This window comes from Amycolatopsis sp. CFH S0740, from assembly GCF_004522315.1.
GTDB lineage: Bacteria > Actinomycetota > Actinomycetes > Mycobacteriales > Pseudonocardiaceae > Amycolatopsis > Amycolatopsis nivea.
Genome location: NZ_SDLS01000042.1, coordinates 1 through 54,046, shown reverse-complemented (window position 1 = coordinate 54,046; position 54,046 = coordinate 1). Strand labels below are relative to the sequence as shown.

The 54,046-nt window shown below is 69.6% G+C and carries 56 protein-coding genes, 1 tRNA gene and 1 pseudogene (1 of these 58 cut by a window edge); 26 read left to right on the top strand and 32 right to left on the bottom strand.

Annotated features, from left to right (window positions below):
- The 4 genes from EIZ45_RS47765 to EIZ45_RS41800 all read right to left on the bottom strand — a co-directional run.
- Window positions 1-1,614, bottom strand: partial view of an alpha/beta hydrolase fold domain-containing protein gene (locus EIZ45_RS47765; RefSeq protein WP_134669203.1) — the 5' portion only. The gene continues 891 nt to the left of window position 1, outside the view; 1,614 of the gene's 2,505 nt are visible here — the first part of the coding sequence; its start codon is at window positions 1,612-1,614; the stop codon falls past the left edge of the window.
- A gap of 28 nt (window positions 1,615-1,642) precedes the next feature.
- Window positions 1,643-2,566: a VOC family protein gene (locus tag EIZ45_RS41810; protein ID WP_134669205.1), complete on the bottom strand. Its 924-nt coding sequence runs from the start codon at window positions 2,564-2,566 to the stop codon at window positions 1,643-1,645.
- A gap of 15 nt (window positions 2,567-2,581) precedes the next feature.
- On the bottom strand, window positions 2,582-3,766 hold the full coding sequence (locus tag EIZ45_RS41805) for an acyl-CoA dehydrogenase family protein (protein WP_134669207.1): 1,185 nt from the start codon (window positions 3,764-3,766) through the stop codon (window positions 2,582-2,584).
- An 81-nt stretch (window positions 3,767-3,847) separates the two neighbouring features.
- Window positions 3,848-4,867 (bottom strand): 2Fe-2S iron-sulfur cluster-binding protein, encoded by a 1,020-nt coding sequence (locus tag EIZ45_RS41800; protein WP_134669209.1) that lies wholly within the window; start codon window positions 4,865-4,867, stop codon window positions 3,848-3,850.
- Window positions 4,868-5,091: 224 nt separating this feature from the next.
- Between EIZ45_RS41800 and EIZ45_RS41795 the strand changes: the two genes are divergently transcribed.
- The 4 genes from EIZ45_RS41795 to EIZ45_RS41780 all read left to right on the top strand — a co-directional run bounded on the left by EIZ45_RS41795 (window position 5,092) and on the right by EIZ45_RS41780 (window position 7,958).
- Window positions 5,092-5,478: a nuclear transport factor 2 family protein gene (locus EIZ45_RS41795; RefSeq protein WP_134669212.1), complete on the top strand. Its 387-nt coding sequence runs from the start codon at window positions 5,092-5,094 to the stop codon at window positions 5,476-5,478.
- A gap of 89 nt (window positions 5,479-5,567) precedes the next feature.
- Window positions 5,568-6,713, top strand: a complete 1,146-nt coding sequence (locus tag EIZ45_RS41790; protein WP_134669214.1) for a Rieske 2Fe-2S domain-containing protein — start codon at window positions 5,568-5,570, stop codon at window positions 6,711-6,713.
- On the top strand, window positions 6,710-6,973 hold the full coding sequence (locus EIZ45_RS41785; RefSeq protein ID WP_037810748.1) for a hypothetical protein: 264 nt from the start codon (window positions 6,710-6,712) through the stop codon (window positions 6,971-6,973). The genes EIZ45_RS41790 and EIZ45_RS41785 overlap by 4 nt, the downstream gene beginning before the upstream one ends.
- Window positions 6,974-7,127: 154 nt before the next feature.
- Window positions 7,128-7,958 carry an IclR family transcriptional regulator gene (locus tag EIZ45_RS41780; RefSeq protein WP_134669216.1) on the top strand — a complete coding sequence of 277 codons (831 nt, stop codon included), beginning with the start codon at window positions 7,128-7,130 and terminating at the stop codon, window positions 7,956-7,958.
- 37 nt (window positions 7,959-7,995) lie between these two features.
- Here the strand turns inward: EIZ45_RS41780 and EIZ45_RS41775 are convergent, their stop codons facing one another.
- Window positions 7,996-8,736 (bottom strand): SDR family NAD(P)-dependent oxidoreductase, encoded by a 741-nt coding sequence (locus EIZ45_RS41775; RefSeq protein ID WP_134669218.1) that lies wholly within the window; start codon window positions 8,734-8,736, stop codon window positions 7,996-7,998.
- A 175-nt stretch (window positions 8,737-8,911) separates the two neighbouring features.
- On the opposite strand from EIZ45_RS41775, the gene EIZ45_RS41770 reads away from it, so the two are divergent.
- Window positions 8,912-9,655 carry an SDR family NAD(P)-dependent oxidoreductase gene (locus EIZ45_RS41770; protein ID WP_134669220.1) on the top strand — a complete coding sequence of 248 codons (744 nt, stop codon included), beginning with the start codon at window positions 8,912-8,914 and terminating at the stop codon, window positions 9,653-9,655.
- 47 nt (window positions 9,656-9,702) lie between these two features.
- Here the strand turns inward: EIZ45_RS41770 and EIZ45_RS41765 are convergent, their stop codons facing one another.
- The 3 genes from EIZ45_RS41765 to EIZ45_RS41755 all read right to left on the bottom strand — a co-directional run bounded on the left by EIZ45_RS41765 (window position 9,703) and on the right by EIZ45_RS41755 (window position 12,591).
- Window positions 9,703-10,569, bottom strand: a complete 867-nt coding sequence (locus tag EIZ45_RS41765; RefSeq protein WP_134669222.1) for a manganese catalase family protein — start codon at window positions 10,567-10,569, stop codon at window positions 9,703-9,705.
- A gap of 100 nt (window positions 10,570-10,669) precedes the next feature.
- The gene (locus EIZ45_RS41760) at window positions 10,670-12,157 is read right to left on the bottom strand and encodes an FAD-dependent oxidoreductase (protein ID WP_134669224.1); all 1,488 of its coding nucleotides are present in this window, start codon (window positions 12,155-12,157) and stop codon (window positions 10,670-10,672) included.
- Window positions 12,157-12,591 carry a DUF4383 domain-containing protein gene (locus EIZ45_RS41755; protein ID WP_134669227.1) on the bottom strand — a complete coding sequence of 145 codons (435 nt, stop codon included), beginning with the start codon at window positions 12,589-12,591 and terminating at the stop codon, window positions 12,157-12,159. Before EIZ45_RS41755 ends, EIZ45_RS41760 begins: the two co-directional genes overlap by 1 nt.
- Window positions 12,592-12,732: 141 nt before the next feature.
- On the opposite strand from EIZ45_RS41755, the gene EIZ45_RS41750 reads away from it, so the two are divergent.
- The 3 genes and pseudogenes from EIZ45_RS41750 to EIZ45_RS47760 all read left to right on the top strand — a co-directional run.
- The gene (locus tag EIZ45_RS41750; RefSeq protein ID WP_134669229.1) at window positions 12,733-13,746 is read left to right on the top strand and encodes a DNA topoisomerase IB; all 1,014 of its coding nucleotides are present in this window, start codon (window positions 12,733-12,735) and stop codon (window positions 13,744-13,746) included.
- Window positions 13,747-13,793: 47 nt separating this feature from the next.
- A complete protein-coding gene (locus tag EIZ45_RS41745) occupies window positions 13,794-14,609 on the top strand; it encodes an NAD(P)-dependent oxidoreductase (RefSeq protein WP_134669231.1) in 816 nt (271 codons plus the stop codon).
- A gap of 70 nt (window positions 14,610-14,679) precedes the next feature.
- Window positions 14,680-14,829 (top strand): annotated as a pseudogene (locus EIZ45_RS47760) (short chain dehydrogenase); the annotation flags it as partial.
- Here EIZ45_RS47760 and EIZ45_RS41740 read toward each other — a convergent pair.
- Both EIZ45_RS41740 and EIZ45_RS41735 read right to left on the bottom strand, forming a co-directional pair.
- Window positions 14,778-15,296, bottom strand: a complete 519-nt coding sequence (locus tag EIZ45_RS41740; RefSeq protein ID WP_051728782.1) for a MarR family winged helix-turn-helix transcriptional regulator — start codon at window positions 15,294-15,296, stop codon at window positions 14,778-14,780. The pseudogene EIZ45_RS47760 and the gene EIZ45_RS41740 overlap by 52 nt on opposite strands.
- A 53-nt stretch (window positions 15,297-15,349) precedes the next feature.
- Window positions 15,350-15,940: a TetR/AcrR family transcriptional regulator gene (locus EIZ45_RS41735; RefSeq protein ID WP_134669234.1), complete on the bottom strand. Its 591-nt coding sequence runs from the start codon at window positions 15,938-15,940 to the stop codon at window positions 15,350-15,352.
- A gap of 95 nt (window positions 15,941-16,035) precedes the next feature.
- On the opposite strand from EIZ45_RS41735, the gene EIZ45_RS41730 reads away from it, so the two are divergent.
- Both EIZ45_RS41730 and EIZ45_RS41725 read left to right on the top strand, forming a co-directional pair.
- The gene (locus EIZ45_RS41730) at window positions 16,036-16,968 is read left to right on the top strand and encodes a zinc-binding dehydrogenase (protein WP_134669237.1); all 933 of its coding nucleotides are present in this window, start codon (window positions 16,036-16,038) and stop codon (window positions 16,966-16,968) included.
- Between the two features lie 64 nt (window positions 16,969-17,032).
- Window positions 17,033-17,824: an IclR family transcriptional regulator gene (locus EIZ45_RS41725; RefSeq protein WP_051728781.1), complete on the top strand. Its 792-nt coding sequence runs from the start codon at window positions 17,033-17,035 to the stop codon at window positions 17,822-17,824.
- Window positions 17,825-18,031: 207 nt separating this feature from the next.
- Here the strand turns inward: EIZ45_RS41725 and EIZ45_RS41715 are convergent, their stop codons facing one another.
- Complete coding sequence (locus EIZ45_RS41715) at window positions 18,032-20,896, bottom strand: FAD-binding and (Fe-S)-binding domain-containing protein (protein ID WP_134669240.1); 2,865 nt, start codon at window positions 20,894-20,896, stop codon at window positions 18,032-18,034.
- Window positions 20,897-21,025: 129 nt separating this feature from the next.
- On the opposite strand from EIZ45_RS41715, the gene EIZ45_RS41710 reads away from it, so the two are divergent.
- Window positions 21,026-22,291, top strand: a complete 1,266-nt coding sequence (locus EIZ45_RS41710) for a hydroxyacid-oxoacid transhydrogenase (RefSeq protein WP_107050982.1) — start codon at window positions 21,026-21,028, stop codon at window positions 22,289-22,291.
- A 16-nt stretch (window positions 22,292-22,307) separates the two neighbouring features.
- Window positions 22,308-23,642 carry an MFS transporter gene (locus tag EIZ45_RS41705; RefSeq protein WP_134669242.1) on the top strand — a complete coding sequence of 445 codons (1,335 nt, stop codon included), beginning with the start codon at window positions 22,308-22,310 and terminating at the stop codon, window positions 23,640-23,642.
- A 48-nt stretch (window positions 23,643-23,690) separates the two neighbouring features.
- Here the strand turns inward: EIZ45_RS41705 and EIZ45_RS41700 are convergent, their stop codons facing one another.
- From EIZ45_RS41700 to EIZ45_RS41675, 6 genes are all read right to left on the bottom strand, one after another.
- The gene (locus EIZ45_RS41700) at window positions 23,691-24,491 is read right to left on the bottom strand and encodes a SigB/SigF/SigG family RNA polymerase sigma factor (RefSeq protein ID WP_167756703.1); all 801 of its coding nucleotides are present in this window, start codon (window positions 24,489-24,491) and stop codon (window positions 23,691-23,693) included.
- A gap of 476 nt (window positions 24,492-24,967) precedes the next feature.
- Window positions 24,968-25,462: a hypothetical protein gene (locus tag EIZ45_RS41695; RefSeq protein ID WP_134669244.1), complete on the bottom strand. Its 495-nt coding sequence runs from the start codon at window positions 25,460-25,462 to the stop codon at window positions 24,968-24,970.
- 188 nt (window positions 25,463-25,650) lie between these two features.
- Complete coding sequence (locus tag EIZ45_RS41690) at window positions 25,651-27,078, bottom strand: CYTH and CHAD domain-containing protein (protein WP_134669247.1); 1,428 nt, start codon at window positions 27,076-27,078, stop codon at window positions 25,651-25,653.
- Window positions 27,079-27,089: 11 nt separating this feature from the next.
- Complete coding sequence (locus EIZ45_RS41685) at window positions 27,090-28,214, bottom strand: NADP-dependent malic enzyme (RefSeq protein WP_134669249.1); 1,125 nt, start codon at window positions 28,212-28,214, stop codon at window positions 27,090-27,092.
- A gap of 39 nt (window positions 28,215-28,253) precedes the next feature.
- A complete protein-coding gene (locus EIZ45_RS41680; RefSeq protein WP_240690922.1) occupies window positions 28,254-29,069 on the bottom strand; it encodes a family 1 encapsulin nanocompartment shell protein in 816 nt (271 codons plus the stop codon).
- Window positions 29,066-29,626, bottom strand: coding sequence for a hemerythrin domain-containing protein (locus EIZ45_RS41675; RefSeq protein ID WP_043839857.1), 561 nt, complete (start codon window positions 29,624-29,626; stop codon window positions 29,066-29,068). Before EIZ45_RS41675 ends, EIZ45_RS41680 begins: the two co-directional genes overlap by 4 nt.
- A 77-nt stretch (window positions 29,627-29,703) precedes the next feature.
- Here EIZ45_RS41675 and EIZ45_RS41670 point away from each other — a divergent pair, with 77 nt between their 5' ends.
- Both EIZ45_RS41670 and EIZ45_RS41665 read left to right on the top strand, forming a co-directional pair.
- Entirely contained in the window at window positions 29,704-30,321 is a 618-nt protein-coding gene (locus EIZ45_RS41670; RefSeq protein ID WP_134669254.1) for a UdgX family uracil-DNA binding protein, read from the top strand.
- 35 nt (window positions 30,322-30,356) lie between these two features.
- The gene (locus EIZ45_RS41665; protein ID WP_134669256.1) at window positions 30,357-31,547 is read left to right on the top strand and encodes a zinc-dependent alcohol dehydrogenase; all 1,191 of its coding nucleotides are present in this window, start codon (window positions 30,357-30,359) and stop codon (window positions 31,545-31,547) included.
- A 52-nt stretch (window positions 31,548-31,599) separates the two neighbouring features.
- On the opposite strand, the gene nrfD is transcribed toward EIZ45_RS41665, so the two are convergent.
- The 9 genes from nrfD to EIZ45_RS41620 all read right to left on the bottom strand — a co-directional run bounded on the left by nrfD (window position 31,600) and on the right by EIZ45_RS41620 (window position 40,183).
- Window positions 31,600-32,520, bottom strand: coding sequence for an NrfD/PsrC family molybdoenzyme membrane anchor subunit (nrfD, locus tag EIZ45_RS41660; RefSeq protein ID WP_081685177.1), 921 nt, complete (start codon window positions 32,518-32,520; stop codon window positions 31,600-31,602).
- Window positions 32,517-33,344, bottom strand: a complete 828-nt coding sequence (locus EIZ45_RS41655) for a 4Fe-4S dicluster domain-containing protein (protein WP_043839849.1) — start codon at window positions 33,342-33,344, stop codon at window positions 32,517-32,519. Before EIZ45_RS41655 ends, nrfD begins: the two co-directional genes overlap by 4 nt.
- Window positions 33,337-36,549 (bottom strand): formate dehydrogenase, encoded by a 3,213-nt coding sequence (gene fdh / locus EIZ45_RS41650; protein WP_167757045.1) that lies wholly within the window; start codon window positions 36,547-36,549, stop codon window positions 33,337-33,339. Before fdh ends, EIZ45_RS41655 begins: the two co-directional genes overlap by 8 nt.
- Before the next feature lie 4 nt (window positions 36,550-36,553).
- Entirely contained in the window at window positions 36,554-38,308 is a 1,755-nt protein-coding gene (gene selB / locus EIZ45_RS41640) for a selenocysteine-specific translation elongation factor (RefSeq protein ID WP_134669263.1), read from the bottom strand.
- Complete coding sequence (gene selA, locus EIZ45_RS41635; RefSeq protein WP_043839840.1) at window positions 38,299-39,582, bottom strand: L-seryl-tRNA(Sec) selenium transferase; 1,284 nt, start codon at window positions 39,580-39,582, stop codon at window positions 38,299-38,301. Before selA ends, selB begins: the two co-directional genes overlap by 10 nt.
- The gene (locus EIZ45_RS41630) at window positions 39,575-39,772 is read right to left on the bottom strand and encodes a hypothetical protein (RefSeq protein WP_134669265.1); all 198 of its coding nucleotides are present in this window, start codon (window positions 39,770-39,772) and stop codon (window positions 39,575-39,577) included. Before EIZ45_RS41630 ends, selA begins: the two co-directional genes overlap by 8 nt.
- Window positions 39,765-39,962 (bottom strand): hypothetical protein, encoded by a 198-nt coding sequence (locus EIZ45_RS41625; RefSeq protein ID WP_081685175.1) that lies wholly within the window; start codon window positions 39,960-39,962, stop codon window positions 39,765-39,767. Before EIZ45_RS41625 ends, EIZ45_RS41630 begins: the two co-directional genes overlap by 8 nt.
- Window positions 39,955-40,089 (bottom strand): hypothetical protein, encoded by a 135-nt coding sequence (locus EIZ45_RS47755; RefSeq protein ID WP_370318241.1) that lies wholly within the window; start codon window positions 40,087-40,089, stop codon window positions 39,955-39,957. The genes EIZ45_RS41625 and EIZ45_RS47755 overlap by 8 nt, the downstream gene beginning before the upstream one ends.
- Window positions 40,089-40,183: transfer RNA gene (locus tag EIZ45_RS41620), tRNA-Sec, on the bottom strand. Before EIZ45_RS41620 ends, EIZ45_RS47755 begins: the two co-directional genes overlap by 1 nt.
- A 45-nt stretch (window positions 40,184-40,228) precedes the next feature.
- Between EIZ45_RS41620 and selD the strand changes: the two genes are divergently transcribed.
- The 9 genes from selD to EIZ45_RS41575 all read left to right on the top strand — a co-directional run bounded on the left by selD (window position 40,229) and on the right by EIZ45_RS41575 (window position 46,150).
- Window positions 40,229-41,224, top strand: coding sequence for a selenide, water dikinase SelD (gene selD, locus EIZ45_RS41615; protein ID WP_043839969.1), 996 nt, complete (start codon window positions 40,229-40,231; stop codon window positions 41,222-41,224).
- 340 nt (window positions 41,225-41,564) lie between these two features.
- Window positions 41,565-42,020 (top strand): Na+/H+ antiporter subunit E, encoded by a 456-nt coding sequence (locus EIZ45_RS41610; RefSeq protein WP_134669267.1) that lies wholly within the window; start codon window positions 41,565-41,567, stop codon window positions 42,018-42,020.
- Window positions 42,017-42,268, top strand: a complete 252-nt coding sequence (locus EIZ45_RS41605) for a monovalent cation/H+ antiporter complex subunit F (RefSeq protein ID WP_037810694.1) — start codon at window positions 42,017-42,019, stop codon at window positions 42,266-42,268. Before EIZ45_RS41610 ends, EIZ45_RS41605 begins: the two co-directional genes overlap by 4 nt.
- The gene (locus EIZ45_RS41600) at window positions 42,265-42,564 is read left to right on the top strand and encodes a monovalent cation/H(+) antiporter subunit G (protein WP_134669269.1); all 300 of its coding nucleotides are present in this window, start codon (window positions 42,265-42,267) and stop codon (window positions 42,562-42,564) included. The genes EIZ45_RS41605 and EIZ45_RS41600 overlap by 4 nt, the downstream gene beginning before the upstream one ends.
- Complete coding sequence (locus EIZ45_RS41595; RefSeq protein ID WP_116204707.1) at window positions 42,561-42,797, top strand: DUF4040 domain-containing protein; 237 nt, start codon at window positions 42,561-42,563, stop codon at window positions 42,795-42,797. Before EIZ45_RS41600 ends, EIZ45_RS41595 begins: the two co-directional genes overlap by 4 nt.
- Window positions 42,794-43,507, top strand: coding sequence for an MnhB domain-containing protein (locus EIZ45_RS41590; RefSeq protein WP_134669271.1), 714 nt, complete (start codon window positions 42,794-42,796; stop codon window positions 43,505-43,507). Before EIZ45_RS41595 ends, EIZ45_RS41590 begins: the two co-directional genes overlap by 4 nt.
- On the top strand, window positions 43,504-43,857 hold the full coding sequence (locus EIZ45_RS41585) for an NADH-quinone oxidoreductase subunit K (RefSeq protein WP_078870357.1): 354 nt from the start codon (window positions 43,504-43,506) through the stop codon (window positions 43,855-43,857). Before EIZ45_RS41590 ends, EIZ45_RS41585 begins: the two co-directional genes overlap by 4 nt.
- A gap of 2 nt (window positions 43,858-43,859) precedes the next feature.
- A complete protein-coding gene (locus tag EIZ45_RS41580; RefSeq protein WP_134669273.1) occupies window positions 43,860-45,641 on the top strand; it encodes a complex I subunit 5 family protein in 1,782 nt (593 codons plus the stop codon).
- A gap of 71 nt (window positions 45,642-45,712) precedes the next feature.
- Window positions 45,713-46,150: a PPOX class F420-dependent oxidoreductase gene (locus EIZ45_RS41575; RefSeq protein ID WP_043839832.1), complete on the top strand. Its 438-nt coding sequence runs from the start codon at window positions 45,713-45,715 to the stop codon at window positions 46,148-46,150.
- 7 nt (window positions 46,151-46,157) lie between these two features.
- On the opposite strand, the gene EIZ45_RS41570 is transcribed toward EIZ45_RS41575, so the two are convergent.
- Window positions 46,158-46,349 carry a DUF2795 domain-containing protein gene (locus tag EIZ45_RS41570; protein ID WP_199817499.1) on the bottom strand — a complete coding sequence of 64 codons (192 nt, stop codon included), beginning with the start codon at window positions 46,347-46,349 and terminating at the stop codon, window positions 46,158-46,160.
- Window positions 46,350-46,421: 72 nt separating this feature from the next.
- On the opposite strand from EIZ45_RS41570, the gene EIZ45_RS41565 reads away from it, so the two are divergent.
- Window positions 46,422-46,781, top strand: coding sequence for a VOC family protein (locus EIZ45_RS41565; protein WP_240690923.1), 360 nt, complete (start codon window positions 46,422-46,424; stop codon window positions 46,779-46,781).
- A 37-nt stretch (window positions 46,782-46,818) separates the two neighbouring features.
- On the opposite strand, the gene EIZ45_RS41560 is transcribed toward EIZ45_RS41565, so the two are convergent.
- Genes EIZ45_RS41560 through EIZ45_RS41540 form a run of 5 tightly spaced genes read right to left on the bottom strand, consistent with a single transcriptional unit; the run spans window position 46,819 to window position 51,897 of the window.
- Entirely contained in the window at window positions 46,819-48,615 is a 1,797-nt protein-coding gene (locus EIZ45_RS41560; RefSeq protein WP_134669277.1) for a long-chain fatty acid--CoA ligase, read from the bottom strand.
- Between the two features lie 43 nt (window positions 48,616-48,658).
- Window positions 48,659-49,159, bottom strand: a complete 501-nt coding sequence (locus EIZ45_RS41555; RefSeq protein ID WP_134669279.1) for a flavin reductase family protein — start codon at window positions 49,157-49,159, stop codon at window positions 48,659-48,661.
- Complete coding sequence (locus EIZ45_RS41550) at window positions 49,152-49,919, bottom strand: enoyl-CoA hydratase/isomerase family protein (protein ID WP_134669281.1); 768 nt, start codon at window positions 49,917-49,919, stop codon at window positions 49,152-49,154. Before EIZ45_RS41550 ends, EIZ45_RS41555 begins: the two co-directional genes overlap by 8 nt.
- Window positions 49,916-50,728, bottom strand: a complete 813-nt coding sequence (locus tag EIZ45_RS41545; RefSeq protein ID WP_134669284.1) for an enoyl-CoA hydratase/isomerase family protein — start codon at window positions 50,726-50,728, stop codon at window positions 49,916-49,918. Before EIZ45_RS41545 ends, EIZ45_RS41550 begins: the two co-directional genes overlap by 4 nt.
- Complete coding sequence (locus EIZ45_RS41540) at window positions 50,725-51,897, bottom strand: LLM class flavin-dependent oxidoreductase (protein ID WP_043839824.1); 1,173 nt, start codon at window positions 51,895-51,897, stop codon at window positions 50,725-50,727. Before EIZ45_RS41540 ends, EIZ45_RS41545 begins: the two co-directional genes overlap by 4 nt.
- 117 nt (window positions 51,898-52,014) lie before the next feature.
- Between EIZ45_RS41540 and EIZ45_RS41535 the strand changes: the two genes are divergently transcribed.
- Both EIZ45_RS41535 and EIZ45_RS41530 read left to right on the top strand, forming a co-directional pair.
- Window positions 52,015-52,773, top strand: a complete 759-nt coding sequence (locus EIZ45_RS41535) for a creatininase family protein (protein ID WP_134669286.1) — start codon at window positions 52,015-52,017, stop codon at window positions 52,771-52,773.
- Between the two features lie 9 nt (window positions 52,774-52,782).
- Window positions 52,783-53,379 carry a TetR/AcrR family transcriptional regulator gene (locus EIZ45_RS41530; protein ID WP_043839820.1) on the top strand — a complete coding sequence of 199 codons (597 nt, stop codon included), beginning with the start codon at window positions 52,783-52,785 and terminating at the stop codon, window positions 53,377-53,379.
- Window positions 53,380-54,046 lie beyond the last annotated feature (667 nt).

Genomic DNA, 54,046 nt, shown 5'->3' with positions numbered 1-54,046 from the left:
CTTCACCTCGGCGCCCGCGGGATCGTCCAGCACGAACCCGCGATACCCGGCAGCCGCGACGTCGTCGCAGATCGCGCGGTATTTGCCGAGCCCGCCGATGTAGGGCATGAACACCCGGGGCTTGCCGGGGATGTTCGCGCCGAGGTACCAGGAGTTGGCGGTCGGGAACAACGTCGCCGCCGCGTTGGCGTTGCACTCGGCCACCCAGTGCGCGACAGCCTCCTCGGTCGCCTCGATGGTCGACACCTGGTTTTCGTCGAGATAGTCCACACAGGACGCGATCCAGTCCACGTGCTGTTCCGCGGTCAGCACCATGTTCGCCAGGACGCTCGGGCTGCCGGGCCCGGAAACGACGAACATGTTGGGGAATCCGGCGACCGTCAGCCCGAGATAGGTGCGCGGGCCCGCCGACCACGCGTCGCGGAGCGTGCGCCCGTTCCGGCCGCGGATGTCGATCCGGGACAGCGAACCCGTCATGGCGTCGAAGCCGGTGGCGAAGATCAGCAGGTCGAGTTCGTGGAGAGCGTCCGACGTGCGTACTCCGTCCGGCGTGATCTCGCTGATCGGCGTACGCCGGAGGTTGACCAGTTTGACGTTGTCCCGGTTGTACGCCTCGAAATAGCCGCTGTCGGTGACGATGCGTTTCGTGCCGATCGGATGGTCGTCCGGGATGAGCTGCTCGGCGATCTCCGGATCGTGCACGAGTTCGCGGATCTTCGCCTCGACGTACTCGCGGGCGGTGTCGTTGGCGGCGAGATTCGTGGTCTGGTCGGGAAAAGCCTTGGCGAACAAGTATCCCCCGCGTTCCCACCACTGGTCGTAGATCCGGGTCCGTTCGGCGGCATCGACCTCGAGCGCGCCGCGCGGGTGCGGGCTGTTCGGCGTGCCGCCGCCGCTGATCCGCGACAGCCGCCGCCGTTCGGGATAGCCGGCTTTGATTTCCGCGACGTACTCCGGGGTGAGCGGGTGGTTCCGCGCGGGAATCGAATAGTTGGGGCTGCGCTGGAAAACCGTGACCCGCGCGGCGGTTTCGGCGACGACCGGAATCGCCTGGATCCCGGACGACCCGGTCCCGATCACGCCGACCCGCTTGCCCGCGAAGTCCACGGCGCGCTGCGGCCAGGCGCCGGTGTGGTACAGCTCGCCCGCGAAACTGTCCCGTCCGGGAATCTCCGGCAGGTTCGTCGCGGACAGGACACCGGTGGCCAGCACGAGAAACCGCGCGCTGACGGTCCGGGCGGTGTCGGTGCTGACCGTCCACCGCCCGGACCGTTCGTCGTACTCCGCCGCCGTCACCCGGGTGGAGAACTCGTACGCGGGACGCAGGTCGTGCCGGTCCGCGACGTGGTCGAGATACCGCAGGATCTCTTCCTGGGTCGCGAACCGTTCGCTCCAGGACCATTCCTGTTGCAGTTCCTCGTCGAACGAGTAGGAGTAGTCGATGCTTTCGACGTCGCACCGCGCACCGGGGTACCGGTTGTGGTACCAGGTGCCGCCCACCCCGGCCGCGCTCTCGAAGCCCCGCACCCGCATGCCGCGCGCGCGGAGTTTGTGCACCGCGTAAAGACCGGCGATCCCGGCCCCGACGACGACTGCGTCGAAACAGTTTTCCACGTTGGTTCCCCTAGGTGCGGCAGTCGGCTCAGGCTTCTCCGCGCGCGGCGGCTTCCTTCATTTCCTTCATCCAGAGCCATTCGTGGCCCCAGTAGCTGTCCGCGGTGATTTCCTCGGCGGTGTAATAGCTTTCGTCGACGAGCTGGCCGCCGTAGCCGTACTCGATGTCCCAGCCGCCGGGGACGCGGACGTAGAACGAGATCATCTTGTCGTTGGTGTGCCGCCCCAGCGTCGAGGACACCGGGAAATCGCGCGCCAGGACCTGGTCGTAGGCGCGGCCGACCGCGTCGAGCGAATCGACCTCGACCATGACGTGGATCAGGCCCGGGTCACGGCCCTCCAGGCTCGGCATGATCGCCAGGCTGTGGTGGCGCCGGTTGATCCCGAGGAACCGGATCCGCAGCGGGCCGGCTTCCGGCGGGCCGGGCATCCGGAACGCGCCGCGGGACAGGAAGCCGAGCGTTTCGGTGTAGAACTCGAAGGACTCGTCGAAGCTGGTGGTCGGCATGACCACGTGCCCGAGGCCCTGCGCGCCGGTGACGAACTTGTGGGCGTACTTGGTGAGCACCGGGCTGTGTTCGAGGACCGGCCCGTGGAAGAACTCGAGCGGCGTCCCGCCCGGGTCCTTGGCGGAAAACCCGGCCTCGACCTTGCGCCGGTCCGCGAGTTCCTGCGACATCGGCGTGCAGTCCACCCCGGCCTTTTCGAGGGTCTCGCGGAGCCGGCGCAACGCCGGGGCGTCCCGCACCTCCCAGCCGACCGCCGTCACGCGGTCGGCCTCGCCGTGCTCGACGGTGATCCGGGACGGCCGCTCGTCCATCCGGAAGTGCAGCGCGTCCTTCTCGTCGCCGAAGCCCGGCGCGAAACCGAGCACGTCGAAGCCGAGTTCGCGCCAGCGGTCGAGGTCGGTGGCGATGACCCGGACGTAGCCGAGTCCCTTGATTTCGCTCATCGTGGGTGTCCTTTCTCAGATCATCACGCGCAGCGGGCCCTGCGGGACTTCGACGTTCAGCGACGCCAGCGCGGCGGCGTGGTAAGTGGTGCTCGTGACGTGGATGGCGTGGTGCAGACCGGCGTGCGCGTCGCGCCAGAAGCGCTGCAACGGGTTGTCCATCCGCAACGCGTTGCCGCCGGCGCGGTCGAAGATCTCGTCCGCGGCGCGCACCGCCCGCCACGCCGCGCGGGCCTGGTCCCGGCGGATCCGGGCACGCGTGGCGAAGTCGATCTCCTCGCCGCGGTCGACCTTGTCCCACACGCGGTCCACATTGGACAGCAGTTGCTGGCGCGCGGCGTCGATCTCCGAGGCCGAGTCGCTGAGCGCGTGCAGCACGTACGGGTCGTCCTTGACGAGGGTGCCGGTCGCGCCGACGCGGTTGCGCTGGTAGTCGATCCCGGCGGCCAGCACGCCCTCGCAGATGCCGATGGTCGCCGAGGTGATGCCGAGCGGGAAGATCGTCGACCACGGCATCTTGTACAGCGTCTCGGTGACGCCGTACTCCCTGGCCGCCGAGCCGTCGATGACCTTGTCCGCGTCCATCACCCGGTACGCCGGGACGAACGCGTCCTTGACCACGATGTCCTTGCTGCCGGTGCCGCGCAGGCCGACGACGTCCCAGGAACCGTCGATGATCTCGTAGTCCGAACGCGGCAGGATCACGTGCATGCTGTGCGGCGGCATCAACGGCTGGCCGTCCTTGCCGCCGAGCAGTGCGCCGAGGAAGATCCAGTCGCAGTGGTCGGTGCCCGACGAGAACTGCCAGCGGCCGTTCAGCACGAAGCCGCCATCAGCCGGAACCGCGACCCCGGCGGGCATGTACGGCGACGCCTGCCAGGTGTCGGTGTCCTCGCCCAGGATCTCTTCCTGCACCTTCGGATCGGCGAAGGCGAGCTGCCACGGGTGCACGCCGACGATGCCGCCCACCCATCCGGCCGACCCGTAGATGCTCGCCGTCTTCATGACAGTTTCGGCGAACTCGCGCGGGTGCGCCTCGTAGCCGTTGTACTTCTTGCGCTGCAGCAAGCGGATGATGCCCGCTTGCTTGAGCCGCTTCGCCATGTCGTCCGGCAACCGGCCGAGCGACTCGCCTTCGTCGGCGCCGGCCCGGAGTTCCTCGGCGATCGCCTCGATGTTGTCGATTGCTGCATGCGGCATGACGGCTCCTTGTGTGTGGGTCGAGCTTGCCAACCGGGAAACCGGATCGGGCCCGGTCTCCTGATGAGTGGAACAGCGGTTTCAGTACTCGATCGCGATCTCGTCGCTGACCGGTTCGGCCTGGCACGCCAGGACGTAACCCTCGGCGAGATCGTCCTCGGTGAGAATCTCGTTGCGAGCCAAGTTCACCTTGCCCTCCGTCAGCGAGCACACGCACGCGCTGCAGGCGCCTTCGCGGCACGAGTACGGTGCGTCGACGCCCGCGGCCAGCAGCGCGTCGAGGAGTTTCGCCCCGGCTCTCCACGGGACGACGTGGTCCTCGCCGTCGAGCGAGACCCGCATGGTGCACGCGACCTCGCCGGTCCCGGATTCCGCTGGTGCGAACGGATCTTGCTGCAGGGAAAGAAACCGTTCGGAGTGCACCCCGGCCATTCCGACGCTCGCGGCGACCTCCGCGGCCACGTCCATGAGCGGCTCCGGGCCGCAGAGATAGAGGTCGCGGTCGGCGAACGGACGCAGCAACACGGTCAGCAGGTTCCGGCTGGGATAGCCTTGCAGTGATTCCAGCAGGTGTATCACCGTGAAGCGATCGGGAAACTTGCTCTCGAGGGCGGCCAGTTCGGCAGCGAAGATCACCGACGCTTCGTCACGGTTCGCGTAAAGCAGCACGACTTCCCCGCTGCCGCCGAACAGGATCGACTTCGCGATGGCGATCACCGGAGTGATCCCGCTGCCGCCCGCGAGCAGCACCACGGACTGGTCCAGCGACGCGGGCGTGAAGGTCCCCGCCGGCGGGAGCACGTCCAGCTCAGCGCCCGCGGTGACGGTGTCGCACAGCCAGTTGGACCCGTGCCCGCCCCGCACCCGTTTGACGGTGAACTTCATCGCCTCGTCGCAGTGCGGCGAACTCGACAGCGAGTAGCAGCGGGCGGAACCCGTTCCGGCGTCCGGGACCCGCACGGTCAGGAACTGCCCGGCGCGGTAGCCGAACGCGGGGTCGCCGGCCGGCTCCACGACGAACGAGCGCGCGTCGGCGGTCTCCTCCACGACGGCGGTCACCCGGACCCGTTTCCCGCGGCCGGTACTCGTTTCGGCGGACATCCACCCTCCTGGTCGTCGTCCCTCGCCCCGCCGGACGGGGCCTGCGCACGGTACGGCCGCGCCCGCCCGCCGGATCGCGGTCGTTTCGCTGACTGGGAGACGAGTCGCGAAAGATCTTGTGCGGCAGGCGCTTCCGCCCACGTCAACGGCATAATTCGACGCGGCTTCCCACCAAGCGGTTGCTCGGGCTCGCTCCCGCCCCCGGCTGTGCTTGCATCCCCCGCATGCTGACCACCGACAAGATCACCCGCACCGTCGCGGAGTACGCGCGCAGGCTCGAAGCAGGCGACCCGGCGCGGATCGCCGCCCTTTACGCCGAGGACGCCACCGTCGAGGACCCCGCGGGCAGTGCCGTCCGCAAGGGCCGGGAAGCCATCGCCGCGTTCTACAGCGAACTCGAGGGCCTCGCCCTCACCGCCGAACTGCTGGCCGTCCGGGCCGCCGGCGACACGGCCGCCTTCCACCTGCGCGTGATCACCACGACCGAGGAGTTCGTGAGCGCGATCGAGCCGATCGACGTCATGACGTTCGACGAGCGCGGCCGGATCACGAGCATGCGCGCGATCTGGAGCCCGGCCGACGTAGTGCACCAGCGGCGTTCCAGTCAGTGAACTGTGACCGGGTTCATGGCCCCGGTGCTTGTTAGAACCGGAACGCACCGGACCGACAGCTCCCCACCAACCCTTTCCAGGAGAGCGCGATGACTTCTCTGCACCAGGACGAGATCCGCCGGATCGAAGCGGATTCCGCCCCCGCCCGCTTCGCCCGCGGCTGGCACTGCCTCGGTCTCGTCCGCGATTTCGCCGACGGGAAACCGCATACCGTGCACGCCTTCGGCACGAAACTCGTGGTGTTCCGCGGGGCGAACGGAAAGATCAATATCCTCGATTCCTATTGCCGGCACCTCGGCGGCGACCTGTCCCAGGGCGAGGTCAAGGGCGACGAGATCGCCTGCCCGTTCCACGACTGGCGCTGGGGCGGCGACGGCCGGTGCAAGCAGATCCCGTACAGCAAACGCGTCCCGATGCTCGCGCGCACGCAGGCGTGGACGACCTTGGAGCAGGACGGTCTGCTGTTCGTCTGGAACGACCCGGAAGGCACGAAGCCGACCGACGAGGTCGCCATCCCCCGCATCGAAGGCGCGGAAAGCGACGAATGGACCGACTGGCACTGGTACACGACCGTCGTCAACACCAACTGCCGCGAGATCATCGACAACGTCGTGGACATGGCGCATTTCTTTTACGTGCACGGATCGCTGCCGACGTACTTCAAGAACGTCTTCGAGGGCCACGTCGCGACCCAGTACATGAACGGCGACTCCCGCGACGACTACCCCGCGCCCGAAGGACAGCCGAAAATGCTCGGCAGCACCTCCGTCGCGTCCTATTACGGCCCGTCGTTCATGATCGACGACCTGACATATCACTACGAATTCGGCGACCACCACACGGTTCTGCTCAACTGCCACTACCCGATCACGGCGGATTCGTTCGTGCTGCAGTACGGGATCATCGTCAAGAAATCGGCCACCCTGCCCGAGGACGCGGCGATGCGCTCGGCGATCGCGCTCGGCGACTACATCAAGGTCGGCTTCGAGCAGGACGTCGAGATCTGGAAGCACAAGGCCCGGATCGACAACCCGCTGCTGTGCGAGGAGGACGGGCCGGTGTACCAGCTGCGCCGCTGGTACGAGCAGTTCTACGTCGACGTCGCCGACATCCGCCCGGAGATGGTCGACCGCTTCGAGTACGAACTCGACCTCACCCGGCCGACCCAGGCGTGGCACGACGAGGTGGCCGCCAACATCGCCCGCCAGGCCAAGCCGACGGAGACCGCGCCGTGAGCGAACCGAGGACCGACAACCGGCTCGACGACATGCCGATGCAGCCGCTGCACTGCCAACACTGCGAGGCGCGGCTGCTGGTGCGCAAGAGCACGGTGCACCAGACGAGCCTGCAGTGGAACGCCGAGGCGATCGAGGCTTGCGCGGAACTGGGCACGTCGCCGATGCCGGGTCCCGCACTGGCGGGGTGTTCGCGGCTCAAGGAGTCTCTCGACGCCGAGGTCGCGGCCGGACGGCTGCGGATCGTCCAGACCGTATGACCGCACAGATGCGCCGTGTCCGGATTGCCGGGCACGGCGCATCTTGCTGTCCGGAGGCGGTTTACAGCCGAGCTCCGGTGTGCCTACACTCCAAGGTGTCAGATTCTGACAGGTAGTCTCAATCTGACATACGCAGTCTGGAGGTGGTGTTGCAATGGCGCACATCGAGGAAGCCCCCGCGGCGATGATCGACCGCGTCGCGTCGCTGCTGGAGTCCTTCGTGGGCGAACGGCCGCTGACTCTGGCCGAACTCGCCCGCCGCTCGCACGTGCCGCGGTCTTCGGCGCACCGGATCCTGCAGCGGCTGGTCGAACTCGGCTGGGTGGAGCGCAAGGAGTTCACCTACACGCTCGGGGTGCGCATGTTCGAACTCGGCTCGCAGTTCACCCGCCGGCGCACTGTCCCCCGCGCCGCCGTCGCGGTGATGGCTGAGCTGCATCGCCGCAGCGGGCTGACGGTGTACCTCAGCATGCTGGTCGGCGCGGAGATCATGCACCTCGAACGGATCGGCTCGTGGCCGTCCGCCTCCGGGCAGTGGAGCGCGGGCGCCCGGCAGCCGGTCACGCTCACCGCGCCGGGCCGGGCGCTGCTCGCCACCCTCTCCCCCGACCACTGGCCGGAGCTGCATTTCGGCTACGCGCCGACCCAGTACTCCATCCAGACCCGCAGCCAGCTCATGCGCGACCTCGCCCGGGTCCGCGACCGCGGCGGGGTGGCCGTGGACGCGCAGGGCACCCATCACGGCGTGACCGTGGTGGCCGCGCCGATCACCACCATGGACGACGACGGGCACTTCGCGCTGTCGGTGTGCGGGCCGACGCGAGCGCTCGATCTGGTCGCCACGATCACCGAGGTGCGCAACGCCGCGGCGACGGTGTGGCGGGTCGCCAACGGCGTGCCCACACTGCGGCCGCGGGCAGTGCCGGACTTGCCGCCTGCGGGGGTCGAATTGCAGCTGGCCAACGGCGGGTCTGCTTCCGGCTGATCGGCCCTCGCCGGGGAGGGCCGACCCAGCCGGCGCGTCAGGCGGTTTGGCCGCCGTCGATCACGAAATCCTGACCTGTGCAATAACTACTCGCATCACTGGCCAGAAAAGCCACCAACGCCGCCACCTCACCCGTCGTGCCAGGGCGGCGGATCGGCTGCTCAGCCACCGCGCCGCCGCCTGCGCGGGTCGTTTCGGAGATCATCTGCGTGTCGATCGCACCCGGGCATACGCAGTTGACCCGGATACCGAACTCGCCGAGTTCCTTCGCCGCGGATTTGCTCGCCCCGCGCAGCCCCCATTTCGACGCGCCGTATCCCAGACCGCCCGCGAAACCGGTCAGCGCCGCGGTCGAGGCGACGTTGACGATCGAACCGCCGCGTTCGCGCATCAACGGCAGCACGGCCTGCATCCCGAGGACCGGGCCGATCAAATTGACCCCCAAGGTGTGCGTCAGGTGGTCCTCCTCGAAGCTATCCAACGGTGCCTTGCGGTAGAAACCGGCATTGTTGACGAGGACATCGACCCGGCCGAACTCGGCGCGGGTGCGTTCCATCGCGGCGGCCCAGTTTTCCTTGCTGCGCACGTCCAATCCGACCGCGAGCGTCTCGCCGTCGATCTCGTCCGCGACCGCGGCGACGGCGCTTTCGTCCAGGTCCGCCAGGACGACGCGGGCGCCCAGCCGCGCGGTGGTCCGGGCGTGCTCGGCACCCTGGCCTTGCGCGGCACCGGTGACGAACACGATTTTGTCCCGCAGATCGACGAGTTGATCGGACACGTTTCACTTCCTTCGGTTCGGAGCACTCAGCCGCGCGAAGGTACCTTCGCCGGAAGGGGCCGCAGGGAGCATGCGTCGGCTCAGCGGACACCTGATTTCTCCGTTTGACCGGCGCCGCGCGGGACCGTAAGCTCGTACCAAGCGCTTGCTTTGCGCTGACGGAAGAAGGCTGCCCTTGAAGGATTTCCACGGCAAGCCGGGCGTCGCGGTCGTGACCGGGGGCACCGGAGGGCTGGGCTCCGCGATCTGCCGGACCCTCGCCGCGCGCGGCTCCGCGGTCGCCTTTACCTACCGCAGCGATCACGAAGCAGCCAAGCGGCTAGCCGCCGAACTCGAAGCGACCGCGGATCCCCTGGACCTCACCGATGCCGGGCAGACCAAGGCGTACATCGAGCGTTTCGGAACGATCCACACCCTCGTCCACGCCGCCGGGCCGCTCGTCCCGCAGCAGCATCTGTCCACAGTGGATCCCGCCGATTTCGGCAGGCAGCTCACCGCGGAAGCCGCCGCGTTCTTCAACCTCGTCCATCCGGCACTGCCCGCCCTGCGTGCCAGCAAAGGTTCGATCGTCGCGGTCACCACAGCCGCGACCAAGCGTTACCCCGTCCGCGACGGTCTTTCCGCCGGACCCAAGGGCGCGGTGGAAGCGACCGCCCGGGCACTCGCGGCCGAGGAAGGCCGGTTCGGCGTCCGGGTCAACTGTGTCGGGCCCGGAATGCTGACGGACGGGATGGCCGCGGACCTCATGGCCAACGGAGACCTCGACGACCGTGCGCTCGAAGCGGCCCGGCGCGCCATCCCGTTGCGCACCTTCGGCAACGCGCAGGACATCGCGGAAGCGGTGTGCTTCCTGGCCTCGGACCGCGCCGGGTTCATCAGCGGGCAGAAGCTCGACGTCGACGGCGGATACGGCGTCTGACCGGCAAGAACCCCGGACGCCATCGGCCCGGGGTCCCTGCGCACCTGTCACTTAGCCTTGTTCTTCGCCTCTTTGGCCTTCCCCTTCAGCGAACCCACCGCGTTCTGCGTCGGCGAGTACGTCCCGTACAGCGCGGGGTCCGGCTTCGGCGCGGTGCCGGGGCCGCCGAGCGGTTTCGGGTCGGTGAGGTACTCGATGCTTTCCCCGCCGAAGCTCCAGCCCGCCTTCGCGCCGTCCGGGCCGTCGGACAGATGCCACACCGTGTTGTTGTGGTCCTGGTTTTCCTCGTCGAACAACGCGGTCGGCGCGATGTCGCTTTCCAGGCCGTCGGCCTTGAGTTCCTCGATCGCGGCCAGCCATTGCTTCTGGTGCACGGTGTCGCGCGCGAGGTTGAACTGCAGCATCGCCTTCACGCCGGGGTCGTCGGTCATCCGGTACAGCCGCGCGGTCTGCAGCCTGCCCTGCGCCTCGGCCGCCGCGTTGGCGCGGAAGTCGGCGAGAAGATTGCCGGAGGCGACGATGCACTTGCCGTTCCACGGCGTGCCGTTCGAGTCGGCGGGCAGCGCGCCGCCGCCGGCCACGATCGCCTGCTGCGGGTCCATCCCGCCGATCACCGCCGCCATGACCGGGTCCTTCACCGCTTCCGCGGTCGCGGTGGCCGGCGCGCCCTCCAGCAGCCGCGCGACCATCGTGGCGAGCATTTCGACGTGCCCGATCTCCTCGGTCGCGGTGTCCATGATCAGGTCCTTGTATTTGCCCTCGATGCGGCAGTTCCAGCCCTGGAACAGGTACTGCATGGTCACCGTCATCTCGCCGTACGCGCCGCCGATCAACTCCTGGAGCTTGTGCGCGTACACCGGATCCGGCTTCTCGGGCTTCGCCTCGAACTGCAGCAGCTTGGTGTGTCGGAACATCAGCGTCTTCTCCCGGGGATTCGAGCCGGGCGGCGCGCCCGGCGAGTCCGGCAGGAATGCCCGCGATCATCCGTCCTACACCCGGCGTTCCGGGGTCTTTTCAGGGATTTCGGCGGGGCAGCGGCGCGGTGGCGGGCCCTTCGAGAACGGTGCCGTCGACGTCGAATCGCGAACCGTGGCACGGGCAGTCCCAGCTGCGCTCGGCGGCGTTGAACCGCACGAAGCAGCCGAGATGCGTGCAGCGCATGCAAACCGCGTGCAATGTGCCTTCCCGGTCACGGTAAACGCCTTTGCGACCGTGTCCGTCCGCCAGCACTTTCGCCTGGTCCACGGCGATGTCGTCGGTGCTTTTCGCGTCGGCTTGCGCGAGCCGGTCGCCGACGAAGTCCTTCGCCACCTTCGCGTTCTGCTGCATCAGCTTCGACGCCGACTTCAGCGAAATCCGTTGCGGGGAAAAGAGGTCCCGATGCGGATTGGCCGATCCGGTGATCCCGTCGGCTACCACGGTCGCCGCCGCGGTCCCCATCGCCAGGCCCCATTTTCCGAAACCCGTTTCGACCCACAGCTTCCGGGCGCCCGGGAAGTACGGCCCGGCGATCGGGATGCTGTCGTAGGCCTTCGGGTCCTGCGCGGACCACCGGTGCGTGACCTCGTCGACGTCGAAGTGGCGCGCCGCGAATTCGCCCAGCTCGGTGTAGCGCGCGAAGTCGACCGGGTCGCCCGCCGGATGTCCTTGGCCGCCGAGGATCAGCCGGTCCTCGTAGGAGGCGAAAGACCACAATGGACTCCCGGCGCTGATCGCCAGCTCCTGCGGCGACTTGCCGGATTTCAGGGTCGCGGCGACGCAATACGACCGTTGGACCTCCAGCCGGGGGAAGAACAGCCCGCGGTCGAGGATCGGGTAGTGCGTTGCGACGACCACGTTTTCGGCGTCGAGCGCACCGTCCTCGGTCGTGACGCGGTACGGCGGCACCGCGCTGACCTGCCGGACGCGACTGTTCTCGAAGACGCGGCCGCCCTCGGCCTCGACCGCATCGGCGAGCCCGCGCACGTAGTCGGCCGGATGGAGCGCGAGTTGCCCGGACAGCCGCACCGCGCCGTGCACCGGGACCGGCAGATCGAGCGCGGTCGTCCATTCGACCGGAAGACCCGCCTGCGTCGCGGCCTCGTACTCCGCTCGCACGGTGTCCACCTCGTCGGCGTCCATCGCGAACGTCGCGGCGGGCAGCCTGCGCAGGCCGCACTCAATGGGTTCGGCCAGCTCCGCGACCAGTTCGACCCCGGCCAGCGCCGCCTCGGCGTATGCCGTCGCGGTGGCCGCGTCGTGCTCGCTGAGGAGCGTCGAGTACACAGTGGACTGCAACGCGGTGACCTTCGCGGTGTTATTGCCGCTGGCCCCCTCCGCGATGCGCCCCGATTCGAGGACGGCCACGTGCACGCCTCGCCGGGCGAGCAACAACGCGGTGGTCATCCCGGCGATGCCACCGCCGATGACGGCGACCTCGGCGCGTTCCCGCCCGCGCAAGGACGACCGGCCGGTCGCCGACGCGGTCGCGAGCCACAAGGACTGATCTGCGGTGGTGGTCATCAGAGGCTCCTCCGGGTGCCCATCGGGAGGACGCCGAGCACGATCATCGCCACCGCCAGGCCGAGGTGCAGCCAGTTGTCGGCGGTGTTGACCGGGATGAAGTTGGCCGGGCTGCCGTGGTCGATCACCAGCCCGTACACCCACAGCGCCAGGTAGACCACGCCGCCGACGACGAGGAAGTTCTTCGCCCCGGCCGGCGTGCGGGCCAGCGCGAGCCCCGCGACGCCGAAGGCCAGGTGCACGACGTTGTGCAGGATCGAGACGCTGAACAGCCCGAGCAGCAGCGCGCCCGAATGGTGCCCGGCACCCGCCAGCTGGTCGTAATGCGTGGTGACGCCCGGGATGAACCCGAGGATGCCCACGAGCAGGAACACCGCCCCCACACCGGCGGCGACGAGCTGGCGCGGAGTGCGCTGCGCGACGGCAGTACTCATGACCGGAGCCCTCCCTGAATCCCCCGCACCGGGTCCGGCGCGGAGATATCCGGATAACCGGTGCGGGACCGGGCAAACCTCGACTGCCGGTCGCGCGTCCGGAATCCGGTTTGAAGCCCGCCGCCGCGGGCAACCGCGAGCATGCGGTTACGGCGGAGCGAGCTGTCCTCGCCAGGCATCAAGCGGCAGCGACGCGGCCGCGGCTTCCGGTACCTCGCGCCGGACGGCTCCCCGGTGACCGACTCCGAGGTGCTCGACCGCATCCACGATCTCGTGATCCCGCCCGCGTGGCGGCGGGTGTGGATCTGCCCGCATCCGACCGGGCACATCCAGGCGGTCGGAACCGACGACGCGGGCCGTCGCCAGTACCTCTACCACCCCGAATGGCGTCGAGCGCGCGACGAGGAGAAGCACGACCGGGTGCTCGACCTGGCCGCGGAACTGCCGAACGTCCGCGCCGCCATCCAGGAGGATCTGCGCCGACGCCACCTCGACCGTCGGCGAGTCTCCGCCGCCGCGCTGCGGATGATCGACCGGGGCGTCTTCCGCAGCGGCGGAGAGGAGTACGCCGAAACCAACGGTTCCCATGGCGCGACCACGCTGCTGCGCGAACACGTGAAAATCAGCGGCGACGAGCTGACCTTTTGTTATCCCGCCAAAAGCGGCCTGGTCCGGTCGCTGAGCATGCGCGACGGCGAACTCGCCGCCGTCCTCAAGTCGCTCCGCCGCTGCCGCACCGGCACCACGCGCCTGTTCGTGTACCGCACCGACGACGGCTGGCACGAACTGCACGCCAGCGACGTCAACGAGCGGTTCAAGGAACTCGCCGGGGAGGAGTTCACGGTGAAGGACCTGCGGACCTGGCACGCGACGGTGCTCGCTGCGGTCTCCCTCGCCGCGCGGGAGGCACCGACGTCCCAGCGCGGCCAGGCGAGGGCCGAGACCGCGGCGATGAAGGAGGTCGCGGAGGAACTCGGCAACACGCCTGCCGTCGCCCGGCGCTCGTACGTCGACCCGCGCGTGCTGCGGGAATTCGAGCGGCACAGCACGATCCACCGCGCGGTGCGGAAGGCCGATGCGGACGGGCTCGCCGAGGAGGAGCTGCGGGAGCGGATCGAGCAGGCAGTGATCCGGCTGCTGCGGCGAGCCTCGTGACGATTCGGGTCTTCAATCATATGTACTGCTAATGGTATGTTGCGCTCATGACTCTAGCCGGAAAGACCGTCCTCATGTCCGGCGGCAGCCGCGGCATCGGCCTGGCCATCGCGACCCGCGCGGCGCGGGACGGGGCGAATGTCGTTCTGCTGGCCAAAACCGCCGAACCGCATCCGAAGCTGGAAGGCACCGTCTACACCGCCGCGAAGGAGATCGAAACCGCCGGCGGGCAGGCGCTGCCGATCGTCGGGGACGTGCGCTCCGAGGACGACGTGCTCTCCGCGGCCGAAGCGGCGGCGACGCAGTTCGGCGGCATCGACATCGTCGTCAACAACGCCAGCGCGCTCGACCGGTCCGGCACCGAAGAGCTCTCGATGAAGCGCTACGACCTCATGCAGGACATCAACACGCGAGGCACGTTCCTGCTCAGCAAGGCGGCGATCCCGCACCTGCGCAAGGCCGCGAATCCGCACATCCTGACGCTTTCGCCGCCGCTGAACCTCTCCCCCGCGTGGATCGGCGCGCACCTGGGCTACACGCTCTCCAAGTACGGCATGAGCCTGTGCACCGTGGGCCTCGCGGAGGAACTGAAAGCGGACGGAATCGCCGCGAATTCACTGTGGCCGCGCACCCTCATCGACACCGCAGCGGTGCGCAACATCATCGGCGGCGCAAGCCAAGCGCGCACGCCGGAGATCATCGCCGATGCTGCGTACGCGATCCTCACCCGACCGTCGCGCGAATGCACCGGGAATCTGTTCATCGACGACGAAGTACTCGCCGCCGAAGGCGTGGCCGACCTGTCCGGCTATCAGCGCGGCGAAGGCGAACTGGCACTCGACATCTTCGTCGACCCGGCCTGATCCCGCATCCGGTCGAACTCCCCGGGCAGCGTCTCGCCCTCGTTCATATTCGCCAGCAGCTCGTTCGTCACACGCGATCCTCACCCGACCGTCGCGCGAATGCACGGGGAATCTGTTCATCGACGACGAAGTGCTCGCCGCCGAAGGCCTGACCGACCTGTCCCGCTATCAGCGCGGCGAAGGCGAACTAGCGCTGGACATCTTCGTCGACCCGGCCTGATCCCGCATCCGATCGAACTCCCCGGGCAGCGTCTCGCCCTCGTTCATCCTCGCCAGCAACTTGTGCAGCGAATCGTGGGAACGCTGCGGAAGGTCGCTGAGCACGTGCTGGTCGAGGTCGACCAGCAGTTCGTTCGCCTTGCGCAGCGTCTTCCGCCCCGCGTCGCTGAGGTCGACGACGTAGCGCCGCCGGTCTTCGGGGTCGCGGGCGCGCGCGGCGAGTCCGAGGGTCTCGAGGTCGTCCAGGCTGCTGACCATCGTCGCCGGGTCGATGCGCAGGTACGCGCCCAGCGACAGCTGCGACATCGGGCCGTTGTCGGCCAGCGCCTGGAGGACGCTGTAGTGCCGCACCCGCAGACCGAGCCCGTGCAGCCGGTCCTCGGCGAGGCGGAACACGACCTGGCCGAGTTTGACCAGCAGGCAGCTCGTGTGCTCCCCGATCCCGCCCGGCACCAGCGGACCTGACATCGTTTCCCCTGCCCATCATTAGCGGACCGTACGAATCCGATAATACGGGCCGGTCACGCCCGCAGCCGCACACTGCCGTCCATGGCCGCGAAAGCGCGCCGCACGTGCCCGGGGAGTTCGCCCGGCGCGCAGTCGGGCAGCCATTCGTCCAGCGCGCACCGCCAAGCCGCGACGCAGAACTCGACGAGCAGCCGCAGTTCGAGACGGGAATCGCCGAGCCGCCGCACGATTTCCGCCTCGGTTTCCGCGCAGTGCCGCAGGGTGTGCCCGTTCAGCGCCGGGGATTCGTCGATCAGCCGGAGCGTCGCGGGGAACCGCTGGTACCAGTTCTCGTCCATCCGGCCGAGGGTCGCGAGCATCGCGTCGCGGAAGACGTCGGCGAGCGGGCCGGACTTGGCGGTCTCGTCCAGGACGTCGAGGTAGGCGCTCCAGAGCTCCTTGACCGCGGCGAGCGCGACGTCCTCCTTCGAGCGGAAATTGCGGAAGAACGTCCGGCGCGACACCTCCACCTCGTCGAGCAGCGCGTCGAGCGGCGTGGCGTCGAAACCGCGTTCGCTGAAGATCGCGATCGCGGTTTCCACCAGCGCTTGGCGGGTGCGCTGCTTCTTGCGCTCGCGCAGCGTGGGCGGTCCGGGGTCGGTCATCCGCGGCAGTTTACCCAGCACGCACCGCGGGCGCATATGCTATACAAGAGCAAATGCCACACTGTGGCACATTGACTTCCAGGGGGTTCCCGACCGTGCGTGCACTCGTTGTCGACCACACCGCGCCCGCGCATTTGTCCCTGGCCGAGGTCGCCGACCCGGTCCCCGGGCCCGGCGAGGCGCTGGTCCGGGTCGCCTCGGCGTCGCTCAACTTCGGCGAGGTCAAGGACGCCACCGATCCGTCCGCCGCGAACGGCACCGTGATCGGCTGGGACGCGGCGGGCGTCGTCGTCCAGGCGGCCGCCGACGGTTCCGGCCCGGCCGCCGGGACGCCGGTCGTCACGCTCGGCACGGCAGGCTGGGCCGAGCTGCGCGCGGTGCCGACGAACCTGATCGGCACCGTTCCGGATGGCGCTGACCTTGGCGCGATCAGCACTCTTCCGGTCGCCGCGCTGAGCGCTCTGCACGTGCTGCGCCGGATGGGCCCGGTCCTTGGCCGGCGGGTGCTGATCACCGGCGCGTCCGGCGGAGTGGGCCGGTACGCGGTGCAGCTCGCCGCCCGCGCCGGCGCGGAGGTCGTGGCGATCAGCCGGGACCCCGCTCAGGAGAAAGGCCTGCTCGCGCTGGGCGCGGCCGAGGTGCGCACGTCGGTCGCCGACGTCGGCCGGCCGGTGTTCGCGGTGCTGGACAACGTCGGCGGGCCGGATCTCGTGGCCGCCTTCGCCGCGTTGGAGGCGGGCGGCACGCTGATCAACGTGGGCCGCTCAGCCGAAGCGGACGCGGTGCTGCCGCCAAAGGCCTTCTTGGGCACCGAGGGGCGGCACGACCGGTCGATCCGCACGTTCTTCCTGCTGGCCGATCCCGCGGCCGGCTTCTCCGCCGACCTGACCTGGCTGGCCGCCGAAACCGCCGCCGGACGGCTCGACCCGGGCATCAGCTGGCGCGGGCCGTGGGACCGGTACGCGGAGGCGGTGCAGGCGCTGGTCGACCGGAAGTTGCGCGGAAAGGCGGTACTGGAGATCGGCTGAGCGGGCCGGACGCGGCACGCGTTAACCTGGCCTCACCCGACAGCGCGAGAACCACGGAACCCAGGTGAACCAGACCGGAGCACAGCCGCCAGCCGGAACGCAGGCCATCCGCCGGGCGCTCGGCATCCTGCGGCTCCTCATGGACGAGGACGGGGAACTCACGCTGTCCGCGATCGCCCGCAAACTGGACCTCACGCCGGGCACGACACACCGGGTCGTGGGCGCGCTGAGCGCCGACGGGCTCGTCGCGCACAACCCCCGCACCGACAGCTACCACCTCGGCCCCGGCTCGATCCTGCTCGGCCAGGCCGCGCAGCGGGTGCACGGGCTCCAGCTCGCGCTGCCGGTCATCCAGCGGATCAACGCCGACACCGGAGAATCGGTCAACATCACGATCCGCGAAGGCCACGAGTCGGTGGTGCTGCTGCGCGCGCAGTCGACGCTCCCGCTGCGGTTCGAGCAGCACCCCGGCGCGCGTTTCCCGTTGTACGCCACGGCTTCCGGCAAGGCGATGCTCGCCCATTCCCTCGACGCGGAGTCCTACCTCGCGAGCCTCCCGGAGCAGCTGCCCGCGCTGACGCCGCACACCCTCGCCACCCGCGACGCCCTCGCCGTGGAGCTGACCGAGACGCGCGATCGCGGGTACAGCATCGACAACGAGGAAAACGTCGCGGGAGTGCGCTGCGTCGGCGCGGGAGTCCTGGACGACCGCGGTCTGGCCCGGGCGGCGGTGGTGATTCAGGTGCCGACTGTTCGGCTGCCCGAGGATCGGATTCCCGAACTGGGCGCTCTTGCGATCGAGGCGGCGAAGGAAATCGCGCCATTCCTGCCGCCGGACCGGCTCACTCGCTACTGACGTCGCCAGGCGTACGTGAGGGGAACCCTCAGGGAATCTGATTCCCTCAGGGTTCCCCTCACGTACCTTCGTCCCCGCCGGACTGCGCCCCCTCAATGGTCATCCAGGTGCCGACTGTCCGGCTGCCCGAGGACCGGATCCCCGAGCTCGGCGCTCTCGCGATCGAGGCGGCCAAGGAAATCGCGCCGTTCCTGCCGCCGGACCGGCTCACTCGCTACTGACTCCGAGGGCCCGCGCCGTCAGCGAAGCAAGATGCGCAGGCTGATGCTCGGACAACTGCCGAATCTGCGTCCGGCAGCTGAACCCGTCCGCATGCACCACCGTCCCTTCCGGCGCCGCACGGAGCGCAGGCATCAGCTGGTGCTCCGCGACCGCGACGGAAACGTCGTAATGCCCCCGCTGGAACCCGAAATTCCCCGCCAACCCGCAGCAGCCCTCGCGCAGCACTTGCGAATGCTCCGACAACCGCCCGAGCAGCTGCGAATCGGCGTCGTAGCCGAGGTCCGCGTGCTGGTGACAATGCACCTGAGTGAGCACCGGCGCCGCAGACTTCGTCAAAGCGGGAAGCTCGCTCTCCCCGACATGCTCCGCGAACGTCCGGACACTGCGCTTAAGCAAGGCGGTCCGCGGATCCTCCGGCAGCAGCTCCGCGCCATCCTCCCGCAGGGTCGCGGTGCAGCTCGGCTCCAGGCCGATCACCGGAATTCCCTGCCGCAGCCACGGATCCAGCGCGTCCAGCGACCGCCGCAACACCCGGCGCGCCGTGCTCAGCTGGCCAGTGCTGTGCCAGGTCAGTCCACAACAGACAGTCCGCTCCGGGATGACCACCTCGTGACCCAGGGCTTCCAGCACCGCGACCGCGTCCCGGCCGACCTGGGGGTCGAAGAAGTTCGTGAAAGTGTCCGGCCACAGCACGACTTTCGACGAGGACGTCACCCGCTCCCGGCGGCGGAACCACGAAGCGAACGTCGGCGACGCGAGTTGCGGCAAAGCGCGTTCGGCGGCGATCCCGCCCAGGCGGTTCAGAACCGGTCGGAGCGGGCCGCCGGCGACGGCGTTGATCGCGCGGGCGAACGGGGCGCCCAGCCGGAGCCATCGCGGCAGCGCGCCCATCGTGTAGTGCGACATCGGGCGGATCCGTCGCTCGTAGTGGCGGCTGAGGAATTCGGTCCGGTAGGAGGCCATGTCGACGCCGACCGGGCAGTCGGATTTGCACGCCTTGCAGCCGAGGCAGAGGTCGAGCGCGTCGCGGACTTCGGGTGAGCGCCAGCCGTCCTCGATGACGTCTCCGGCCAGCATTTCGAACAGCAGGCGCGCCCGGCCGCGGGTCGAGTGTTCTTCCTTGCCGGTGGCGCGGTAGCTCGGGCACATCATCCCACCCGACGCGGAGACGCATTTGCCCACGCCCACGCATCGCCGGGACGCCGCGGCCAGGTCGCCATCGTCGGCGTGCAGGGCGAGCCGGGCCCGGGTCGGCAGGATCGGCGGGGCGATGACTGTGCGCAGGTCGGCGTCCAGCGGCGCGGGATCGACGACGCGGCCGGGGTTCATGCCGTTCGTGGGGTCGAAGGCGGCTTTGAAGTCGGCGAACGCCTGCATCAGCCGCGGCGAGAACATCAACGGCAGGAGTTCGGCTCGCGCCTGGCCGTCGCCGTGTTCGCCGGACAGCGAGCCGCCGTGGGATACCACGAGTTCCGCGGCCTCGACCATGAACGACCGGTACGCTTCCTTCGCTTCCGGGGCGGCCATCGGGAAATCGATCCGCACGTGGAGACAACCGTCGCCGAAATGGCCGTAGACCACGCCTTTCCGGCCGTGCTTGTCCAGCAGCAGGTCGAATTCGCGCAGGTACGCGCCGAGCCGATCAGGCGGGACCGCGGAGTCTTCCCAGCCCGACCACGCCTCGGAGCCGTCCGCCAGCCGCGTCGCGAGACCGGCGCCTTCTTCCCGGATCCGCCAGAGCTTCCGCTGGGCAACAGGATCCTCCACGACCAGCGACGACGCGCCGACCTGCGAGGCGCGCGCGGCGACCTGGCGGGCGACGGCCAACGCCTCCGCCGCGTCGTCACCGCCGGTTTCCAGGTACAGCCACGCCGTTCCGTCCGGCAGGGTGCTGCGGTCGCCGGGTTTCCGGGCGTCGAGGGCGGCAACCAAACCGGCCTCGATGCCTTCCATGGTCAGCACCGGCAGGTCGAGCAGCGCCGGGACCGCGTCGGCGGCGGCGATGCTGTTCTCGAAACCCAGCACGGCGAGGACACGCGTCGCCGGGATCGGGGCCAGGTCGACCACCGCGCTCAGCATCGTCACGCAGGTTCCCTCGGAGCCGACGAGTGCCTTCGCGACGTCGAAACCGTTCTCCGGCAACAGGTATTCGAGGTTGTACCCGGACACGCGCCTCGGCAGTTTCGGGTAGCCGAGCCGGATGTCGGCCAGGTACTCGTCGCGCAGGTCCCGCAGGCCGCGGTAGAGCGCACCGACCGAATCCGAGCGGGCGCAGAGTTCCTCCAGCTCCGCCGGTGAGGTGGGACCGACCTCGAGCCGGGTTCCGTCGAGGAGGGCGATTTCCAGCGCGCGGACGTTGTCGACCGTCTTGCCCCAGGCCACCGAATGCGAACCGCAGGCGTTGTTGCCGATCATGCCGCCGATCGTGCACCGGCTGTGCGTCGACGGGTCCGGTCCGAAGGTGAGCCCGTGCCCGGCGGCCCGTTCGCGCAGCCGGTCCAGCACGAGACCGGGTTCGACGCGCGCGGTGCGGGCGGCGGAGTCGAGGTCCAGCACGCGGTTGAGGTGCCGGGTGAAATCCAGGATCACCGCGCGGTTCGCGGCCTGGCCGCCGATGCTCGTTGCCGCGCCGCGCGGGAGGACGGGCGCGCCGTGGTCCGCGCACACCCGCAGCGCCGCCACCACGTCGTCGGCGCTGCGCGGCCGCACCACGAGCAGCGGGACGTGCCGGTAGTTCGACGCGTCGGTGGAGTGGGTGGCGAGCGTGGCCGGGTCGCCGGCGACCTCGCCGGACACCGCCCGCGCGAGTGCTTCCTGCAGTGCCGATTGCGAACGGGCTCGGGCCGGCATGGGCGTCTCCTGGGAAATCGGGGGTTCACAGCGCCGCGGTCGCCGGGCTACCGTGAAGGCTCGCCACATAGTGGATATAGCTTCCACATGTTGTCAACATCGACGTGAGGAGTGGTCTCCTTGACCGACATGCCCCGCAACGAAAGCGTCTTCACCTGGGCCGCGCCCCCGCTGAAGTTCGGTGCCGGCGCCCTCGACGAGCTGGGCGCGGAGGTGGCCGCCCGGCAGGCCAGGTCGTGCCTGATCCTCACCGACCCCGGCGTCCGCGCCACCGGCATCCCGGACCGGGCGCTCGACTCGATCCGCGCGGCCGGCGTGAAGAGCGAGATCTTCGACGGCGTCGGCGTCGAACCGACCGACGCGAGCATCGACGAGGCCGTCGCTTACGCCCGCCAGCAGGAATGGGACTGCTTCGTCGCGATCGGCGGCGGCTCGGCGATCGACACCGCCAAGGCCGTCAACCTGCTGACCACGCACCCCGGCGAGCTGCTCGACTTCGTGACCCCGCCGATCGGCGCGGGCAAGGCCCCGTGGCTGCCGCTGAAGCCGCTGATCGCCGTCCCGACCACCGCGGGCACCGGGTCCGAATCGACCACAATCTGCGTCGTCGATCTGCTCGGCCTGCACCTCAAGGCCGGGGTGAGCCACCCGTCGCTGCGCCCGTCGCTGGCGGTCGTCGACCCGCGCACGACGATCAGCCTTCCCTCGGCGGTCACCGCGGCCAGCGGCATGGACGTGCTTTCGCACGCGCTGGAGAGCTACACGAGCGTCGCGTTCGACGCGAAGCCCGCGCCGGAAGACCCGATGAAGCGACCGGCGTTCTGCGGCTCCAACCCGATCAGCGACGTCTGGTGCGAGATGGCGCTGACGTTGGTGGGCAAGCATTTGCGCGCCGCTGTCCTCAATGGACGCGACCTGACCGCGCGCACCCAGATGGCGCTCGCGTCGACCTACGCCGGCACCGGTTTCGGCAACGCCGGCACCCACCTGCCGCACGCGAACGCGTACCCGATCGCCGGTGCGGTGAAGCAGTACCGCGCCGAGGGCTACCCGGAGATGCCGATGGTCCCGCACGGCCAGGCCGTGTCCGCGACCGCCGCCGAGGTCTTCCGCTGGACCTATCCCTCGGCGCCCGAACGGCATCTGCACGCCGCGCACCTGCTGTCCGGCGGCCAGACCTTCACCGCCACTGACGGCGCCGACGCGCTCCCCCACGTGCTCGCCGAGCTGATGGCCGACATCCAGATGCCGAAGGGACTGCACGCGTTCGGGTACGGCGACGAGGACATCGACACCCTCGTCGACGGCACCCTCAAGCAGACCCGTCAGCTGGCTGTCGTGCCCCGTCCGGTCACCCGGGCCGCGCTCGAAGACATCTTCCGCCGTTCGCTCTGACCCTCGGGAGTTATCAATGGCGACAACTCCGGAAAAGAGCACCGACGTCCGCCTCGTGGTCGCGTCGAGCGTGTTCGGCACGACCGTCGAGTGGTACGACTTCTTCCTCTACGGCACCGCCGCGGGACTCGTCTTCAACAAACTGTATTTCCCCGGCTCCGATCCCCTGGTCGGCACCGTGCTGGCCTTCGCGACCTTCGCGCTCGGATTCCTCGCCCGCCCGGTCGGCGGGTTCGTCTTCGGCCACCTCGGCGACCGGGTCGGGCGCAAGAAGATCCTCGTCGCGACCATGCTCATCATGGGCACCGCGACCTGTCTCATCGGGCTGCTGCCCGACTACCGGATGATCGGCCCGGCCGCCCCGATCATCCTCGTCGTCCTCCGGCTGGCCCAGGGCGTCGCGGTCGGCGGCGAATGGGGCGGCGCGGTGCTGATGGCCACCGAGTACGCCCCGGCCGGGAAACGCGGGCTCTACGGCAGTTTCCCGCAGATCGGGCTGGCCATCGGGCTCACGCTGGGCACCGGCGTGCTTGCGCTGCTCAACGCGGTCACCAGCGACGAGGCGTTCCTGTTGTGGGGCTGGCGAATCGGCTTCCTGCTGTCCGCCGTGCTGGTGGTGGCGGGCCTGCTGATCCGGGTCAAGGTGATGGAAACCCCGGCCTTCCGCACGATGGCGGCCGAGGAGGGCACCGCGACCGTGCCCGCCGTGGAGCTGGTCCGCGACCGGCTCTCCCGGCGGCATCTGCTGCTCGGCATGGGCAGCCGCTTCACCGAGGGCGTGGCGTTCAACGCGTGGGCGGTCTTCGTGATCTCCTACGGCAGCGGAACGCTGAAACTGGACCGGCAGCCGCTGCTGGTCGGCGTGATGATCGCGGCCGCGGTGATGGTGGTGTTCATCCCGGTGTTCGGCCAGGTTTCCGACCGGCTCGGCCGACGCCGGACCTTCACCACCGGAGCCGTGACGACGCTCGTGCTGGCGATCCCCGCACTGGCGGCACTGCACAGCGGCAATCCGGTGCTGATCACCCTCTCGCTGATCGCGGTGCTGGGCATCAGCTACCCGGTGATGTACGGCCCGCAGGCGGCGTTCTATGCCGAACTGTTCCCGATTTCGCGGCGGTGCACCGGGATTTCGGTGGTGTACCAGCTTTCCGGCGTCGTGGCCTCGGGGCTGACCCCGCTGATCCTGGCGTATCTCGCCGGGAAGACCGGCACGACCGGCATCCTGGTCTACCTCGCCGCGACGACGGTGGTGAGCGTGGTCTGCACGCTGGCGATCCGGCAGAGCGACCTGTTCGAGGACGACGAGCGGATTTCCGCGCCAGTCAAGGAGGTTCCCCGGTTCACCTGAGCGGCGTGCCTCGCGAGCGGCGGTGCCGGCGAGAACCGGCACCGCCGCTCACGAGGCCGGACCTGCCGCCTCGGTGAGCTGCTCCCGCAGCGTGCCCAGCGTCCGGGCCAGCAACCGCGAAACCTGCATCTGCGACAGTCCGACCCGTTCGGCGATCTGGCTCTGCGTCATGTTCGAGAAGAACCGCATGACGACAATCGCGCGCTCCCGTTCCGGCAGGCTCCGCAGCAGCGGCTTGAGCGTTTCCCGGTCCTCGAGCTTCTCGATTTCCGGATCCTCGTCGCCGAGGGTGTCGGCCAGCGCGATCGAGCCGCTGTCGTCGTGGGCCGGGCAGTCGATGGACGCGGCCTGGTACGCGTTCCCGGCGTGCAGGGCCTCGGTGACCTCGTCGAGATCGAGGTCGAGGTGGTCGGCGAGTTCGCGCGCGGTGGGCGCGCGGCCGAGGCGCTGGCCCAGGTCGGTGGCGGCCTGGCCGATCGTCACGTGGAGTTCCTTGAGCCGCCGCGGGACGCGGACCGACCAGGTGTGGTCGCGGAAGTACCGGCGGACCTCGCCCATCACCGTCGGGACGGCGAAGGCGACGAAATCCGTCTGCCGCGCCGGGTCGTAGCGGTCGACGGCGTTGATGAGGCCGATCCGCGCGACCTGCAGGAGGTCCTCGGACGGCTGGCCGCGCCGGGCGAAGCGGCGCGCGATGTGCTCGGCCAGCGGGAGGTGTTCCTCGATGAGGCGGCGGCGCAGCCGGGAGTGCTCGTCGGTGTCCTCGGCGAGGCGGCTGATCTCCTCGAACAGCACCGCGCAGTGGCGGTAGTCGTCGCGCCGGGTGCGGGTCATGGTCGCCGCGGTCATGTAAATCCTCCTGACAGCCGAGGGGAACGTGACTCGTGTAGTGCCATGGAGCGCATCGCGTCGCCGACGCTAATCATCCTTAGTGGACAGTGCTCGGCGCCGCAAGGCGAGCAGGCGGCGGCTCCGCGTGCTCGCCGGGGCGCCAGGCAGCCGGAGTGTCATGGCCGGGTGGTACCCGCCCGAGAGCAAGATCAATCAGGCGGCCACCCGAATGGGGGCTCAAGTCACATCGCGCCGACGCGGCAGAGTGGCGCGATCGCCGACGGAACGCAAGACCGGCGGGGCGAGCTGCCCGATGCGGTGACCGTCCCTCGCGCGATGCGGTGACGAACCGGCGAACCTGCGGAACGACGCTGGCACCGGCGAAATAGCGGAGAACGACGAAATCCACTCCGGAATCGGGTTCGACCGCGGTCAACCATCCGTGGACCTGGGTCGAGAGCGCGGCATTGCGGACGCCTCCCCAGCGGGAAGGGTCAGCTTCCGGACCGCCATCGCCCGCGCACCGAACGGCGGTCGGCGCGGCTGAGCACGCCCGAGGTGTCGCGCGTCCAGTGTCCGCCGCGGGAATCGGTGAAGGACAGGCCGGGCACAGCGGCCGCGGAGTACAGGTCGTCCACTGGCATGGCGTCCTCGCCGAACGGCAGCGCGCGGACGGCGGTCGCGCCCGGCGGGATGATCGCGAGCCGGGTGCAGTGCGGTTCGTCCTCGTCCGGACGGCTGATCTCCAGCGAGCAGTCGAACACCGGTGCGTCGCCGCTGTTGTGCGCGCACACGACGTAGTCCTCGTCCCGGTCGTGCCGGACCCCCTCGTCGAGCCACGCGGAGACCGACTGCGCCTGCTGCTCCTGCCGGACTTCCGCCTGGTCTTTCCGGTTGAGCAGCATGATCCACACATACGAGGCGAACCCCAGCAGCGAGCCCGCGCTCCCGATCGCCGATACCCACGTCGCGGTCAGTTGTGATCCCATTTCCGGCGGGGTTCCCCGATCCGGCCGCGCCGAAACCCGGTCCCGGCAGAGGTTTGGACCTTCACCGGCCGGGGTACCAAGAGCGCGGCGCGGAACCCCCTTCCGCTCCCGGACTTTCGTTGCCGCGGGGACGCCGGTGGTGCCAAGACACCGCCGGCGTTTCTGCTGTCCACAGTGGACTCAGCCGCTCAGGTCTTCAGCCAAGCAGGACGAGTGCCCTTGCTCAGCGTGCGCCATTGCTCAACGAACCGGTCCTGCAACATCTTCGCCGCGGCTTCGTCCCGGCCGTAGAGGAGACCGAAGGTGAACGTGTTCTGGTTCTCGCTGAAGCCGTCGATCGCGAAGTGCCGCAACGCCGCTCGGTCGACGACGGTGTCCTGATGCTTGCCCAGCGTCTGCTGCACCGCCTTGACGTGCTTGCGCCACGTGCGGAGCTTCTCGCCGAACACCGGGCGGACGGCGTCGGCGGCGTAGCGAGCGCGCTTGGCCTTCTTCCGGACGTTGTGCAGGGCCTTCTCCAGTTCGGTACCGCTGAGCCCCTCCGTCGCCGCGGCGGCTCGAGAGAGCTTGCGCGCGGTCTTGCGCAGAGGTTTCCGCAACGACTTTTTGCCCGCCGGGCGCATCGTGTCGAGCAGCGCGGCGATCGACCCCAGCAAAGTCACGTATCGGGTGCTGGACAAGGCTTCCGTCGCGCGGGCCAGTTCAGTTTGGGAGGTGCGGGCGAAGTCGCGGGTCAGGTATTGCCGCAGCCGTCCGAAAATCAGCTCCGGCGGGATCTCGTCGAGACAGGATTCGAGGCGCGCTTGGCTGACCTCCGTGTCGCGCGCGGGGGCGAGTTCGCTTCCGAGCCACTTCAGCTCCACCGCGATCGCGTTGGCTTTCTTCTTTCCCACCAAGGGTTTGAACGTCTGAAGCGCGCTCCGCAGCTTCCGCGCCGCGACCCGGAGCTGGTGCACCGAATCGTCTTCCCCGACGCGAAAGCCCAAGTCAGCGCGACGCAATCGCTCGAATTGCTCGCGCAGGTACGCAGCCAGGACCTCGTTCGAGCCACGCTCGCCTTCGGCGGTGTCTCCGATCAGGCGCTGCAGTTTCGACGGCCACCAGGCGTTCTCGGCCCCGCGCTTCCGCAAGGTGCGATCAAGCCGGTCGAGCAGCTCAGGTCCCGCCTCGACGTCCAGCTCGCGCCAGCGGTCCAGCCGAACCGCTTGTCCCCCAAGGAATTCTCCGGTGACATGGTCGTCCGCCAGCGTCGCCAGGGTCCGGCCGGACGCGTCGGCCAGACGGTGTGTGAACCGGTCGGTCCGCAGTTGCGCGACCGGACGCAGCTTGCGGTCCCGCGTGTACGCGCGGACAAGCTTCACAACGGGCGCAGGCATCGTCGAGTCGTCGAGCGGAAACCGGAGCTCGTGACCGGACGTTCTCAGGCACCACCCGGTGTCGCTGCTTCTTCGCAGCGTGAGCCCGGCTCTGGTCAACCGGAAGTCCTTGGTGTCGTAGTAAACGGTCTCCAGCGTCCGCTCGGCGGGTGCTTCCTGTGTGATCCCCTTGCCCGCCAGCTGCGGCACCCGGGCTTTCAAGCTCAGCTCGTACTTGCGTCCGGACTCTGCGCTTCGCATTCCCCGCTCCTTCAGTCGTTGTCGGCGGCGCCGGCGACGGCCTCGGCGATCGCGGGCACCAGACCCTCGTCGAAGACGCTGGGCACGATGTGCTCCCGGTCGAGATCGTCGCCGACCGTCTCGGCCAGCGCGTGCGAGGCCGCGAGCAGCATCCGCGCGGTCACCTTCGGAGCGCCGGAGTCGAGCAGCCCGCGGAACATCCCCGGGAACACGAGGACGTTGTTGATCTGGTTGGGCAGGTCGCTGCGGCCGGTCGCGACGATCTCCGCGTGCTCGTGCGCGGCGTCCGGGTCGACCTCCGGATCCGGATTGGCCAGCGCGAACACGATCGCTCGGTCGGCCATCCGCGCGAGGTCGTCGCCCTTGAGCAGGCCGCCGACGCTGACGCCGACGAAGACGTCCGCGTCGCGCAAGGCGTCCTGCAGGCTTCCCTGGACCGCGTCGCCGCGGTTGGTGTTCTCCGCGAGCCACTGCTTCTCACCGGTCAGATCGCGTTCCCCGTGCAGAGCGCCTTTGCTGTCGCAGACCACGATCCGCTCCGCGCTGAAATCGGCTTTCAGGAGCAGCCTGGCGATCGCGGACCCGGCAGCGCCCGCGCCGGAAATCACCACCGAGGTGTCCCCTGGTGTTCGGTCGGTCAGCTTCAGCGCGTTGTGCAGGGCGGCGAGCACGGCTATCGCGGTGCCGTGCTGGTCGTCGTGGAAGACGGGAATGTCCAGCTCGTCGTGCAGTTGCCGCTCGACGGTGAAGCACCGGGGCGCGGCGATGTCTTCCAGGTTGATCGCGCCGAAGGACGTCGCGAGGTCCTTGGCCGTGCGCACCAGGTCTTCCGGCTCGCGGCTGACCGGGCAGATCGGCCACGCGTCGACGTCGGCGAAGCGCTTCAGCAGCGCCGCTTTGCCCTCCATCACCGGCAGCGCGGCGGCCGGGCCCTGGTCGCCGAGCCCGAGCAGCGCGGAACCGTCGGAGACGATCGCGACGGAGTTGCTGCGCACGGTTTCCCGCGCCAGCACCGAGGGGTCCTCCGCGACGCGCTTGGCCAGCTCGGCGACACCGGGCGTGTAGTGCTCGGCGAGGTCGTCGGCGTCGTCGAGCCGCACTCGGGTGGTGACTTGGATCTTTCCGCGACTGCTCATGGCAGCCGGATACCCGGCCGCGCGGCGGCGGAATCGTGCTCAGTCGAGCACGAGCGCCGCGTCCGGTTCGGTCACCCGGAAGCTGAAGCTTTCCTCCAGGTACAGCGTGAGCGTCTCGGCGTCGTGGTAGCGGTAGCCGACCGAGAGGTCCTGGCCGAGTTCCAGCACGAAGTCGCCGCCCGCCAGGCTCAGCACGACCGCGCCGGTCAGCCCCGGCGTGCGCTTGACCCGGCCGCCGCCGAGGGCCCGGCGGAGGTGGTCGAGCACGAGCAGGCCGCCGTGTTCGGTGCTCTCCACGATCGCGGTGTAGCCGTCAGGGTTGATCGCGAGCGCGTACGGTCCTTCGATTCCGTTGCACCGCAACGTGTTCACCGCGTTGGCGACCACGTGCGGATAGCGTTCCGGATCAGTGCCCAGCATGCCGTGGTCGTACGGGCTCGCCTCGACGATGCCGGTGATCCCCGCCTCCGGCCAGCCGTGGAACACCGCGCGGTTCTCCAGCAGGCCGACCTGCGCGGCGGCCTGGTCGAGGTCGTCGAACTCCAGGTCGTCGGCACCGCGTTCGGCGTCCTCGAGTTCCTTGCGCTCGACGGTGAACGGCACGCGCACCTCCACCAGCGGCAGCACCCGGCGCTGCTGCGCGAGGGTTTCGCGTTCGCGGGCGGTTTCCGGCGGATCGACGCGCCGGGTCCGGCCGAGCGGCGTCGCCGAGTGCGTCCAGCCGTGCGGGCCTTCGACGTCGACCATCTTGCGCGCCGCCAGGTGCGCCGCCAGCCGTTCCCGCGCCTCGTCGTCGATCTGCTGCCAGCCCTCGGCCGGGATCGGCGCGAGCTCGCGCATCAGGTGGTTCATCATGCTCCCTTCAGGCTGCCGATGCCCAGCGAACCGTCGTCCGGCGGGGTCTTGCCGGCTTTGCGCTCCTGCTCCTCGACGTAGCGCTCCGGGTCGACGTCCCCGGTATCGATGCCCTTCCCGCCTTCGTGCTCGGCCTTGAACTCCAGGAACTTCCGGCCGAGTTCCTCGCGCAGGCCCGGGTCGGCGTGCTTGCGGAAATCGGCGAGCGCGTCGTCCTCCTCCTCGGCCATGTGCTCGCTGTTGGCGGTGCGGGCCTGCCGGACCGCCTTGAGCCAGGCCGCGCTGCCGGCCGGGTGGCGGCGGGTTTCGGCGACGGCGTCGCGGATCTCGTTGTGGTCGCCGACCGCGTCGAGCGTCTCGTCTTCAGCGTCGGCGCCGCGCTGGATCAGCTCGGGGTAGAAGACCGCTTCCTCCGCGGCCGCGTGCAGGTCCAGCAGGTCGGCGAGCGGTGCCCAGGCCCGCGCCAGCTCGTCCGGGCCGTCGAGGTCGTCCAGTGCCGCGAACGCCCGCCGGAACCGCTCGTGATCGTCGAGGATCAGGCTGGTGATGTCCGTCATGGCCCTCGACGTTAGCTCTCCCGGCGGCGGCGCGCTCGTCGTGTTTGCGCGAGGCTGCTTGCGGGTAACGGGATCCGATGGTCGCGCGTCAGGAACCGGGAGCCGAGCCGCCGGACACCACCAGCCTCGACAAGCTCCGCCGAGCAGCCGGCGAGTGCCGCGGCTGCGGGCTTTACCGCGACGCCACGGCGACGGTTTTCGGCGTGGGCGCCAAGCGCGCGGACATCTTCGCCCTCGGCGAGCAGCCCGGCGACCAGGAGGACCGGCGCGGCGAACCGTTCGTCGGACCGGCCGGGAAGCTGCTCGACAAGGCGCTCGGCGACGCGGGCCTGGACCGCGATTCGCTGTATCTCACCAACGCGGTCAAGCACTTCAAGTTCAAGCTCCGCGGCAAACGCCGGATCCACGAAAAGCCGGCCCGATCCGAGGTCGTCGCGTGCCGCCCCTGGCTGGTGGCCGAACTGCAAGCGGTACAGCCGCGGCTCGTGCTGCTGCTGGGTGCGACGGCGGCGCAATCGGTGTACGGCAGCAGTTTCCGGCTCACCCAGCACCGCGGCGAACCGCTGGATCCGCCGGAAGAGTTCGCCGAACTGTTCGCCTCGGCGGTCGCCACCGTGCACCCGTCCGCCGTGCTGCGCGCGCCCGACCGCGACACCGCGTACGACGAGTTCGTCGCCGACCTGCGCGGCCTCTGACGTTTGCCGCTCCCGGCAAGGGGAATCCGGCCGCCATGAAAGCAGTGACCTGGCACGGCAAGCGGGACGTGCGAGTCGACCGCGTCCCTGACCCGAAAATCGAGGAGCCGACCGACGCCGTCGTGCGGGTGACCTCGACCGGCATTTGCGGTTCCGATCTGCATCTCTACGAGGTTCTCGGCCCGTTCATGACCGAGGGCGACATCCTCGGCCACGAGCCGATGGGGATCGTCGAGGAGGTCGGCAGCGGCGTGAGTTCGCTGAAGCCCGGCGACCGCGTGGTGGTGCCGTTCAACATTTCCTGCGGACACTGCTGGATGTGCGAGCGCGGGCTGCAATCGCAGTGCGAGACCACCCAGGTCAAGGACCAGGACAAGGGCGCGGCGCTGTTCGGCTACACGAAGCTCTACGGCCAGGTGCCCGGTGGGCAGGCCGAGTACCTCCGCGTCCCGCAAGCGCAGTACGGGCCGATCAAGGTGCCCGAGGGCCCGCCGGACGAACGGTTCGTCTACCTGTCCGACGTGGTCCCGACGGCGTGGCAGGCCGTGCAGTACGCGGACATCCCCGACGGCGGTTCCGTCGTGGTCTTCGGCCTCGGCCCGATCGGCCAGATGTGCGCGCGGGTCGCGCTGCACCAGGGCGCGGGCGAGGTGATCGGCGTCGACCTGGTGCCGGAACGGCTGGCCCGGGCCCGCGCACACGGCGCGACGACGCTGGACCTGCGCGACCACCGGCAGATCGGCGACGCGATCCGCGACCTCACCGGCGGCCGCGGCGCGGACTCGGTGATCGACGCGGTCGGCATGGAAGCCCACGGCGCGCCGATCGGGAAACTCGCGCACAACCTGGTCGCGCTGCTGCCGCAGACGCTGGGCGCGAAGGTGACCGAGAAGGCCGGGATCGACCGGCTGAGCGTGCTGTACGCGGCCATCGACAGCGTGCGACGCGGCGGCACGATCTCGCTGTCCGGCGTGTACGGCGGCATGGCCGACCCGATCCCGATGATGGAAGTGTTCGACAAGCAGATCCGGCTGCACACCGGGCAGGCGAACGTCCGCCGGTGGATCGACGACGTCCTGCCGGTGCTCACCGCGGACGGGGACCCGCTGGGCGTGGAAGGCTTCGCGACGCACAAACTCCCGCTGACCGACGCGCCGCGGGCGTACGAGATGTTCCAGAAGAAACTCGACGGAGTGCAGAAGATCCTGCTCGAACCAGCTGCGTAGCAGCGGTACATGAGGGGAACCCTGAGGGAATCAGAGTCAATGAGGGTTCCCCTCACGTACCTCGCTGAGCCAGCCGTTCCCGCTGCGGAACCACGACGTACTTCGGGTCCTTTGTGGACTCCACCCCGGCCGCGTACACCCCGAACCGCGTGCACAGCCCGGACGCCAGGTAAGCCGCCCCCGCGGCCACCCCCGCCGCGCGATGGCGACGGGCAGCCAACGACAACGCCGCCCCAGCCGCGGTGAGAACCTTGGCCGCCTTCAGCAACCGCCCGGCCCGGCCGGTCCGGTACGGCTCCGAAGCCAGCCCCAGCCCGGTCTCCAAGTGATGCTCGGCAGCCAATTCCGCGGCGGCACCGGCAATTCCAGCCCGCACGACGGGACCGTTTTCCTTCCGCGGCACCGCGATCAGCGCGATCCCCGCCCCGCTGGTCAGCGCGCTGCCCGCGAACAGCACCGGCAGCGTCCCGTGCGCCTCGTGCCAGGACGGCGTCGCCGTGTCGGCCAGCAGCACCGCGGTATACGTGCACATCGCCGGCCCCAGCACGCCCGCGCCCGCCCCAGCCAACCGGCCGAGCCGCGGGAAACGCCCGGTCAGCGCGGAGAAAGCCGCGCCGGCGGCGAGACCGGAGAACGGCGACAGGATCCACGATCCCACCGACAGCGGCGAAGTCGGCTTGAACACGCGCAGCATGTTCAGGAACCGCGTCGGCTTGCCGAGGTCGTGGATCAACGCGACCACACTGGCGATCGACCCGCCGGAAGCCGCCAGCCGACCGGCCTTGGCCAGCTCCGGCCGTCCGGTCGCGTCGGCGAGCGCGGCCAGCGACGCGGACGCACCGGCGGCGCCGCCGAGGAACAGGTACAGCGGCACATCCGGCTGCTTCCAGGCGGGCTCCTTGAGGATCGGCCTGCCGTAGTACGACCGGAATTCGGCGGGCTCGACCATCGCGCGTTCGCGGCGGGGGCTCATCGGCGCCGTCCCAGGAACGACACGACCAGCGCCGCGGCCACCCCGGCTGCGGTCGTCGCGGCCCGCTTCCACATCCGCGGCAGGTCGCGGGTCGTCACGACCGGGTCCGGCGGGAAGCCGTAGACCTCGGGTTCGTCCAGCAGCAGGAAGAACGCGCCGTCGCCGCCGACCCCGTCGCCGGGATCGTGCCCGTAGAGCCGCGCCTCCGGCACGCCGTCTTCGTGCAGCGCCGACACGCGCGCGGCGGCGCGTTCGCGGAGTTCGTCCAGCTCGCCGAACTGGATGGAATCCGTCGGGCACGCCTTGGCGCACGCGGGTTCCATCCCGGCGCCGAGCCGGTCGTAGCAGAGGGTGCACTTGAACGCGCGGCCGTCGCTCTCGCGTTTCTCGATGACCCCGTACGGACACGCCGGAACGCAGTAGCCGCAGCCGTTGCAGATGTCCTGCTGCACCACGACCGTGTCGAATTCGGTGCGGAACAGCGCGCCGGTCGGGCAGACGTCGAGGCAGGCCGCGTGCGTGCAGTGCTTGCAGACGTCGCTGGACATCAGCCAGCGCACGCCCGGTTCTTCCGGCTGCTGCTCCGGCGCCCCGACCGTCGGCATTCCCAGGTCGACCGCGGGCTGCTCGATGAACGCCACGTGCCGCCAGGTGTTCGAGCCGAGGTCGCCGGTGTTGTCGTAGGACAGGCCGAGCAGGTCCTCCCCGCCCGCCTCCGGGACGCCGTTCCACTCCTTGCACGCGACCTCGCACGCCTTGCACCCGATGCACACCGACGTGTCGGTGAAAAAGCCCATCCGGGGCTGGGCGCCGTACTCAGCCATTGGCTCGCCTCCGGTACTCCGCCACGAACTCCAGCAGCTCCGGCCCGCGCGGCCGCCGTCCGGGACGGATGTCGCAGGTGGCCGCTTTGGCCTCCTGGATGTGCACGTTCGGGTCCATCACGATCGAGAGCAGGTCGTTGGCCGCGTCGCCGCGGGACAGCCCGTTCGGGCCCCAGTGGTAGGGCAGCCCGACCTGGTGGACGGTGCGGCCGCGCACCTTGAGCGGTTTGACCCGGTCGGTGACCAGCACGCGGGCCTCGATCGCCGTCCGCGCCGACACGATGGTGGCCCAGCCGAGATGGACCAGCCCGCGTTCGGCGGCCAGCGCGGGCGAGATCTCGCAGAAGAACTCCGGCTGCAGCTCGGACAGGTACGGCAGCGTCCGGCTCATCCCGCCCGCGGTGTGGTGCTCGGTGAGCCGGTAGGTGGTGAACACGTACGGGTAGACCTCGCTGCGCGCCGGGTTGTACTGGTTCACCGGGCTGTCCAGCGTCTGCCGCACCGGCGATTCCTGCTGGCCGTACAGCGCGTTCGCGACCGGGCTCTCGAAGGGCTCGTAATGCGTGGGCAGCGGGCCGTCGGCCAGCCCGGCGGGGACGTACAGCCAGGCTTTGCCGTCGGTCTGCATGATGAACGGATCGCGGCCGCTCAGCGCGTCCTGCGCCTTCGCCCCGTCCGGCGGGACGTAGCTCGGCGCCTTGGTGGCCTCGAAGTCCGGGACGTCCGGGCCGGTCCACTTGGACTCCTCGGCGTCCCAGTAGACCAGCTTTTTCCGTTCGCTCCACGGTTTCCCGTCCGGATCCGCCGAGGCGCGGTTGTACAGGATCCGCCGGTTCGCCGGCCACGCCCAGGCCCAGCCGCTCGCGATCCAGTCCTGTTCGGAGCCCGGCTGCCGGTTCGCGGCGTGGTTGTGGCCGTCGGCGCGGACGCCGCAGTAGATCCAGCAGCCGCAGGACGTCGAACCGTCGTCCTTCAGCTGGGTGTACGACGAAAGCGGGCCTTCCGGACCGTGGCCGTTGATCTCCGCGAGCACGGACTCCGCGCTCGGCTCGGCGGTCGGGCCCTCGGTCGGATAGCTCCAGGACAGGTCGCGCAGCGGGGCGTCGCGTTCGCCGCTGCCGGCGCGCTCCCGGATCAGCCTGCCCAGGTGGTAGTAGAACCACAGGTCGCTGCGGGCGTCGCCGGGCGGTTCGACCGCTTTGTGGTGCCATTGCAGCAGCCGCTGGGTGTTGGTGAAGCTGCCGTCCTTTTCGGTGTGCGCGGCGGCGGGCAGGAAGAAGACCTCGGTGCCGATCTCCTCGGGCTTCAGCTCGCCGGTCTCGATTTCCGGGCCGTTCTTCCAGAACGTCGCGCTCTCGATGAGCTGCAGGTCGCGGACCACCAGCCAGTCGAGATTCGCCAGGCCGAGCCGCTGGAACTTCCCGTTGGCCGAGCCGACCGCCGGGTTCTCGCCGACCAGGAAGTACCCCTTGCACTCCCCCGCGATCTGTTTCTGGACCGTCTGGTACGTCCCGTGGTCGCCGGTCAGCCGCGGCAGGTAGTCGAAGCGGAAATCGTTGTGCGGCTGGGCGCTGTCGCCCCAGTACGCCTTGAGCAGGCTGACCGTGTACGAGCGCATGTTGCCCCAGAAGCCGGTTTTGCCCGCGTCGGCCTCGACGAAACTGTCGAGGTCGAGGTGCTGGTGCGCGTGCGGCATCGGGATGTAGCCGGGCAGCAGGTTGAACAGCGTCGGGATGTCGGTCGAGCCCTGGATGCTGGCGTGCCCGCGCAGCGCGAGGATGCCGCCGCCGGGACGGCCGATGTTGCCCAGCAGCGTCTGCAGGATCGAGGCGGTGCGGATGTACTGCGCGCCGACCGTGTGGTGCGTCCAGCCGACCGAGTACGCCCAGGCCGTGGTGCGGTCGCGGCCGGAGTTCGCGGTGATCGCCTCGGCGATTTCGGTGAACTGCTCGACCGGCAGGCCGCAGACGTCGGCGACCGCCTCGGGCGTGTAGCGGGAGAAATGCCGTTTGAGGACCTGGTAAACGCAGCGCGGATGCTGCAGCGTCTCGTCGGTCCTCGGCTTGTTTTCGATCGCCGCGCCGCCGCTGCCGTAGGACTCGGCGCGCGCGGAGCTTTGGTGCTTCTCGCCGCCGTGGTGGCCGCCCGGCTGACCCGGGTCGCGGTGACCGGCCGCCGGGCTCGCCTCAGCGTCCTCGTACGCCCACGTCGAGTTGTCGTACTGGCGGTTTTCCGCGTCGAAGCCGGAGAAGAGGCCGTCGAGGTCTTCGGTGTCGGCGAACTCCTCGGTCAGGATCGCCGCGGCGTTCGTGTAGGCCACGACGTACTCGCGGAAGTCCAGTTCGTGCTGCAGGACGTAGTTGATCAGCCCGCCGAGGAACGCGATGTCCGAACCCGCCCGCACCGACGCGTGGACGTGCGCGACCGCGCTCGTGCGGGTGAACCGCGGGTCGACGTGGATGATCTTCGCGCCGCGGGCCTTCGCCTCCATCACCCATTGGAACCCGACGGGATGGCATTCGGCCATGTTCGAGCCCTGGATGACGATGCAGTCGGCGTTGGCGAGGTCCTGCTGGAACGTCGTGGCGCCTCCACGACCGAAGGAGGTCCCCAGACCGGGAACCGTGGCGGAGTGTCAAATACGGGCCTGATTTTCGATCCGTATCGCGCCGAGCGCGGTGTACAGCTTCTTCATCAGGTAGTTCTCTTCGTTGTCCAGCGTCGCGCCGCCGAGGCTCGCGAAGCCGAGCGTGCGGTTGAGCCTGCGGCCCTGGTCGTCGGTGTCCTGCCACGTTTCGGCGCGCGTCTCGAGCACGCGGTCGGCGATCATGTCCATCGCCTGGTCGAGGGACAGCCGTTCCCAGTCGGTGCCGTACGGACGGCGGTAGAGAACCTCGGTGACCCGGCTCGGGCTGGTCACGAGCTGTTTGCTGGCCGAACCCTTCGGGCACAGCCTGCCGCGGGAGATCGGCGAATCCGGGTCGCCCTCGATCTGGGTGACCGCGCCGTCCTTGACGTACACCTTCTGCCCGCAGCCGACCGCGCAATACGGACAGACGGAACGGACTACCTTGTCCGCGTCCTCAGTGCGAGCGTGCCAGCTTTCCGATCCGCGGGATTTCGCCGCCGAGGCGCGCGCAGTGCGGTCGGGACCGGCCAGCTGCCGGTACACCGGCCAGCCTTCGATCCACTGCCGCATGCCCATGCTGTCACGGTAATCCGTTCTCCTGGCGCTCGCAGCATGTCCGGCGGGTCCCGTCGCCGAGCGGTTCGGTGAGCCCGGCCGCGTCGAGGTGCTCCAGGAGCGGGATCATCACCCGGCGGGTGCTGTCCAGCGCCTGCCGCGCCCGCGACACGGTGAACGGCTCGCCGAGCGCGGCCAGCGTCTCCGCCGCGCGCTCCGGCGCGTCCGGGCCCAGCACCACTCCGTCGGCGATCGCCCGGAGCCGGCCGACCCGGACGGCGGCGGCCAATTCCCGTTTGCCCAGGCCGAGTTCCCGCAGTTCGTCCGCTTCCGGCGCGCGGAACGGGTGCTCGGCGAACCGTGCTTCGAGGACTTCCACGGCGGTTTCCACTTCGGCGGTCAGCCCGGTGCCGGGCTTGCGGACGAGCCCGTCCTCGAGGACCAGCTCGCCGGTGAGGACCGCCGGGATCAGGTCCGCGTCCGGGAGGCCGAGCCGTTGCCGGAACGCCTCGGCCGGGATGCCCGCCGCCAGCGGATGTTCCCGGGTCCACGCCGCGACGACTTCGGCGGCCTCCGCTCGCGACCGGCGGAGGCGGGCCGGGTCGGCGTGCCAGCCGCCGAGCCGCTCGCCCGCCTCCGGCAGCCCCAGCGCACGGAAGTCCTCGTGGCGCACGAAACCCTCGCGGCGGAGGTAATCCCAGCCTGGCTCCACCGCGGCCAGCTCTTCGCCCCGGGCACGCGCGGCGCCGCGGCGCGCGAGCGACGGCGGCCGGACGTCCACCACGTCGAACCCGGCCGGGATCCGGTGTTCGCCGGGGTCGCGGAGCAGTCCCCGGTCGCCGGTCCGGAGCGGCAGCGGGCTCGCGAGCAGCAGCCGCGCGGTGTCCGTCCCGAGCGGACGGACCCGGGTCGGCACGGCCGCGGATCCGAAGTGCAGCACGAGGTTCCGGTGCAGTTCGCCGGACGGTGCGCCGCGCAGCCGGACGTCGATTTCGGTCGCCGGACGCCACGCACCCGGGGTCAGCAGCACGTCGCCCCGCCCGACGGAATCCTTGGGCAGGCCGCGCACGTTCACCGCGACCCGAGCCACCGCGGACACGCTTTCGCGCGGTTCGCCGAGCGCCTGCAGACCGCGGATCTGCACGCGGTTCGCGCCGAGCGTCAATTCGTCGCCGACCCGCAGTGTGCCGCCGCCGAGGGTCCCGGTGACAACAGTGCCCGCGCCTTTGATGGTGAACGCGCGGTCGATCCAGAGCCGGACGTCCGCGTCAAGGTCCGGCGGCGGCAAGCGGCTGGCGAGCTTGGCGAGTTGCGCGCTCAGTTCTTCGAGCCCTGCGCCGGTCGTGCCGCTGACGCTCACCGCGGGCACCTCGCCGAGCGCTGTCGCCGCGATCTCCTCGAGCGCCGCCGCTGTCGCTCTCGCCGGATCGGCGCGGTCCGCTTTGGTGACGGCGAGCAGACCGTGCCGGACGCCGAACGCGTCGAGCGCCGCCAGGTGTTCCGCGGATTGCGGCATCCAGCCCTCGTCCGCCGCCACGACGAACAACGCGGCGGGGACGGGACCTACGCCCGCCAGCATGTTCGGGACGAACCGCTGGTGCCCGGGGACATCGACGAAGGCGATCTCCTCGCCGCCCAGACGGGTCCAGGCGAAGCCGAGGTCGAGGGTCAGGCCGCGGCGGCGTTCCTCGGCCCACCGGTCCGGTTCCATGCCGGTGAGCCGGCGGATCAGGGTGGATTTCCCGTGGTCGACGTGGCCGGCGGTGGCGATCACCCGCATCGGCGGACCGCCTCCCGCAGGGTCGCGTCGTCCGCCGGGGCCACCGTCCGGAGGTCGAGCAAGCACCGGTCCCGCACGATCCGGCCGACCACCGCGGGTTCGCCCAGCCGCAACGCCTGCGCGTACCGGGCAGGCAACGCGACCGCCGCGCTGGACAACTCGACTCCCGGCGCGCCACCGCCGCCGACGACCGCGGTCGAATCCACCGCCTCGGCGTCCACGCCCGCCGAGCGCAGCGACTGAGCTAGCGCTTCGGCACGTTGGTGAAGACCCTCCGCGACAAGCGCCTCCCGTACGGGTGGTTCCGGCCCGCGAAGAGTGGCTTCGAGCGCGGCGAGGGTCAGCTTGTCGACCCGGAGCGCGCGAGCCGCGGGATGGCGTCGCAGCCGGTGCACCAGTTCGGCGTCCCCGAAGAGCAAGCCCGCCTGCGGACCGCCGAAGAGCTTGTCGCCGCTCGCCGTGACGACGTTCGCGCCGTCGGCCAGCGCGGTCGTGACGTCCGGTTCGTCCGGCAGGAGCGGATGCGGCGCGAGCAGCCCGGATCCCACGTCGGCGACCACCGGCACGCCGAGCCCGGCCAGTTCGGCGACGCTCGCCTCCGAGGTGAACCCGGTGACCTGGTAGTTGGAGGGATGGATTTTGAGCACGAATCCGGTGTCCGGACCGATGGCCGCCGCGTAATCCGCCGCCGAAGTCCGGTTCGTGGTCCCGACTTCGCGGAGCCGGGCACCGGTCGAGGCGAGCAGGTCGGGGATGCGGAAGCCGTCGCCGATCTCGACCAGTTCGCCGCGGCTGACCACGATTTCCTTGCCTGGAGCCAAGGTCAGCGCACACAGCAGCAAGGCCGCCGCGTTGTTGTTGACCACGTGCGCCGCCTCCGCGTGCGGCACCGCCTCCGCCAGCGCGGCGAGGGTGCCGCGGCCGCGTTTCGCCCGCTCCCCTGTTTCGAGGGCGAACTCGACGTCCGTGGCACCGCCTGCCGCGACGATCGCGTCCAGCGCGGCCGCGGACAGTGGTGCACGGCCGAGGTTGGTGTGCACGAGGACGCCGGTCGCGTTGAGCACCGGACGCAGCGAGGACACCGTCGAGGGCAGCCGGGCCACCACCTCCGCTACGACGTCCCCGGGCTCGATCTCTCCCGCGCGCGCCCGTTGCTGCGCTGCCAGGACCAGCGACTTCACCAGGTCCCGGCCGAGTGTCTCGACGGCTTTCGCGATCCTCGGCTCGCCGAGCACCGCGTCAGTGCGCGGGATCGCCCGGCGCGGGTCACCCATGACCGGCCGCCATCACGAACAATCGACCCACACCCTCACCGGACCCGACCCCGCCAGCCCGCGCCCGCCGCTGCGCCGCCACGACCGACGAACTCACCGAGCCCCGGCCAAGCACCTCGGCAGCTTTCGCGATCCTCGGCTCGCCGAGCACCGCGTCAGTGCGCGGGATCGCCCGGCGCGGGTCACCCATGACCGGCCGCCATCACGAACAATCGACCCACACCCTCACCGGACCCGACCCCGCCAGCCCGCGCCCGCCGCTGCGCCGCCACGACCGACGAACTCACCGAGCCCCGGCCAAGCACCTCGGCAGCTTTCGCGATCCTCGGCTCGCCGAGCACCGCGCCGGTGCGCGGAATCGCCCGGCGCGGGTCACCCATGACCGGCCGCCCTCACGAACAATCGACCCACGACCAGGCCACCACCAAGCACCTCGACAGCTCTCGCCACCCCCGGCTCGCCGAGCACCACGTCGGTGCGCGGGATCGCCCGGCGCGGGTCACCCATGGCGGAGGCGGACGGGAATCGAACCCGCCAGCGGCAGGACCTGCCGCTCAACGGTGTTGAAGACCGCGCCGGTCACCAGGCCGGATACGCCTCCCTGGGGCATTCCGCCATCCTGCCAAGACCGTCGCGCCCCCGCATGATGAAAAGCATGAGGCTGACCCAGTACGCGCACGGCGGCGGCTGCGCGTGCAAAATCCCGCCCGGCGAACTGGAAACGATCGTCCGCGGCCTGTCCGGTGCGGCGCCGCGAAACCCGCCCGGCGAACTCCTGGTCGGCCTCGACGACGGCGACGACGCGGCGGCCGTCCGGATCGCCGGGAACATCGCGCTGATCGCGACGACGGACTTTTTCACCCCGGTCGTCGACGACCCGTACGACTGGGGCCGGATCGCCGCCGCGAACGCGCTGTCCGACGTGTACGCGATGGGCGGCGTCCCGGTGGTCGCGGTCAATCTCCTCGGCTGGCCGCGCGAGGTGCTGCCGTTCGAACTGGCCGCGGAGGCGCTGCGCGGCGGCTTGGACGTCTGCGCGCGAGCCGGATGCCATCTGTCCGGCGGGCACAGCGTCGATGACCCGGAACCCAAGTACGGCCTCGCCGTCACCGGCACCGCGGACCCGGACCGCTTGCTGCGCAACGATTCGGGCAAGCCGGGCACGCCGCTCACGCTGACCAAGCCGCTCGGGATCGGCGTGCTGAACTCGCGGCACAAGGCGACCGGCGAACGCTCCGAGGAGGCGATCGCCGCGATGACCGAGCTCAACCGCGCTGCGTCGGCCGCCGCGCTGGAGGCGGGCGCGGTGTGCGCGACCGACGTCACCGGCTTCGGGTTGCTCGGCCACCTGCACAAACTGGCCCGGGCGAGCGGCGTCACCGCGCGGCTGGACCCGGCGGCCGTCCCGTATCTCGAGGGCGCGCGGGAGGCGCTGCGCGACGGGTATGTCAGCGGCGGGACTCGCCGGAATCTCGACTGGGTCCGGCCGCACACCGATCTCTCCCGGATCTCCGAGGAAGAAGCCCTGCTGCTGGCGGATGCCCAAACCTCCGGCGGCCTGCTGGTGGCGGGCGAACTGCCGGGCTACCCCGTGATCGGCGAGCTGGCCCCGCGCACCGACCACACCATCGTCGTGGGTTGAGGTACGTGAGGGGAACCCTCATTGACTCTGATTCCCCATGCCATGAACTTAAGCCGCGTCGCCCCGCTGCCCGGCGCACAGGACGCGCCGGGCAAGGCCAACGTACGTGGGGGAACCCTGAGGGAATCAGATTCCCTCAGGGTTCCCCTCACGTACCTTCACCGGGGTCACCCGGCCCGGGCAGCCACGACTCAACCGCACCCGCAACCTCGCCTTAAGTTCCTGGCACTGACTCTGATTCCCCCAGGGTTCCCTTCACGGGCGGCTGGCGGCGCATCCTGAGCGAACCGCGCCGGATTGGCGGGTCTCCGAAGTGGGTAGCCCCTGCCCGAGGTGAGACATGCGCGCTGCGATCGAGATTCTGCTGTGGTGGCTTGCCCTGACCGGGCTGTGGACTCTCACGCTGTCCACCCCGTCCGCACCGGAACTGATCGTCGGCGCCGGCGCCGCGGCGGTCTGCGCGGTCGCCGCCCGTTCCGCACGCCGGGCGATGCACGGGGGGTGGCAGCTCAAACCGAACTGGCTCACCTGGCTCGCACCGCTGCCCAAAGCCGCCGTCAGCGAATCCGTCGCCGCATTGCGCAAGGTCTTCCAACGACCGTCTGCCGGAAAGTGCGAAAAAGTCACCGTCCCAGCCGAACCGCGCGCGCAGCACGAAGCACGCCTCGCCATAGCGACAGTGGTCGTCGGCTGCACTCCGGGCGCAATGGTCGTCGCGAGCCCGCCAGACGACAGTGACCTCGTCATCCACCGGCTGCTCCCCGGCTCCTCGACCCTCGATCGGGTGACGCGATGACGTGGCTGCTCCTCGCCGCGCTGCTCCTGATGGCAGGCGGTCTCGGCACCGCGTTGTGGCTCGCCGCCCGGGGCACCGCGATCGAGCGGCTCGCCGGGATGCAGTTCGCCGGCACCGTCACCATCCTGACGCTCCTGCTGCTCGTCCAGGCGTACGGCCCGTCCAGCGCCGTCATCCTCCCCTTGACGCTGACCGTCCTCGCCTTCGCCGGAACGCTCGTCTTCGCGCGGCTCCTGGGGACCCGATGACCCTCGCCGCGCAGATTCTCGTGTTCGCCGGGGTGTTCGTCGTCCTCGCCTCGGCCGTCGGCCTGCTGCGCGCGAAAGACCTGCTGACGCGCCTGCACCTGCTCACCCCGGCGACCACGCTCGGCGCGCCGCTCATCGGGGTCGGGCTCGTCCTGGTCAACGGCGTCCACCTCGGCTCGGGCGCGATCCTCGCGACGGTCGTCCTGCTGGCGGTCACCAGTCCGATCCTGCAATCGGCCAACGCCCGGCTCGAAGCCCGCGACCGCGGCGAGATCGACGAGGACCTTCCGTCATGACAGCCGCCGTGCTGCTCGTCGCCCTCGCACTGGTCGCCGCGGCCGGATTCGCCGTCGTCGCCACGCACGACCCGAAGCGGCAAGCGATCACGCTCACGGTGTTTTCCCTCTGCCTCACCGTGCTTTTCGTAGTTTTCCAAGCACCGGACGTCGCGCTGTCCGAACTCGCCGTCGGCGCGGCGATCGTCCCGCTGCTCGTCCTGCTGACCCTGCGGAAGACGGGGAAGCGATGAGGACCCGCGACGTCGTCGGAGCCGCCGGGCTGGCCGGGGTCGCGGCGCTGTTCATCGCCGCGTTCACCCGGATGCCCGCCGCCGGATCCGCGAGCCACGTCTACCGGGATCTGGTGCTGCCGATGGGGTTCCGGGAAATCACCCCGAACCTGGTGTCCTCGATCAACTTCGACCTCCGCGCGCTCGACACCCTCGGCGAGGAAACCATCGTCGCCGCCGCCGTCGTCGGCACGCTCGCGCTGCTGCAACCGCCCGAGAAGGAGCCGGAAACGGACGGGACCGGCTACGTCCTGCCCGCCGTGAAGCTCGCCGGTTTCCTGCTCCTGCCGGTCTCGGTGCTGCTGGGCATCGACATCGTCGTGCACGGGCACCTGACGCCCGGCGGCGGTTTCCAAGGCGGCGTCGTCCTCGCCACCGGCTGGCATCTGCTCTACCTCTCCGGCAGCTACCGCGCGCTCGCCCGGCTGCGCCCGATCGACTGGTGCGAATACGCCGAAGCGGCGGCCACCGGCCTGTACGTCGTGACCGGCCTGCTGGGACTCGCCATCGGCGGCTCGTTCCTCGCGAACGTATTGCCACTCGGCCAATTCGGCTCGCTGCTGTCGTCCGGGACCGTTCTCGTGCTGAGCGTGCTGATCGGCATCGAGGTCGCTGCCGGATTCGTCGTCCTGCTCTCGCGGTTCTTCGTGCACGGGCTGGAGGAACAGTGACGGGCGTGGTGTCGGCGGCCTGCTATGGCGTGGCGGCGTGGCTGTTGCTGCTCGGCTGCGCCGGGATCATGCGCAGCCGCCATCTCGTGCACACCGTGGTCTCGCTGTCGGTCGCGCAATCCGGCACGTATGTCCTGCTGCTCGCGATCGGCTACCAGGACCAGGCCACCGCCCCGATCGTCTCGCAGGGGCAGGCGCAGCCGGTGGTCGACCCGATGGTGCAGGCCATGACGCTCACCGACATCGTCGTCTCGGCGACCATCACCGCGCTCCTGCTCGCACTGACGCTGCAGATCTCGCGCCGCCACGGCACGGTCGATCCCGACGAACTGCGGGCCCTGCGCGGCTGACCATGACGACCCTGCCCGCACTCGCCATCGCCGTCCCGCTGCTCGCCGCCTGCCTGCTGCTCGGCCTCGGCGGCAAACTCCCCCGCGTCGTCGTCGACGTGACGGCCACGGTGACCGCGGCGGCGGTGTGCGTACTGTGCGTGGTCCTGCTGACCGCCGCGCACCACGAGCGGGTGGTCAGCTGGCTCGGCCGCCAAGGTCCGGAAGGCACCCGCTCGGTCGGCATCGTGCTCGTCGCGGACGGGTTGAACACGACGTTCGCCGTGCTGGCCGCGTTCCTGACCGTCTGCGCGCTGCTCTACAGCTGGCATTACTTCGAGGCCGTCGAAGCCCGCTACCACGCGATGATGCTGCTCTTCCTGACCGGCATGATCGGCTTCCTCTTCACCGGCGACCTGTTCACGCTGTTCGTGTTCTTCGAGCTGATGAGCGGCGTCGCCTACGCGCTGACCGGGTACCGGATCGAGGAGGCGGACTCGGTGCAGGGCGCGCTGAACTTCGGCGTCGTCAACTCCCTCGGCGCGTACTTCACGCTGATGGGCATCGGCCTGCTCTACGCCCGCGGCGGCCAGCTCGGGCTCGCGCAGCTGGGCGTCGCGCTCGACGGCCGACCCGCGGACGCGCTGGTCATCGCCGCGTTCGTGTTGGTGTGCACCGGATTGCTGGTCAAAGCCGCGAGCGTGCCGTTCCATTTCTGGCTCGCCGACGCGCACGCCGTCGCTCCGACGCCGGTGTGCGTGCTGTTCTCCGGCGTCATGGTCGAACTCGGGCTCTACGGCGTCCTCCGCGTCCGCACGACCGTGTTCGGGGCGGTACTCGACGACGCCACCGTCAGCCGGATCTACCTCACCGCCGGGATCGCCAGCGCTGTCCTCGGTGCCGTGCTGTGCTTCACTCAGCGGCATCTGAAACGCTTGCTGGCCTACTCGACCATCGCCCACATTGGACTGTTCCTCTGCGGACTCGCCGCCACCGGTGGCGAAGCGACCGCCGCGTTCGTGCTCTCCGTACTCGGACACGCTGGAGCAAAGGGCGCACTGTTCCTCCTGACCGGCGTGTTGAAGGACCGCTACGGCAGCGTCGACGAGGACGATCTCTTCGGCCGCGCAACACATTCACGGACCGAAGCAGTGCTGTTCCTCATCGCCGCAGCCGCCCTCGCCGGGCTGCCGCCGTTCGGCCTGGCGCTCGGCAAAGACGCCGCCGAACACGCCGGTCCGGAGTGGCTGATGATCGTGTTCGCGATCATTTCCGCCCTGACCGCCGCGGCGGTGCTGCGCGCCGGGCTCCGAGTCTACTTCGGACTCGGCAGGCCGCCCGACGACGATTCCGAGGACACGACACCCGGTTCCGGCGAGGAACCCGAGACCGGCCGGCCGATCGAACGCACCCCGATCCCGATGCTGGCCGCCATCGTCGTCCTGCTCGCTTTCGCGCTGGCCGCCGGGATCGTGCCGTGGATCCGCGACGTCGCCGCGGCCGCCGGTGCGCAGGCGGTCGACCGAGCGGGCTACCTCCACGACGTCCTGCCGACACTGCCGTCGCCACTCCCCGCGACGGCGCCCGAACTGTCCTGGACCGGCCCCGGCCTGCTGTCCGCCGCCGCGACCGCCGTCCTCACCCTCGCCGCCACCGCACTCGCGCTGTGGTCGCGACGCCGGGCCCCGAAACCAGTGCACGAAGCCCTCACCGTCCTGCACCGCGCGCACTCCGGCCAGGTCGGCGACTACGTGGCGTGGCTGCTCGCGGGCGTCGCCGTCCTCGCCGGGCTGGTCTGGCTCTGACGTCGCGTTTACCCGCCGGTCAGCCGGGCTACCCGCAGGGCGGCCCGTGACGTCGACCGTGAGGAGTTGCCGTGCCCGCCAGCACCGCCGACGGCCCGAAACTGCTGCCCGAAACCGAAGAGCTCGCCACCGGCAAGAACTTCGCCGCGGTCACCACGGTGCTGCCGAGCGGCAGGCTGCAGACGCAGATGATCTGGGTGCACGTCGAGAACGGCAGGATCGTGCTCAACACCGAAACCCACCGGGTGAAGTACCGCAACGTCGAGCGCGACGACCGGATCACCGTCCTCATCCGCGACGAGCAGGACCCGTACCGGTACGCGGAAGTCCGCGGCCGCGTGACCGGCATCGAGACCGGCGAGCGGGCGCGGTCGCAGGTGGACCAGCTCGCCCGCAAGTACACCGGCGGCGACTACCCGCCGGACGCGATCAAGTCCGAACGCGTCATCCTCCAGGTCACCCCGGAGCGGCAGACGTTCATCGACCAGAAGAAAGGCGTCGCGGACTGAGGCGCCCTCACCCGTGCGGGTCGATGTCGTCGCCGAGCAGCCGGTGCACCGCGTCGAGGTTCTCGTACCGCTGCTCGGGCAGCTTGCCGAGATGCCCGATGACGTCGTCGCCCGCCCCCTTCGCGGCGGCCCGGCGGAGGAGCTCGTCGCGCTCGCACGGGTACTCGACTTCCGTTAAATACTCCCGGACGTCAGACATGGCGCTCCCTTCCTCGGGTTCTCCCTCCGGCATACCCGCCCGCTCCGGGATCATGCGGGTTAGGCTCGACTGGTGAACGAATCCCCGGAACCGGCCAAGATCGGGAACGTGCTGCATCCCGTCGCCGACGTCAGCTCAGCCGTGCGGTTCTACGCCACGACCTTCGGCCTGTCCGCGAAATTCGTCGACGGAGACCGCTACGCAGCCCTCGACGCGGGCGGAACGACCCTCGCCCTCGCCGGTCCGGAAGAAGACGTCACCGACGGGGTTCCGGCCGCGTCGTTCAAGGTGCCTGACGTCACCGCCGCGCTGGCCGCGCTGGTCGCCGGTGGTGGAACCGTTGTCCGGCAAGCGGAACAGGGCCCGCACGAAGTCCGTGCAGTAGCCCGCGATCCGTGGGGCAACACCATCGTCGTCTACGGACCCCAGTAACAGAGCCGCAGCGGGACCATGTCCCGCTGCGGCTCGCCTAGCGCGGCCTCCGTACGTGGTCCGCGATCGCCGCGTCGTCGTCCGCGTCGTACATCTCGTCGATCAGCCCCGCGAACGAACCCACGACCGCCGCGCGCTTGACCTTCCCGTTCGCCGTCCGCTCGCCTCGCGAAGCTTCCAACGGCCGCGGCAGCACCCGGAAATCCTTCAACTGCTCCGCCCGCGCGAGGTCCGCGTTGACCCGCTCCACCTCGGCCCGCAAGCGCCCGTCCAGCTCCGCGCTCGCGGTCGCACCCGGTTCGATCAGGACGGTCAGGTACTTCCGCCCGTCGCCGACCACGATCGCTTCCTCGATCAGCACGCTCTCCTTCAGCCGGATCTCGATCGGCTGCGGGTCGACGGTCTTGCCGCCCCGGGTGATGATCACGTCCTTCTTCCGCCCGATCAGCCGGATGTCCCCGTCGGCGGTCCGCTCCATCAGATCGCCGGTGCGGAACCAGCCGTCCTCGAAGACCGCTTCGGTTTCCCCGGGGTTCCGCCAGTACCCGCTGAACAGCAACGGCGCGCGGATCAGCATCTCCCGGTCGGCGGCGATTTTCACCTGGTAGCGCGGGTCCGCGAACTCCCGGCCGATCCGCCCCGGACGCGGGAACGGCTGCCCGAACTGCCCGATCGGGCACCCGCCGGTCTCGGTGAGCCCGTAGTTCTCGCGCAGGTCGAGGCCCCAGATCTGCCACAGCGCCACGACGCTTTCCGGCATGGCCGCCGAAGCCGTCCACGCGACGCGCAGCCGGTCCATGCCGAGACTTGCCCGCAGCGGAACGAAAACTGCCCGAACCGCGGCAGCGTAAGCAATCCTCAGCGGCACCGGCGCACGACGGCCGGACCACCGCCGCTCGGCCATCCGGCGGCCGATCCGCATCGCGGCCCGGTACGCGAGGCGGCGGATTCCCGTCCAGGACTCAGCGAGGGCGATCAGCTCGGCGGCGAGCTTCTCGTAGAAACGAGGCGGCCACAGCACGACCGTCGGCCGTACCGCACGCAGCACCTCGCCGTAGTCCTCGATCCGGCAGAAGGTCACGACCAACCGCGTGTGCAGCGGGGTGAAAACGAGCAGTACCGCGGGCGCGACGTGCGCCAGCGGCAGGAACCCGACGACGTCGTGCCGCGCGGTCCGGCTCTCCGGGTACAGGCCGATGACACTCTGGATCGCGTGCTGCAGCGTGCGGTGGGAATGGGTGACGCCCTTGGGAACCCCGGTGGAGCCGGACGTGTAGAAGAGGACGGCCGGGTCGTCGAGCGTCGTGGCGGCGATCAGCTCGGCCAACGCGTCCGGTTCCCCGGCCGCGCGCAGGTCGTCCCAGCTCACGCCGGTGATCCCCGCGGGAAGGTCCGGTGGGGCCGCCTCGATTCCGGCGACCAGCCGCAGGTCCGGAGTGTTCCCGGCGATCTTCGCGACCTTGGCGAGTTCCGTTTCCGTCTCACCGATGAACGCGACCGCCTCGCTGTGCGCGAGCACCTGTTCGATCTCGGCAGGCGAGTTGGTCGGATACACCCCGATCACGACCCCGCCGACGCTCTGCACCGCCAGCGCGGCGAACACCCATTCCGGCCGCGCGCTGCTCATCACCGCGACCCGGTCGCCGTGCCGGACCCCCTGCGCGACCAGGCCGAACGCGAGTTCGCGCACCCGGTCGAGGTAGGTCCGCCAGGTGATCGCCCGCATCGCCCCGCCGCGCGAATACCGCAGCGCGACGGCGTCCGGCTCGCGGCGGGCGCGGTCGAGCAGCAGGCCCGGCAGCGTCCGCTCCGGTTCGAACTCGGTCAGCTCCATGCCCTGCCCTCTCTTCCCGCCGCGAGCCGTGCTCCGGCGGCGCTCACGCGGCACGCTCGCCGAGGTGGAGGAAGTCACCCCGGTACCACGTCACGGGCCGCCCGCCGCCGACCCGCGCCTCGCGCACCCGGCCGATGAGGATCACGTGATCCCCGCCGGGCACCGCCTGCTCCAGTTCACAGCGGAGGATCGCCGCCGCGTCCGGAAGGAGCGGATGGCCCTGGTCGTCGAACTCGAAGCTCCCGTACGCGAACTTGTTCTCGCCCTTCGTGGCGAACCTCGTCGCCAGCTCGGCGTGCGAGGGAGTCACCACGTTCACGACGAACCGCTCGGCCGCCATGAAGACCGGGAAACACGTCGCGCCCCGGTCGAGGCACACGAGCACCAGCGGCGGATCGAGCGACAGCGAAGCGAAGGAACTCGCGGTGAATCCGTGCAGCGTGCCGTCCTCGCCGCGGGTCGTCACGATCGTGACGCCGGACGGGAAACGGGACAGCGCCGAACGGAAGACGGCCGGGTCCAGATCGTGCGATACGTCAGCCATTCCATGCCTCCCGGGCAGCTCGTGCGGCAGGGTCGGTGAAAACTGTTCGCGCATCGGCGGCCGTGCCCCGTAGTTGTTTCTCGTCCGGCCAGCCGGCGGTTTCCTGGAGGAGAGCCAGTTTCAGGGCCGCGAACACCGCGGGCGGTTTCGCCGCCGCCGCGCGTGCGTGTGCGGACGCGGCCTCCAGCAACTCCCCCGGCTCAACCACTTCGTCGACGATGCCCAGCGCTTTCGCCTCGGGCGCGTCGACGGATTCCCCGCCCAGCAACAGCCGCCGGGCGCCACGGTCGCCCAGCACCTCGCGGACCCGGGCGATCCCTTTCACCGCAGGCAACATTCCGTGGTCGACCTCAGGGAAGACGAACCGCGCTCGCGATGACGCGCAAACGAAATCGGAGAACAACGCCATCTCGATCCCGCCGCCGACGCACCATCCGTTCACCGCGCACACCAGCGGCCGGGGATACTTCTCCAGTGCGCAGAGCAGCGCATGGAACGCGGTCATCCGCTCGGCCATCGACTCGGCGTCGTAACCGACCGCTTCCTTGAGGTCGCCGCCCGCGCAGAAGAACCGGTCGCCCGCGCCGGTCAGGACGACGGCGGGAGCGTTCGGGCCATGGGCGAGGTCTTCCAGCGTCGTGGCCAGCCGGCTGATCAGCGAGTTGCTGAGCGCGTTCGCGGGCGGACGGCACAGGGTCAGGACCACCGCGCCGTCCGTTTCCCCGGACAACTGGACGCCGCTGAGCGAAGCGGTGGTCATGTCGCCGGTACGCCGGAAGCGGACGGGAAAACCGGAGCACGCTTTTCCCGGAACGCTTGGCGCGCTTCCCGGTAATCCGCTCCGGCGAAGTCGAGAATTTCCAGCGCACCGGACAACTCGTGCTGCGGCAACGCATTCGTGAGCCACATGTTGAGCGCGCGTTTCGTGAACCGGAGCGCCTGCTGCGATCCCTGCGCGAGCTGAGTGGCGACCTCCAAGGCACGCGGGAGCACTTGTTCGCGAGGCACGGCCAGGCTCACGAGCCCGATCCGTTCAGCCTCCGCTCCGGTCAGCTTTTCCGAGGTCAGCACGTAATACTTCGTCTTGGCCATCCCGACCAGCAGCGGCCAGATCAACGCGGCGTGGTCGCCCGCGGTCACGCCGACCTTGGTGTGGCCCTCGATCAGCACCGCGTCTTCGGCGGCGATGCTGATGTCCGCGAGCAACGCCGTCGACAGGCCGTAACCGACCGCCGGTCCGTTGATCGCGGAAATGATCGGCTTTTCGATCCGGAGCACCGTCGAAATCCGCCGGCGCTCGGATTCCAGCATCGCGAGCGCCGCTTCCGGCGTCGGATCGGGTTCGCGCACGTCCATTCCGGTGCAAAACGCCTTGCCCGCCCCGGTCACCACGACGACCCGCGTCTCGTCGTCGCGCTCCACGTCGGCCCAGATCTCGCTCAGCTCGTCGAACATCGGCATCAGCAGCGCGTTGTACCGCTCGGGCCGGTTGATCGTGATCAACAGGACGCCGTCGGCCGGGCGCTCGACGAGCACGTTTCCGCTGCCGTGCTGGTAAAGATCGCTCATCGGACTGCCTCCGCGGTCTGGTTCTCGGACTGGAACCGGCGCAGCGCTTCCTCGTGCGCCGGACGCGCGGCGCGAATGCCGGCCAGCACGTCGTCGGCAGGGCGCACCACGTTGCGCGGATGCTTGAACCGCGGGATCACGTACTTGCCGAACAGTTCGATCGACCGCATCAACTGGTCGTGCGGGAGACTGTCCACTCGCAACACCAGCGACTCCACGCCCATGTCCGCGTACCGCTGGACGTGCTCGACGCAATGCTCCGGGTCGCCGACGAGGAAGCCCTGCGAGCGCTCGAACAGGTACTCCTCGTCGCTGAAATCGACGTCGTTGATCGCACCCATGTAGGCGTAGTCCTGGGAGAGCTTCGCCAGCCGCCCGTACGCGTCGGTGGAAAGCTTGGACATCTCGAACAGTGGCCGGGCCTGTTCGCGGGCCAGCGCGGTCGTTTCGGCGCAGTGCATGCCGCCGCTGACCAGCACCATCTTGCGCGGCGTGATCGGGTACGGGTGGGTGGTGGCGGCGAGGGTCTCGTCGTAGAGCTTCAGCATGTTCTCCACGAGGTCGTAGCCGAGGTAGAACCCGCCCATGATCGCGCCGATGCCCATCGCGGCGGCGGTTTCGACCGAACTCGGGCTGCCCGCGGCGACCGAGATCGGCGGATACGGTGCCTGCAACGGCTTCGGCACCAGGCTGCGCGGCGGGATCTTGTAGTGCTCGCCCACGAAGGAGAACGGATCGTCGAGGAACGCCCGGCGGATCAGCTCGATCCCTTCGCGCCACTGGGATTTGTTCTCCGTCGGGTCCACCTCGAACGCCCGCAGCGCGAGCGTCGTGTTGCCGCGGCCGGTGCCGAGTTCGATCCGGCCGTTGGACAGGATGTCCTCGGTCGCGATCCGTTCCGCGACGCGCAGCGCGTGGTTCATGCGCGTCGGCAGCAGCGTCACGAGGTGGATGAAGCGGATCCGGCTCGTGAGCGCCATCAGGTACGGATAGAGCACCTCCGGCGCGGACACGGTCGCCGTCCCGATGGCGACGTGCTGTTCGGAACTCCCGAACGCGTCGAAGCCGACCTGCTCGGCGAGCAGCACCTCCTCGACCAGTTCTCGGTAGCGGTGTTCGTGGGTGAGCCCGACCGGGGTGTCCCCCTCCGACATGAGGATGAAGTCCATGATCGCCCCTTCCAGCCGATGTTATTGGTCGATAACATAAGACGCAGACAACCCTTGGTCAAGGCTCTCTCGTGGAGGAAACGTGTTACTTGCTACTAACTTTGCTTGGAGGAGCGCATGAGCGAGCTGCGGATCGAGCACCTGACCTCGCCCGAAGTCGCCGACGCGCTGGCGAGCGGCATGCGGACCGCGATCCTCCCGCTGGGAGCTACCGAACAGCACGGCGCGCACCTGCCGCTGTCGGTCGACAGCGACCATGCCGACCGGCTGGGCGTGCTCGTGGCGGAGCGGCTCGGCGATGCGCTCGTCCTGCCGACCGTGCGCCTTGGCTGCTCCGCCCATCATCTCGGCTTCCCGGGGACGTTGTCGGTGCGGCCCGAAACGCTGGAAGCCATCTGTTTCGACTGCTGCGAAAGCCTTGCTGTACATGGGTTTCGGCGGGTGTTGATCTTCTCCGCGCACATCGGCAACTATCCGCTGCTGAGCGAGATCGAGGCAAAGCTCCCCTCTCGTCTGACCGCTGAGCTGGATGTGGTCGCGTTCGCCGACTCGGCCGCGGTTCTCGATGCCTGGCGCACTGCCGTCGCCGATCTAGCCAGCCAAGTCGGCGGACACGCTGATGTCGCCGAAAGCTCGATCATGCTCGCACTTCGGCCGGAGTCGGTGCGTGCCGATCGGGTCGCTCCTGGTCTTGCTGAGCCGATGGACGATGCCCTGCTGGCTCGGGTATTAACCGGAGGCGTCAAGGCGGTTGCTCCGAACGGGGTGCTCGGCGATCCGCGCGGGATGTCTTCCGACCTGGGCTTTGCCTGCCTCAGCGGGGTCGCGGACCTGCTGGCGGAGCACGCGGCGGCTCGTTATCGGCCTCTCACCTAGACTCGGGTCATGACGAGCTCATCTCGCGCCGCGTCGCCGCGTTCCTCGCGCAGGCAGACGCTGATCAAGGTCGCCGGCGAGTTGTTCCACGAGCGGGCTTTCGACGCGGTCACCACCGAGATGATCGGTGCGCGGGCTGGCGTTACCGGGCCTGCTCTTTACCGGCATTTTCCCAGCAAGCAGGCGTTGCTGATCGCGGTGCTCGAGGATCCGTTGAAGGATTTGCTGGCCAATGCGCGCGAGACTGCTGCGGAGGTTACTGATCCGCGTAAGGCGCTCGAGGCGATGATCGACTATCACGTTACGCGGAGTCTGCAGAATGTGCCTTCTACGTTGGTGTTCTTGAAGAATGAGCACAACGTGCCCGAGGAGGAGCGGCATCGGATGCGGCGGATGATGCGGCTCTATGCCGAGGAGTGGAGTGCGCTGGTGGAGCGGTTGCGGCCGGATTTGTCGGATGCGCAGAATCGGGTGTTGACGCATGCTGTTTTTTCTATGATTAATTCGGTGCCGCAGTTTAATAGCGGGCTGGATGTGGAGAGTGTGGCGTCTACGATTCGTACTGCGGCGGTTAATGCGTTGCTTGTGCCTGCTGGGGGTGTCTGATCTCCCGGGGGGTCTCGGCTCGTCGCCTGGCGGCGATATTGGCCCGGCTTGGTTGCGTGGGGCACCCCGAAGCTTGATTGTGCTGACGGTCGGCGGGTGCTTGTCAAGGCGGGAAAGATGCCTTGACAAGCACCCACCGACCGCAGAGAGGCTTCGTATCGGGGTGCGCGGGAGGGGCTGGGCGCCTCGATGCTTTGGGTGCAACGGCGGCGGTTGGATGGTGGGGCTCGCGCCCCAATGAGGTCTTTCCGGTAGCGCGGTGAGCGGCGGCTGGGTGGCGGAGCTAGTGCCCCGACGAGGTTCCCCCGGCAGCGCGGCGATGGGCAGTTGAGTGGCAGGACTTGTACCCCAATGAGGTTTCCCGGCAGTCCGATGTTCGACGGCCAGGCCCTGGGACTCACGGCCCCACTGAGGCTTCCCCAGCAGCGCGATGTGCGGCGGCCGGGCGGTGGAACTAGCCCACCAATGAGATTTCCGGCAGTGCGGCGCCCGACGGCTGGGCGGTGGGGCTCACGGCCTCACTGAGGTTTCCCCGGCTGCGTGGTGTGCGGTGGGTCGGCGGTAGCCGTGCTGGTCAAGGCCCCGCGGAGCACCAGCCGAGGAGACCCGCCGTGCTGCCTCTCTCGATGAGGTCCGTGAAGACATCCCTGGGTTTTGTTTGTCAAGC

Excerpts from the sequence above, each read along its gene's own strand:
- EIZ45_RS41680 (WP_240690922.1), bottom strand. The coding sequence starts at position 29,069 with ATGATGAACCACCTGATGCGCGAGCTCGCGCCGATCCCGGCCGAGGGC.
- EIZ45_RS41540 (WP_043839824.1), bottom strand. The coding sequence starts at position 51,897 with ATGGACTTCATCCTCATGTCGGAGGGGGACACCCCGGTCGGGCTCACC.
- EIZ45_RS41795 (WP_134669212.1), top strand. The coding sequence starts at position 5,092 with ATGCTGACCACCGACAAGATCACCCGCACCGTCGCGGAGTACGCGCGC.
- EIZ45_RS41700 (WP_167756703.1), bottom strand. The coding sequence starts at position 24,491 with ATGACCGCGGCGACCATGACCCGCACCCGGCGCGACGACTACCGCCAC.
- EIZ45_RS41780 (WP_134669216.1), top strand. The coding sequence starts at position 7,128 with ATGGCGCACATCGAGGAAGCCCCCGCGGCGATGATCGACCGCGTCGCG.
- EIZ45_RS41765 (WP_134669222.1), bottom strand. The coding sequence starts at position 10,569 with ATGTTCCGACACACCAAGCTGCTGCAGTTCGAGGCGAAGCCCGAGAAG.
- EIZ45_RS41810 (WP_134669205.1), bottom strand. The coding sequence starts at position 2,566 with ATGAGCGAAATCAAGGGACTCGGCTACGTCCGGGTCATCGCCACCGAC.
- selB (WP_134669263.1), bottom strand. The coding sequence starts at position 38,308 with ATGCGGGTGATCGCCACCGCCGGCCACGTCGACCACGGGAAATCCACC.
- EIZ45_RS47755 (WP_370318241.1), bottom strand. The coding sequence starts at position 40,089 with ATGGGTGACCCGCGCCGGGCGATCCCGCGCACCGACGTGGTGCTCGGC.
- EIZ45_RS41790 (WP_134669214.1), top strand. The coding sequence starts at position 5,568 with ATGACTTCTCTGCACCAGGACGAGATCCGCCGGATCGAAGCGGATTCC.
- EIZ45_RS41535 (WP_134669286.1), top strand. The coding sequence starts at position 52,015 with ATGAGCGAGCTGCGGATCGAGCACCTGACCTCGCCCGAAGTCGCCGAC.
- EIZ45_RS41805 (WP_134669207.1), bottom strand. The coding sequence starts at position 3,766 with ATGCCGCATGCAGCAATCGACAACATCGAGGCGATCGCCGAGGAACTC.
- EIZ45_RS41570 (WP_199817499.1), bottom strand. The coding sequence starts at position 46,349 with ATGTCTGACGTCCGGGAGTATTTAACGGAAGTCGAGTACCCGTGCGAG.
- EIZ45_RS41710 (WP_107050982.1), top strand. The coding sequence starts at position 21,026 with ATGCCCCGCAACGAAAGCGTCTTCACCTGGGCCGCGCCCCCGCTGAAG.
- EIZ45_RS41670 (WP_134669254.1), top strand. The coding sequence starts at position 29,704 with ATGGTCGCGCGTCAGGAACCGGGAGCCGAGCCGCCGGACACCACCAGC.
- EIZ45_RS41600 (WP_134669269.1), top strand. The coding sequence starts at position 42,265 with ATGACCCTCGCCGCGCAGATTCTCGTGTTCGCCGGGGTGTTCGTCGTC.
- EIZ45_RS41665 (WP_134669256.1), top strand. The coding sequence starts at position 30,357 with ATGAAAGCAGTGACCTGGCACGGCAAGCGGGACGTGCGAGTCGACCGC.
- EIZ45_RS41760 (WP_134669224.1), bottom strand. The coding sequence starts at position 12,157 with ATGACCACCACCGCAGATCAGTCCTTGTGGCTCGCGACCGCGTCGGCG.
- EIZ45_RS41560 (WP_134669277.1), bottom strand. The coding sequence starts at position 48,615 with ATGGAGCTGACCGAGTTCGAACCGGAGCGGACGCTGCCGGGCCTGCTG.
- selA (WP_043839840.1), bottom strand. The coding sequence starts at position 39,582 with ATGGGTGACCCGCGCCGGGCGATCCCGCGCACTGACGCGGTGCTCGGC.
- selD (WP_043839969.1), top strand. The coding sequence starts at position 40,229 with ATGAAAAGCATGAGGCTGACCCAGTACGCGCACGGCGGCGGCTGCGCG.
- nrfD (WP_081685177.1), bottom strand. The coding sequence starts at position 32,520 with ATGAGCCCCCGCCGCGAACGCGCGATGGTCGAGCCCGCCGAATTCCGG.
- EIZ45_RS41605 (WP_037810694.1), top strand. The coding sequence starts at position 42,017 with ATGACGTGGCTGCTCCTCGCCGCGCTGCTCCTGATGGCAGGCGGTCTC.
- EIZ45_RS41695 (WP_134669244.1), bottom strand. The coding sequence starts at position 25,462 with ATGGGATCACAACTGACCGCGACGTGGGTATCGGCGATCGGGAGCGCG.
- EIZ45_RS41675 (WP_043839857.1), bottom strand. The coding sequence starts at position 29,626 with ATGACGGACATCACCAGCCTGATCCTCGACGATCACGAGCGGTTCCGG.
- EIZ45_RS41755 (WP_134669227.1), bottom strand. The coding sequence starts at position 12,591 with ATGAGTACTGCCGTCGCGCAGCGCACTCCGCGCCAGCTCGTCGCCGCC.
- EIZ45_RS41550 (WP_134669281.1), bottom strand. The coding sequence starts at position 49,919 with ATGACCACCGCTTCGCTCAGCGGCGTCCAGTTGTCCGGGGAAACGGAC.
- EIZ45_RS41800 (WP_134669209.1), bottom strand. The coding sequence starts at position 4,867 with ATGTCCGCCGAAACGAGTACCGGCCGCGGGAAACGGGTCCGGGTGACC.
- EIZ45_RS41745 (WP_134669231.1), top strand. The coding sequence starts at position 13,794 with ATGACTCTAGCCGGAAAGACCGTCCTCATGTCCGGCGGCAGCCGCGGC.
- EIZ45_RS41595 (WP_116204707.1), top strand. The coding sequence starts at position 42,561 with ATGACAGCCGCCGTGCTGCTCGTCGCCCTCGCACTGGTCGCCGCGGCC.
- EIZ45_RS41555 (WP_134669279.1), bottom strand. The coding sequence starts at position 49,159 with ATGGCTGACGTATCGCACGATCTGGACCCGGCCGTCTTCCGTTCGGCG.
- EIZ45_RS41590 (WP_134669271.1), top strand. The coding sequence starts at position 42,794 with ATGAGGACCCGCGACGTCGTCGGAGCCGCCGGGCTGGCCGGGGTCGCG.
- EIZ45_RS41705 (WP_134669242.1), top strand. The coding sequence starts at position 22,308 with ATGGCGACAACTCCGGAAAAGAGCACCGACGTCCGCCTCGTGGTCGCG.
- EIZ45_RS41735 (WP_134669234.1), bottom strand. The coding sequence starts at position 15,940 with ATGACCGACCCCGGACCGCCCACGCTGCGCGAGCGCAAGAAGCAGCGC.
- EIZ45_RS41690 (WP_134669247.1), bottom strand. The coding sequence starts at position 27,078 with ATGCGAAGCGCAGAGTCCGGACGCAAGTACGAGCTGAGCTTGAAAGCC.
- EIZ45_RS41530 (WP_043839820.1), top strand. The coding sequence starts at position 52,783 with ATGACGAGCTCATCTCGCGCCGCGTCGCCGCGTTCCTCGCGCAGGCAG.
- EIZ45_RS41740 (WP_051728782.1), bottom strand. The coding sequence starts at position 15,296 with ATGTCAGGTCCGCTGGTGCCGGGCGGGATCGGGGAGCACACGAGCTGC.
- EIZ45_RS41580 (WP_134669273.1), top strand. The coding sequence starts at position 43,860 with ATGACGACCCTGCCCGCACTCGCCATCGCCGTCCCGCTGCTCGCCGCC.
- EIZ45_RS41630 (WP_134669265.1), bottom strand. The coding sequence starts at position 39,772 with ATGGGTGACCCGCGCCGGGCGATCCCGCGCACTGACGCGGTGCTCGGC.
- EIZ45_RS41625 (WP_081685175.1), bottom strand. The coding sequence starts at position 39,962 with ATGGGTGACCCGCGCCGGGCGATTCCGCGCACCGGCGCGGTGCTCGGC.
- EIZ45_RS41610 (WP_134669267.1), top strand. The coding sequence starts at position 41,565 with ATGCGCGCTGCGATCGAGATTCTGCTGTGGTGGCTTGCCCTGACCGGG.
- EIZ45_RS41685 (WP_134669249.1), bottom strand. The coding sequence starts at position 28,214 with ATGAGCAGTCGCGGAAAGATCCAAGTCACCACCCGAGTGCGGCTCGAC.
- EIZ45_RS41715 (WP_134669240.1), bottom strand. The coding sequence starts at position 20,896 with ATGCCGGCCCGAGCCCGTTCGCAATCGGCACTGCAGGAAGCACTCGCG.
- EIZ45_RS41750 (WP_134669229.1), top strand. The coding sequence starts at position 12,733 with ATGCGGTTACGGCGGAGCGAGCTGTCCTCGCCAGGCATCAAGCGGCAG.
- EIZ45_RS41655 (WP_043839849.1), bottom strand. The coding sequence starts at position 33,344 with ATGGCTGAGTACGGCGCCCAGCCCCGGATGGGCTTTTTCACCGACACG.
- EIZ45_RS41545 (WP_134669284.1), bottom strand. The coding sequence starts at position 50,728 with ATGAGCGATCTTTACCAGCACGGCAGCGGAAACGTGCTCGTCGAGCGC.